Origin of the sequence: Sphaerochaeta sp., from assembly GCF_050256055.1 — a bacterium.
Classification (GTDB): Bacteria; Spirochaetota; Spirochaetia; order Sphaerochaetales; family Sphaerochaetaceae; genus Sphaerochaeta.
Window position 1 is genome coordinate 1 of sequence record NZ_JBFWIJ010000030.1, and the last position, 40,731, is coordinate 40,731.

Below are 40,731 nucleotides of genomic sequence, written 5' to 3' on the forward strand. Positions count from 1 at the left end.
CCGCTTATTTGGTGGAAGGGAAGCGGACCAACCGTTTCTTCAAGGGTTTCTTGTTCTCGGTGAAATAGTTGAGCACCATGACCAGGATCAATACACCGCCCCAGATGAGAGATATGTAATAACTGCTGATGGTGGGGAACCGGTTGAGTCCGGTCTCGAGCAAGCGGAGCAGGATGATTGCCAGCACCACTCCGCTGATCCGTCCTTTCCCTCCGATTGGGTTGACGCCGCCCAGAACGACGATCAAGACGCACTGCAGGGTATATACCGAACCATAATCCGCACGAGCGGAATTGTAGTTGGCAAGCATGATCATCCCACCCAATGCTGCACAGATGCCGGAAATTACATAGGTTTCGATCAGCAGACGGTCAGTGCGCAAACCACTGAACTTGGCTACGGTTTCGCTGGTCCCGAGCATATAGATTTTTGTTCCGAACACCGTCTTGGAGATAAGAAACCAGATGAACACCGCCATGACGATGAAAATGACCAATTGTACCGGTATCAAGTCAAAGATACGGTTGTTGATTGTCTGGGCGTAGGATCGGGAGAATTTGCTGATAGCATTCCCGTTGGTCATGGCCAGGCATATGCCGGTGAACAGCTCCCCTGACCCCATGGTTGCAAGAATCGGGGGGATATGAAATTTCGAGACGAGCAGGCCGTTGAAGAATCCGAATCCAGCGCCAAGCAGCATGGCGAGTACGATCACCAATCCGATGGCATAGCCGGGAAGTGCACCGCCCGCTGATGTGAGATTGAGCAGGAGAAAAGCCATGAGAATGGACGTGAGGTTGGCTATCCCGACCACTGACAGGTCGATGCCTCCGGTGATCATGCACAACATGACTCCCAGACTCATCAATCCGAATTCAGGGAATTGTGCAGCCATCGTCTGGAAGTTGATGAGTGTATAAAACTTGTTGAATCGGGTGATTGCCATGAAGAGCATCCAGATGCCGATCATCAGCACCAATCGCCAGACATGCCTGTCACTGCGATACAATGTTCTGAAACGATCTAGCGAGCGCGTATACGTCTGTGTCATCAGGCAGCCTCCTTGAGGTTGGATGCATGCTTCCTCGTCCGGTTCATCAGAATGACTTGATATGCACTGACGCCGGTTCCGATGATGATCAACGCTCCGGTGAATACACTCCGATAGGAAGTGGGAATGCCAAGCAGGATCAATGAATTGCCGACGATGACGATCAAAAGGGTTCCCAGCATGCATCCAAGCAACGTGCCACGACCTCCTGTGATCGCCGTGCCTCCCAAAACGACACCGGCTATGATATTCATTTCCATCCCGAGCATATTGGTCGGGTGGGCTTGTTGCATCATACATACCCGGATGACACCGGCAAGGCTGGAGATCATGCCAACCATGATGTACATGATCACTTTGGTTCTTACGACATTAAACCCGGCTCTGTGTGCGCTTACTTCACTTCCCCCGATCGCATAAATGCCTCTTCCGAACATGGTGTAGCGCAAGAGGAAGAATACAAACAACAAGACGAGTACCAGGGCAATGAACGCAACCGGCATCCTGCTGGTCAGCCCCGAGATGGAATTGCGTGCGGTGAACAGGGAACTGGTGCCCCACTCCCGCATTCCCGGGGGAATGATGGTCAGTTGCCGTGAATTCAAGGCGCCTTGCATGATTCCCTTGAATACACTGGAAGAACCGAGGGTCACAATGAGCGCCGGAAGTCTGAAGTATCCGATGAACAAGCCGTTGAAAGCACCGAGTAATGCGCCTATTGCCAACGCGAGTACGATTGCCAGCCAGACTCCACCTTGGTAGTCGATGTCCAGCAGGAATTTGGTCGTTGCATAGACGCTCAAGGATGCCAATGCGGGGAATGATACATCAATGCCTCCGGAAATGATGACCAGAAACGTCCCGACTGCAAACAATCCGGGGACGATCAACGCCGAAGCGATATCCACAAGGTTGTTTGGAGAGAAGAATTGGCCTGACCGGAATTCGATGAGCAGGCACAATGCAAGGAGTACCAGGAATATATAGGGCTCGTTGCGCCGGGCCAGTTTTTTCAGCAATGCAGGTGTTGTGCTATTCATACCCATTCCCCCTAGAGCATATACGATAGGATTGTTTGCTCGTTTGCAGCTTCTGCCGCCAACTCAGCAACAATTCGTCCTGATTTCATGACGAGAATCCTGGAACAGTTTTCCACTACCTCAGGCAGGTCGTCACTGATGATGATGATTCCCATACCTTGGTTCGCCAGATTTTGGAGAATACCGTGGATGTCATGCTTCGAACCGATATCAACGCCAACGGTAGGCCCATTGAGGATCAATACATCCAGGTTGCAGGCCAGCCATTTTGCCAGTACGATCCGCTGTTGATTTCCACCGGATAACGTCTGGCTTGCATTGTTCGGATTCGGAGTTGCAATGGAGAGGTCGTGGACCCATCGATCGATTTCCTGCTTCCGTTTGTCTTGGTCAATGATGCCAGATCGCTTTGTCAGCTGGTCTATTTCCGAAATGATGATATTGTCGGCGATGCTTTGCGGCAGGAACAAGCCTTCGCTCAAGCGATCTTCCGGTACATACCCGATGTTGTGGTCGATGGCATCCCGGGGACTTTTGATGACCACAGGTTCGCCTTGCAGCAGGAAGGTTCCTTCCTCAATGGGTTTCATGCCGAACAAGGAAAGCGCCAATTCGGTGCGTCCCGAATCCAGCAGTCCGGTGATGCCGATGATCTCACCTCGATGCAAAGCGAAGGAAATATCTGAAAAACTGCCCTTCACCCCGATATGCTTTACGTGAAGTATCGGTTGTTTCGAAACCTGCTTGGCTACAAAACGTCGTGCCTCAAAATCCCTTCCGGTCATATAGTAGGTGAATTTTTTGTCATCCAATTCAGCGGTGGAGCCGGTGGCCACCAATTCACCGCTCCTGAGAATGGTGAAGTTCTCTGAGATTTCAAACACTTCGTTCAGCTTATGGCTGACAAATAGGATGGCAATTCCTTTTTTCTTGAGTTGGAGAATGATATCGAAGAGGTTGCGGACTTCCTTCTTGGTGAGCGCCGTCGTAGGTTCATCCATAATGATGAGTTTGGTATTGAACATCAGGGCCCGGCTGATCGCGACCATCTGTTTTTCGGCGACCGACAATGTCCCTACATAGGCATCCAAGTCGATGCTTACATTGATTTTCGAAAGGGCTTCCTCTGCAATGGTCCGCATGCGTTTCCAGTTGACTATCTTGCGACCTTCGGCAAGTTCACTGTTGAAGGCGAGATTTTCCATGACGGTCAGATTCGGAAATACCGAAAAATCTTGGTAAATGACCTGTATGCCATTATTGATGGCTTCTATCGGGGTTATTTTTTCATATTGCTTTCCGTTGAATTCGATATATCCAGCATCCGGGTTGTATACGCCACTGATGATTTTGATCAAGGTGGATTTGCCGCTTCCATTTTCACCGGCCAAACAATGAATTTCACCGGGATGTATCGTGAACGAAACATCTTTGAGCGCCTGCACTCCTACAAATGATTTATAAATTCCTACGGCTTTGAGTAGGCTCTCTGACATACTACGCTACCCCCTCTTTCAGGTCTTTTCCAAACTCTTTCGGTGTCTCATATAATACAGCCCTGTCGAACACATATTCGGCAGGGCTGAACAGTATGGAATCTACTTAGAACCCGAAATCATACACGTTCTGAGCGTTGATGACGATCCAGCCTTCGCCCTCAAGAACCGTCTTGCTGCCGGCTTTGAATTTCATGTTGGTATAGCCGTTGACACCAAGATCAAGCGGTGCTTCGATCTTCTCACCCTTGAGTACCTTCACCGCAAGCGAAATCATGGCTTTGCCGGCAAGGGCGGGATCCCAGAGGGTAAGGGACTTGACCACGCCACTCTTGAGGAGCTCAGCATTGTCCAACGGCATGCCGGTTCCGGAAGTAAAGGCTTTTCCGATGAGTCCCAATTCTTCAATTGCACGTGCAACACCCGGAGCATCGTAGGAGGAAGTCCCCATGATTCCTTTCAGGTTGGGGTACTTCTTGAACAATTCCTTGGCTACGTTGTAGGCAACATCACCATTGTCATTGGATTCAACACGCTTCTCTGCATCCAGAAGCTGCATCTTGGGATACTTTGCTTTCTGATGCGCTACGCCGGCGTCAGCCCATTCATTATGGGAGCCGTTGGTCAGGGAAGCCACCATGGTGGTGTAGACTCCCTCGTAGTTCATGGCTTCCGCGAGATTGTCCATGATGAATGCACCGTATCCTGCATTGCTGAAAGCCTCGATATCATAATCGACGTTTTCCAGGGCGGCCCCTTCATGGGTGATGACCACAATACCGGCTTTTCGCGCTTGGGCAAGCACCGGTTCCAATGATTCCAGATCTACGGGAACAACACACAATGCATCTACGCCTTGTGCAATCAAGTCCTGGATGAGCTGTGCCTGCAAGGTAGCGTCGATCTGGGGCGTTCCCTTCTGATACACATTCAGTCCGGTTTCCTTGGCGTATTCATCAACACCAGTCTTCATGCGAACGAACCAAGGGTTTGAGGCATCCTTAGGTACCACTACGATCTCATAGCCCTTACTCGTTTCCGTCTGTCCTGCAGCAAACAAAGCCGGTACTACCATAAGTACCACCAATATGAGTGCGAGAATCCTTTTCATCCTGTGTTCCTCCTTTACAGTATGTACCAAAATACTAAACCCGGAGCATTGAGAAGTCAAATACTATAACTAAATAGTTTAGTTGTTTGGATTACTTGGCAAAAAAAATACGATTATTACCACTGAATAGTGAATAAAATTGATAAAATAGCCGAATATATAAATTAATTAATTAAAATTTATTAAACTATTTGACAGGGAATTCTGATCGCAGGTATGCTGTGCATATGGGGATCAAAGAGATTGCCGAGAAGGCAGGCGTATCAAAAACCACAGTCTCACTTGCGTTGAACGGGCATAAGGGAGTCAGTCATGAAACGCGTATGCGTATTCTTTCCCTGGCCCAGGAGATGCAATATCGTGTTCCGGGAGAACGGATAGTCAGTCATCCCAGCCAAGGCTTCATCATGTTCGCACGTTTCAGAAAGCATGGCCTGATACTCAATCAGGATCAGAGCAGCTTCATCATGGATTATATCGACAGCATCAACCAAACAGTCTGCGAAGCCGGCTATACCTTCGAGATTGTGGACTATCAATGCCAATTCGTATCGGCTTGTGTTGGTGCGATCCAGAACCGAAGGCCGAAAGGGGTCATCATACTGGGAACGGAACTTGACGAAGTTGATATCCGTTTGCTGGGAGCCTTGACGATCCCGTATGTGGTGATCGATACCTTTTTTGATCATGTACAATGCGATTTCGTCGATATGGCAAACATCGGTGCGGTGTATCAGCTCATCAGCTATTTGAAGGATAAGGGAAACCAAACGATCGGAATGGTGACCTGTTCTGTGAAATCGGGAAACGTACTGATGCGGGAGCGAGCCTTTCTACTTGCCATGCAGGAATTCGGCATGCATGCCGATGCCGATTCCTTTTTCACCGTTGAACCGGGATTCTCCGGTGCATACAACTCCATGGTTATGCAGGTTACTCCCGGCAGATCCCTGCCGCAGGCTCTCTTCTGCTACAATGATATTGCAGCATACGGAACGATGAAGGCCTTGAAGGAACGTGGTTTGTCCATCCCTATGGATATCTCGCTGATCGGGTTTGACGATCTTGCGATGTCTGCGATGATGGAGCCCCATCTTACTTCGATCAAAGTTCCCAACCATCAATTGGGAAGGAAAGCTGCGCAACTGCTTTTGGAGAAGATTGTTTCCAAACGGACCCATGAACCGGTCAGTATCTTGATCGGGGGGAGTTTGGTGATCCGGGATAGTGTAATGCAAAGGACGTGACAAGGAGGTTTTGGTCATGAGCAAGTATTCAATCATCTTGGGGAATCTGGGAAACACCTGTGATCGGTTTCTCTCATCCGGATATAAGGATGAATTGCCGAAGGAGACCTTGATCCGACAAGCGTCGGAAATAGATGGCGTCGAAGGTGTGGAACTTGTGGGGACTTGGGATGTCTCACGTGAGAATGTGGAACAAGTAGGCGAGATGCTTGCCAAATACGGGCTGAAATGCGTCTCGATCATTCCCGACCATTTCAGCCAGAAACGCTGGGGACGGGGGAGTCTTTCCGCAAAGGACCCTGACATCAGGAAGCAAGCCCTTGAGTATACCTTTGAATGCGTGGAAATGGCCCGTCAGCTTGGATGCAAAACATTGAACATCTGGCCGGGGCAGGATGGGTACGATTACATTTTACAGTCAGACCTCGTCCGTGAACGGGGTTGGCTGAAGGAGAATATTGCAAAGGTTGCTGCTTCTGCACCCGACATCAACTTCGCCTTGGAGTACAAGCCGAAGGAACCAAGGAACTATTGCTTTATGGCCAGGGCATCCGATACGTTGCTGCTGGCAAAGGAAACCGGATTGGAGAATGTCGGTGTCTGCATCGATACCGGCCATGCCTTCGTAGCCGGAGAGAATGTAGCCGAATCAATCGTCATTCTTCAGGAATACGGGCGCAAACTATTTCATATGCATTTCAATGACAACTATGGGGCTTGGGATGATGATATGATCGTCGGATCGGTTCATTTCCCGGTCTATGTGGAGACACTCTTCTGGCTGAAGGAAACCAAGTACGCAGGATGGCTCTCCATGGACCAGTATCCCTACCGTGAAGACGGGCAAGGTGCCTTGCGGGAGAGCGTCGAATTCCTCCAGATGATCGAAAGACGTTTGGATGATGCCGTCATGCAGGAGCTGCGCGCCTTGGTCAGTGCTGGTGATGCGGTGAAGACGCAACGGTGGTTGCGCAAGACTTTCTTCAAATAGAGCGAATCTTCTGAACATCCCGACCGATCAGGATATTCCCTGATTGCTCGGGATGCCTGTCTCCACAACCCTGTATTATCTGCAAGATGGAAGCATGGGGCCTTATTCGGCAGCTTCCGACTTCACCGACGACCACCAAGCGTACCATGACCGATAAACATTTGCTTGAACGGAAAGGACGAAAGCGATAGGGGTATGGGGAAATCCTTATGTTACAGGCCGAATTGCATCGAGCAAAAACGCTTTCCACTCTCGGTTCTGAAAATCTGAGCATAGGTGTGCTTGATCGTCTGGATATCACTCTGATGTTCCTGCAGGTTCACCAGAAAATCACTTTCCACCAGTATCTGATAATCCAGACCCTGGATATCATGATAGGTATGGTGATGTCCGACCAAAAATGCAACCCGATCGATGACGGATTCTGGAAATCCCAGATTGGAAAGTAATTCCCGTGCAATCCGAGGACCTTCCTTTTCCTGCAGATTTCCGCTGGAGCGTCCATCATATTTTTCTTCACAGATTTTTATGCCGATGTCATGCACGATGGCTGCAGCTTCCAAAGTAACCTGCGTAGTCTCATCCAGGGCCTCGAGCAAACCGATGGCTCTGGCATAGCCATGCACCTTGATCAAATGTGCAATTCTGTGTGCATTCGGACCATCATAGGCGATGACATCATCCAGAAGACGGGCAAGCAAGGTATTGTTTTCCATAGAATCCTTCTTGCTGTACTATACAGGAAAAACAAAACGGGGGCACCTTCTGTTGGAAGCCGCCCCCATTCGTTGATTCAGATTGCTCTTGGATCGACATCCTTCGAATAATCGATATCCGGGAAACCGAACCCGTGAATCTGTTCATATTCCGTCTGGACACCGGCCAGATCACCTTCCTTCAGGCTTTCGCCTTCCTTTTGGAGGGCCCATCGGCGCTCGACTTCCTTCTGTACCGATTCCAGCATTTCCCAGTCATCCACCCTGAGTCTTCCCTGCTCATCGGTGAGGATGGGATTGCCGCTGTAGAGATTCGTTGTGAAGAGACGGTAGATCTGCTGGGTGCAGTGCTCATGCAGGTTGCGTTCCTTCATTACCTGATAGAGCAAAGCCATGTACAAGGGAACCACAGGAATGACCGCACTGGCGCGGGTGACCAAGGCCTTGTTCACTGACACGAATGCCCTTCCCCCGATGGTCTTCAGTTTCTGCTCGAGCGTTGCTGCACGCTTCTCCAGGTGCTCCTTCGCCTTGCCGATCGTTCCTTCCCGGTAAACAGGGTAGGTGATCCTCGGCCCAATGTAGGAGTAGGCCACGGTAATGGCATGGTCGGCAAGCAGGTTTTCAGCAAGCAGGAAATCAATCCAAAGACTCCAATCCTCGCCGCCCATGACCTTGACGGTTTCCTCAACCTGCTCGTCCGTTGCAGGTTCGATCACTGCGCTCTTGACCACGTCACTGTCCAGGTCGACCGATAACGCCCCAAAGGGTTGTCCGATCGGCTTGAGCACCGACCGATAGGTCACGTTGGTTTGCGGGTCCGTACGAAGCGGGCTTGCCAAGGAGTATACCACCAGATCGACCTTACCCAATTCCTCTCGGATTCGTTTTGCCGTCTCTTTCTTGATCTCGGTACTGAACGCATCCCCAAAAACGGAACTCGCCTTGCAACCGGCTTTCCGGGCAAGGGCTTCGAACGCCATCGTGTTGTACCAACCCGGAGTGGCCGTCTTGTTTTCGCTCGGTTCCCGTTCAAAGCTTACATTGATCGTGTCAGCTCCGCCGGCAAATGCAGCGACGATTCGGGAGGAAAGCCCGTAGCCGGTTGATCCCCCTAGCACCAGAACCCGTTTGGGCAACGCAAGCGAGGCCGCTTGTGGATAGGAAGCTTCCTTGCTTTCCTGTGCATGGGCTTTCACCCAAGCCACTTGGTCCTCTACATACCTGCGGCATCCCTCGGGGTGGGCGGTAAGGGAAACATTTCTCAGTACCTTCTTCGTAATGATCACAACGAGCCTCTTTATAATTGGTTTTGGTTGCCGACGATGCACATCCAGGAAGCTTCGGCAGCTTTTTGTCCATTGACGGTTATCGTACCGTTCTGCCTGAGCATTGACTGGGACACCCTGGTATTATGGACCTCAATGATTGCCGTGTCACCAGGTCTCACCTGGGCTCGGAATTTGGCCTTCTCAATGGTTGCCAACACAAAGAAAGCACCATGCGGAAGAATTCCTGCCTGACAGAGTCCAGCTCCTCCACATTGGGCCATGGTCTCCACCAGGATTACTCCGGGAACCACCGGATAATCGGGGAAATGGCCCTTGAAGAAGAAATGATCGGCGGTAAATACCCGTTTGGCAACGGTGTGTTTCTCATCCACTTCCAACAGTTCATCAAGAAATAAAAACGGGTCGCGGTGGGGCAGCAGCTCCATCGGAGTTTCGTACGGTTCGTGCATGCTTCCTGTTCCTCCTCTCAGGCGTTTTGGAATGCTTTGAATACGAGCACACCATTGTGCCCGCCAAATCCAAGCGAATTGCTCATGGCATAGCGAATTGTACCTTTCCTTCCTTGGTTCGGTACATAGTCAAGGTCACACTCGCTGTCTGGATTGGTCAGGTTCAGCGTGCAGGGGAAATACTGGTCGCGGATCGCCAACATGCATACGATGGCCTCAACGGCTCCAGCGGCTGCAATCAAATGGCTGGTCATGGACTTGGTGGAAGAGACCTTGAGCTTGTATGCATGGTCACCGAACACCGTCTTGATCGCCTTCGTCTCCATGGAATCGTTGGCTGCGGTACTGGTGCCGTGGGCATTGATGTAATCGACCTCCTCCAGCTTTGCTCCCGCCATTTCCAAGGCTGAGCGCATCGCTCTTGCAGCTCCCTCTCCCGCCGGATCGGGAGCCGTCAGGTGGTAGGCATCACAGGTCATACTGTATCCAACGATTTCCCCGAGAATCTGTGCACCACGGCTTTGTGCATGGGACAGCGACTCAAGGACAAGCATGCCCGAGCCTTCACCCATGACGAATCCGTCCCGTTCCTTGTCAAACGGACGGCTGGCGATCGTCGGCGTATCGTTGTACCGGGTTGCCAGTGCCTGTAGACGGCAGAAACCGGCAACACTGAGTTGGGTGATCGCAGCCTCGGTCCCTCCTGCCAACGCCACGTCGACCAAGCCGAAGCGGATGGCGTTGAATGCATCCCCGATGGCATCGGTACCCGATGCACAGGCGGTCACCGTGGTATGGCACGGTCCCTTGAAGCCGAAGTGGATGGCGATATTGCCGGCCGCCTCGTTGCTGATCAATTTAGGGATGGTCAACGGGGCCACAGCATGCGGGCCGCGGTCATACAGCTTGGCCAGGTTCTCCTCGACCACCTCGAAACCACCGATGCCGTTTCCCATGTAGACTCCGCTGCGATACGGATCGAAGGACCCTGCTTGCAACTTTGCCTGATTCATCGCCTGCACGGCGGCATGAGCGGCGAATTTGGTGAAGTCGGCCATACCCCTGATTTCCTTCCGGTCAAGCAGGTCGGATGGGTCGAAATCCCTGACCTCTCCTGCAATCTTGGCAGGATACTCGGTCGTATCGAATTTGGTGATCGGTCCGATCCCCGACACCCCAGCCTGTATCTTCTCCCAGAACTGTTCCACATTTGTTGCGAGGGGATTCACCGTCCCCATTCCGGTCACTACCACTCGTTCAAGTTCTTTCATAGTACCACCCCGTTTACATTGCCATCCCACCATCGACCGCCAGAACCTGGCCGGTGATGTAGGAAGCCTTCTCTGATGCCAGGAATGCCACTGCCTGGGCAACCTCATCCGCGTCCCCGATGCGTCCAAGGGGAATCTGCTTTGCCAGTTGTTCCTTCAATGCGTCGGAAAGCACTTCGGTCATCGATGTATCGATGAAACCCGGTGCCACAACATTGACCCGCACCGAACGTGAAGCCAACTCACGGGCAAGACTCTTGGAAAATCCGATGATGCCCGCCTTGCTGGCCGCATAGTTGGTCTGCCCACCGTTCCCCATCAATCCAACCACACTGCTGATGTTGATGATCGAACCTTTGCGGGAACCGGCCATCAGACGGGAAAGCCTCCGGCAGGTAAGGAAGACCGAAGTCAGGTTCACGGCGAGTACATCATCCCAGGCATCATCCTTCATGCGCATGATGAGCCCGTCGCGGGTGATGCCTGCGTTGTTCACCAGGACATCCACCGTCTTCGCCTCCGCGATGACCTGTTCCAATGCAGCTTCCACACTGCTTCTGTCGGCCATGTCACACACGATGTGATGCAGGTCCTGCGTGTCTGCCCCCTCACCGCGGCTGCGGGAAAGGTACCAGACCTCATATCCATCGGCGAGCAGGGCTTTGATGATCGCCAACCCGATCCCTCGTGATCCTCCGGTAACCAATGCATGCATGCGTTCACTCATTGTCGTATTTCCTTTCCAAAGGTTTGTATCGCTGTTTCCTGCCCGAGCGCGATGCAGGATATATCCAGTTTGCTGTTTTTGCACAGGCCGCACAGGACGTTTCCGTATCCGACCTCGGCCACCTGTGCACCTGTTTGCTGAGCCAATGCTGCCACTTCTCCCAGGACGGAAGTCCATCGCACCGGCTGTGCCAGCTGTCGTGCAAGATGATCCTTCGCATCCTCGCCATCCTTGATGGGCGAGCCGTCTACGCTGGAAAGCACAAGGCTGGTTGGATCGCAGAAGGAAAGGCTGTCCAAAAAGGCCCTGAAACCGGTGGTCGCTTCCTGCATGAACGGGGTATGGAACGGTCCGGAAACCTTGAGGGGGATCACCCGCCTCGCGCCGGCTTCAGTAAGCAGGTCCTTGGCCTTCAGCATCGATTCAGTGAGCCCGGAAAGCACCACCTGCTGCGGACCATTGTCGTTTGATGCATACAATCCAGGAAGCCGAGCCTCCTCCAGAATGGTGTTGACCGCGGCAAAACCGAGGCCGATGACTGCTGCCATTCCGAGCTCTCCATACCGTTGCTGTGCCTTTCTGGCTTCTTCATCCATGAGTTCCGATCTGCGTTTTACGATGGTAAAAAGCGTCGTATCGTCAAGGATTCCCGCCCCTGCATAGGCACTGAGTTCACCCAAGCTGAATCCGCTGTGTCCGACAAACGTATGCCCGGTTTCCTCCAACCTGATCTGTGCGCTTCGGTTTGCCAAGGTAATGACAAACTGTGAAGCTTGGGTTGGTTTCAAGTCGTCCTCGCTGCCTTCACTCACCAAGGCATAGAGATTTCGGCCGGCAATCTCACCGGCCAACTGGAACAAGTCCCTGACTTTCTTGCTTGCCTGGTACAGATCGGTTGCCATCAGGGGACTTTGGGAACCCTGTCCAGGGTACAGTGCTAGGATTGATGCCATACGAGTAGTGATCCTCCATAGGTAAGTCCGGCTCCGAAGCCCACAAACAGAAGTTTCTGTCCCTCTTTCAGCAACCCCTTTTTCTGCATCTCTGCGAGTGCAAGGGGAATGGATGCCGCCGAGGTGTTGGCATAGTGCTCGATGTTCAGATAGAACGCATCCTCATTGAGCGAGTACCGTTTGGCACAGGCGCTGATGATACGCTTGTTCGCTTGGTGGGGAACGATCCAATCAATATCATCGATCGTCAGATTGTTACGTTGCACAAGCGAAAGAATGGTTTCTCCGATCGACCGGACGGCAAAATTATACACAGCCCTGCCTTCCATGGTGATGCACCGTTGGCCGGGGTCGATGGTCAAGGCTCCCGAACCGGCGCCTTCCGCCTTGAGCAGGGTGTCGAGCAGTCCTTGCTTGCTCGAATCCTGTTCAAGCAGTACGCAACCTGCTCCGTCTCCGAAGAGTACGCAGGTGTTGCGGTCCTTCCAGTTGATCACCGAGGATAGTTTCTCCGCACCGATCACCAAAGCATTGCGCATGCTGTTGCTGAGAATCATGGCCCGGGCCACTTCCAAGGCATAGATGAAGCCGGTGCATCCGGCGCTGACATCGAGGGCGGGACCGGAAGTTCCGAGCCGCTCGGCAAGCAGACAGGCGGTGGAAGGAAAGCCGGGGTAGTCGCTCGTTGCCGTTGCGACTACGATGCCGTCGATCTCGTCCTTGGAGCGGCCGAAGCGGGCAAGCAGATCCTCGACGGCAAACATTGCCAGGTCGCTTGTCGTTTGTTCCTTCTCTGCTATATGTCGTTCTCCGATTCCGGTGTGGCTTCTGATCCACTCGTCACTGGTGTCGACGATGGTGGAAAGTTCTGTGTTGGTGAGCACCTTGGGTGGGGCGTAGGCTCCCACTGCAGTGATCTGTATGGAATGTAGCGGCTTCACAGGCGCTCTCCTTGTGCATAAAACATAATGCCTATAATTATTACAATTTAGAAAATTTTGTCAATATTGACACAAAAAGACCATACTGTTATGATTAAGTCAAGTCTGGATGCACCTTTGAAGCATCTCATCCCCATCTGTATGAGGAACCTACCTATGGATACCATTGACAATTTGGATATTGATCACTTGATTTCCCTCTTTGACGCAAGCACCCTCAGTGAGTTCGAACTCACCTCATCCCGATATACCGTAAAGCTCAAACGCGAAGTGCATGGCGAAGGACGAACCGTCGCCCCAATTGCAGCACCGCAAACGACGAAACGCGTGGAACCGCCGAAGCAGGAGGGTCCTGCAACCGAGGTGATCACAAGCCCCATCGTGGGTACGTTCTACCTTACCCCGGCTCCGGATGCCCCCCCCTACGTGACCGTTGGTACGAAAGTGCATGAAAATGGGGTGCTGTGCACCATCGAGGCCATGAAGCTGATGAATCAACTCGAAGCTGAATATGCCTGTGAAGTGGTTGAGATCCTGGCCAAACCCGAGCAGATGGTGGAATTCGGCCAACCCCTGTTCAAGGTAAAGCGGATATGATCAAATCGATTCTGATCGCCAACCGAGGTGAGGTCGCCGTACGCATTGTACGTGCTTGCAAGGACTTGGGAATCAGAACCGTGGTCGCATACTCGAGTGCAGATGCCCGGACCCAAGCCGTGCGGATGGCCGATGATACCGTGTGTATCGGGCCTGCTCCCTCACAGGAAAGTTATCTGAACAGCAAGAATCTCATCGTTGCCGCCTGCCTGAAACGATGTGACGCCGTCCATCCGGGGGTGGGCTTTCTCAGTGAGAACGCCGCCTTCGCCAAGGCGGTTGAAGAAGCCGGTCTGGTCTTCATCGGACCGAAAAGCGAGACCATCGCTTTGTTGGGAAACAAAGTGGAGGCCCGCAAGGTCGCCCTGAAAGCAGGACTTCCCATCACCCCGGGCAGCAAGGAAGCCATCACGGATCTGGAAGATGCCAAACAGACGGCAGGTCAGATCGGCTATCCGATCATCCTCAAGGCTGCCAGTGGCGGGGGAGGAAGAGGAATGCGCATTGTGCGCAAGGAATCCGACCTGGCTGGGGCACTCGCCCTTGCCCGCAAGGAAGCCCTTCTGTTCTTCGCCGATGATTCGGTGCATATGGAACGGTACCTCGAACAACCCAGACATCTGGAAATCCAATTGCTCAGCGACGGCAAGGGCACGGTGCTCCATCTAGGGGAACGTGATTGCTCGGTACAGAAGAATCATCAGAAATTATTGGAAGAGAGTCCCTCTCCCATCCTCAGTCCCAGCCTCAGGGAAGCAATGTGTGCTGATTCCGTACGCTTGTTCAAGGAATTGGGGTATCGCGGGGCGGGAACGGTGGAATTCCTTGTTGAACAGGATTCCTATTATTTCATGGAAGTCAATGCGAGATTGCAGGTTGAGCATCCGGTCAGCGAGCTGGTCAGCGGCCTGGATTTGGTGCAGGAGCAGATTCGCATCGCCCAAGGGAAACGGCTGGGGTATACACAAGAGGACATCCGCTTTCATGGGTATGCCTTGGAATGTCGCATAAACGGCCTGAGTGCCGGAACGCTTACCAAGTTCGTCATGCCCGGCGGACCGCATGTACGCTTCGATACCTATCTGGAGGAAGGAGCTGTACTCAGTCCCTACTATGATTCCTTGATCGCAAAGATCATCGTCCATGCACCCAACCGGGACCAAGGGTTGGCCATCATGCTGCGCGCTCTCTCGGAGGTCTGCATCGAAGGGGTGAAGACCAACCTGGAAGAGCAGAAGCAATTGATCAAGAGCAGGCCGTTCACCAGCGGACGGTTTGGGACGGACCTGTATGCAAAGGTCTGTGAACAGGAGAAGAAATAACATGGCAGTACTCTGTCCCCAGTGTCAGAAGGAAGTTGAGTTGGATGCATTAGGCATCTGTCCTTCCTGTTCCTACTATTTTCCCCTTACCCCGAAACAACGTATTTCCTTGATCGCCGACCCTTCTTCCTTCGTCGAGATGGCCGGTGAAATGCGTTCGGTCAACCCCATCTCCTTGGAAGGGTATGAGGATAAACTCAAGGAGAATGAGAAGAAATCTTCGCTCAATGATGCGGTGACCATCGGTCGTTGTACGATCGAAGGCGATCCTGTGGTGGTGGGCGTCATGTCCTTTTCCTTCATGGGCGGCAGTATGGGATCGGTGGTGGGGGAGAAGATCACCCAGGCCATGTTGGAGGGAGCCCTTTCCAACCAACCGGTCATCCTGTTTACCGCCAGCGGCGGAGCCAGGATGCAGGAAGGCATCTTCAGTTTGATGCAGATGGCAAAAACCGCCAGTGCTGCAGCATTGCTTGAGGAAACCCACACCCCCTTGTTCCTCGTTTTGACCAATCCTACAACCGGAGGGGTCACCGCTTCCTTCGCCATGCTCGGTGATGTCATTCTTGCCGAGCCGGGTGCGATCATCGGCTTTGCCGGCCCGAGGGTCATTGAGGGAACCATCAAGGAAAAACTTCCCGAGGGGTTCCAACGTTCGGAGTTCCAGATGCAGAAAGGGTTCGTCGACGCCATGGTCGAGCGCTCACAGTTACGGGAAACCCTTTCCTTTTTGATCAAGACCCATTCCAAGAGAGGATTCGAGCATGCATGAAGAACAGAAACCGGACTTGAAGCAATCCCTTGACCATATGGAAACCTTGGCGGAACAGCAAGGCAGCCAGGAGGGTTTGTCCTCTTGGGATTGCGTAGTGCGTTCCCGTCAACAGGGAAGACCGGGGGCGAAAGCCTACATCGACTTGATCTGTGACTCTTTCATGGAATTGCATGGGGACCGCCTCTATGGTGATGACCCGGCCATGATCGGGGGCATCGGCATGGTGGAAGGGAAGGCTATTACCTTCATTGGGAACCGCAAGGGTGCCAATTTCCGGGAAAACGTCCTGTGCAACTATGGGATGAGCAACCCGGAAGGGTATCGCAAAGCCCTGCGCCTGGCAAAACAAGCTGAGAAATTCGGACGACCGATCGTCTGTTTCATTGATACCCCCGGTGCATATCCCGGCCTTGGGGCGGAGGAACGAGGCATCGGGGAAGCCATAGCGCAGAACCTGAAGGTGTTTTCCACCCTCAAGACCCCGATCTTGGTATTCATCATCGGCGAGGGGGGAAGCGGCGGAGCATTGGGAATCGGGGTGGGAGACAAGCTGTACATGCTCGAGCATGCCGTGTATTCGGTCATCACCCCCGAGGGGTTTGCCTCCATTCTGCTCAGGGATCCGAGCAAGGCCAAGGAAGCCGCCGAAGCGATGAAGATGACCGCTCGGCATCTGAAGGAATTCTCGGTCATCCATGACATCATTCCCGACCGCAATGCAGAGGAAACCGCAGCCTTGATGAAGCAGACGATCCTGCGAGATCTGGAAAATCTGTGCAGCAAACCCGCCCAGCACCTGGTCCGCTACCGGATCAAGAAGATCCGAGGCATCGGAGAGGTGTCCGGAGGCAAGGAATGGTGGCAACCGCTGCTGGGAGTATTCTCCAAGACCGAGAGCCTGCGTTAGATGGTAACCGCTTTCTTCTCCAAATCCCTGAGTCCCGGGACGAAGAAGAAAGTGGTCAACAAGGTGGAAAGGGCATCTGAAACAGGTGCTGCCCACAGGATGCCCTCAAGACCGAAGAAATGGGCGAAGATCAGGATGGATGGGATCAGGATGAGGCCCTGCCTCGACAGAGTGAGCGTCAAGGCGATTCTACTCTTGCCGATGGCTTGGAAGAAATTGCCTGCAATGATCTGATACCCTACCAACGGGGTGAGCAGGAACCAGCGCTTGAGCGCGAACGTCCCCAGATTCAACAAATCCGGCTGTCTGTTGAACATCCCCACCAAGGCTGTGGGGAAGAACCGGGTTGCCAGATAACCGATCAACATGACTGCCGTCGCACTGAGAATGCCCAGTTTGGCTGCCTGCTTGACCCGGTCATACTGCTTTGCCCCGAAATTGAAGCTGATCAAGGGCTGGACCCCTTGGTTGATGCCGATGACCGGCATGAAGATCAAGGTCTGCAGACTGTTGACGATTCCCATCGCCGATATTGCCAGATCCCCGCCGTTGAGGATCAGCGTACGGTTGAGGATGATGTTGAGCAGGCTGGAGGTGATCTGCAGGACGAATGCCGGAAGTCCGAGGATCGTGAAGGATTTGATCACCGAAGCTTGCAGATGAATCGTTTTTACCTCCAGCTTGACCCTGCTCCGGTTGCCCAGAAAATAGGAAATCACCCAGATGGTGGAGACACATTGGCTGAGTACCGTGGCAAAGGCCGCTCCGGCCATTCCCCAATTCAAGGCATAGATGAAGATGGGATCGAGTACGATGTTGGTGCCGGCTCCCAGGAGCATGGAAAGCATCGCCACTTTGGGATTCCCGTCCGCCCTGATGAAGTTGTTCATCCCCATGTTGGTAACTTGGAAAATTGAGCCGAAGAAGATGATGCGCATGTAACTGGTTGCATAGGGGAGGACCGTCTCACTGGCTCCGAAGAGCACCAGGATCTTGGAGAGAAAGAGCTGGCCGATGATCATGAAGAGCAACCCGCCGGTGAGCAGCATGAACAGGGCATTGCCCAGTACCTGCTCGGCATCCTCGGTTCGCTTCTGTCCGAGACGGATGGAAAAAAGTGTGGAACCGCCGATGCCGAACAACACGCCCATAGACATGAGAATGATCATGATGGGAAATCCGATGGTAATCCCTGCGATGCCGTTGGCACCTAGGGTAGGGCTGTTGCCGATGTAGATGCGGTCTACGACGTTATAAAGGGCGTTGACCAACATGCCCACGATGGCGGGCACGCTGAAGCGGACCAGAAGTTTGGGGATGGGTTCGATGCCGAGTGGATTGGCATGCTCGAGTGATCTATTCATGGTATTCGGTATACTCCTGCTGTGTATAGTCGATGATATTCTTGATATTGGAATAGAGCTCTGCATATGACTTCTCTCCGAGAAACGTTGCTATGTTTCTGCTCCAATTCTGTATGACCGATATGATATCGTGTTGCAAGACACGAGCATTCTCGGTGAGGTGGATTCGGTTGCACCGTTTGTCCTCAGTATCCTGTTCCCGGTTGACATATCCTTTTTGTTCAAGAACCTTTACTGTTCGGGCGGTGGCCGCCTTGTCGATGTTCAGGGCGGCTGACAAGGCTTCCTGCGTCTGACCTTCCTCTTGGTAGAGGGACATAAGCAAGCCCACCTCTCCGCTGGTGAGGTTGTACGGCTTGAGTTGCGTATTGAGGTAGATCTGGTTTTTCCGGTAAAGGATCGCGATCAAACGACCGAGGCTGGGGATCATGGAAGGGAATATACCGATAAATGGTTGACATGTCAACTGTATGAAATCATCGGTATTTCCCCTGTGTTGTGCTATACTCTATCCATGCATGAAACACCCACCATTGCCATGATGTACGACTTTGACAAGACGTTGACCACCAAGGATATGCAGGAATATACCTTCATCCCCAAGTTGGGTATGCACAGCGAACAGTTCTGGCAGAAATCCAATACGCTTGCCCGTACGCAGGGTATGGACCGCATTCTGGCCTACATGAAGGTGATGCTGGACGAGTCACGGATGCATCAACAACCCATACGACGCAGCGACTTTGTCAATCTGGGGAAGGAATTGGAATTCTTCCCCGGGGTAACGACATGGTTCGACCGCATCAATGCCCTGGGCAGAAAACTGGATCTGAACATTGAGCACTTCATCATCTCCTCGGGGTTGAGGGAGATCATCGAAGGATCCGCCATCGGCTCTTCGTTCCGTCGCATCTATGCCTGTGAGTATTTCTACGATGAGAACCAAGTGGCGGTATGGCCGAAGCTTTCAGTGAATTATACGGCCAAGACGCAGTTTTTGTTCCGTATCAACAAAGGGGTGTTGGATGTGTTCGAGGATGCGCAACTGAATGCCTATACCGCAGAATCCGAGCGTAGTGTTCCGTTTCGGAACATGATTTACATCGGGGATGGGCTGACTGATGTGCCCTGCATGAAACTGGTCAAACAGAACGGGGGCGTCAGCATCGCTGTTCACGCACCAGGGAAGGAGGAGACAAGCCATCGTTTGATGCGCGAGCAAAGGATTTCCTTTTTCACGGAAGCCGATTACACCGAAGACGGACAACTTTATTCCTTGGTTTCCAATGTACTTCGCATGATGCAGGCGCAGAATCAACTGCAGGCATCGTACACCCAGATGAAGCAACTCTCTACAGGCCCAGACCCCGCTGCATCAAGATAGAAAGCACTTCCATCCCTTTGCGCGTCGGGTGCAGGTTGTCTGCAAGCATCCCGTCACCGCAGGTGATCGGATACAACGCCAGGTCGATGAGGTGGGTTGTAGGATGACCGGCCACTTCCTCCCTGATGATTTGTGCCAATTCCAACTGGTTCCAACCATGCATGTTGGTTTCTTCCAATGTCCGGTCGGTACGTTGCAGCGGTGTACAGAAATAAAGGGAGCTTTTGGTATGACGGGCAACCATCGACGAGACAAGCTGGTGATAGGCTTGGGTGAAAACTTCCTTGGTTACCGGAAGATCTGCCTGGCCCCAGTCGTTGGTCCCCCCGAATACAATGATGATATCCCCACCGAGGCGAGCCTGGCGCTTCTCGTCCTGAAAACAGGATGTCAGGGGTCTGAGTCCGGTCCTGCTGATCCTGCTGCCCGAGTATGATTCGTTGACGACCAGTTCGAGTCCGGTTCTCTGCATCAGGATGTGCCACCAGGTATGCTCAACCTTGGTCACGTCCACCCCTTCCTTGGGATAGAAGAGTTCGTTTTCGACCGGGACGAATCCTTTGAAGGTGGAGATGGAGTCGGCAAGTAGGGAAAAGGTTGGTTTCGTCATGCCGGCAGTGTATCCCAGCTCTTTGCCTCGCTCAAGGGTGTATGGTATGCTTCTTCGTATGGATACGAAGATTTCATTGGTGGAACGGGGTGCATTGCAGAAGGTTGGTTCGGTGTTTGTCGAGGCGTTCGGCCATACTCCGGCTTTACTTATTGCCGATGGCAATACGCTGAGGGCCGGCGGGTTTGAAACGGTCCGATCGTTGGAAATGGCGAATGTGGAAGTCCAGCAGTACTGTTTTCCTGCCTTGCCTCAACCCTATGCCGATGAACATTCCATCGCGTTGGTGCATCAGCTTCTGCAGCAGGAGAACCGCATTGCGGTGGTGTTGGGTTCCGGTACACTCAATGACATGGTAAAACGTGCCAGTTACGAGTTGGACCGCCCCTACATGGTGGTGGCTACCGCTCCCTCCGTTGATGGCTATACCTCCTATGGGGCCGCAGTCTCGGTGGGGGGCTTCAAGCAGACCCTTCCTTGTTCAGCCCCCTTGGTGGTGCTAGCCGATACGGATGTACTCAGTGATGCCCCGCCTGCCATGATCGCCAGCGGGTTTGGGGATTGCATGGCCAAGTATACCGCTGGCATGGATTGGATATTGGCCGATTTGTTGGGTGTCCAGCCCATCCGTACCGATGTCTGGGACATGGTGCAGATCCCCCTGCGCAAGGTCTACGCACAGCATCAGAGAATTGCCCATCGGGAGAGTCAGGCGGTCGGGTTGTTGTTCGACGCCTTGTCCGCAAGCGGCTTTGCCATGCAGGTGATGCACGATTCCCGACCGGCGAGCGGAGCCGAACATTTGATCAGCCACATCTGGGAAATGGAACATCTAGAGAAGGATGGTGTTCCGGTAAGCCACGGTTTCAAGGTAGCGGTCGGAACGTTGGCTGTCACCCGTCTCTACCATGCGTTGTGTTCTCTGGATGTTTCTGCATGCGTAGGCAGACCTATGGAGAGCTGGGAGGAACGCGAGGCATCCATCCGCGCTTTTTTTGCCGATCCCCTGGTCGCCGAACAAACGCTTGTCATAGCCAAATCCAAGTTCCTGGAAGGCAAAGCCTTGGAAGATCGCAGACGTGCTCTGCTTGCATTGTTGCCGGAATTGCAGGATCGCATCGCAGCTCAGCTGCCTGCCTATCATCAGTTGGAGGAAGCAATGCAATTGGTGCACTGCCCGATTCGTCCCCAGGAGGTAAACGCGACCATGGAGGATTTGAAACGTGCGGTGACAGGAGCCCAGATGATACGCAATCGGTATACGGTGTTGGATTTGTATTATGAGCTCGGCTTGTTCGATCTCGCGCTGCAGTTGCTTTAGGGCATGGAATGTTTGGGATGGACTTGCAGTCCATCAGTTTCAAACCGGTCGTTTTTCTGGTTTGAGGAAAAAAGGGATCTTGCCACTCGATTACATCTCTTGCAATCCTGGCTAAAATCACAGGTTCTACATTGTTCCAAATGTATGATAAGACGGACAATTTCTGTGAATGATTTTTATGCGATATCTCTTTGATGATCAATGTTTGCCAATACGTGATTTGCATTTCGGATGGCTCGTTCCAGTCCATTTTTCTTTTCCAGAGTAGGAAAAAAATTAGATTCGGTAAAATATGCTTCAGTCTTTGTATAGTGTGGCATATATCGATGTAATTCTCTTGCGATTGAGGAATAGGAAAGGTAAGTACCCCCTTGTGGCGCATCGAGGAAATGCATGACAAACCAAATTTCTATACAAGGGTTGCTTACAATGGGGATTATTGTTTCAGGTAATGTATTACAAATTTTCTGGAATGTGCTGAATTTTCTTTCTCGAAGTATGGCATCAATATCGAGAACGCAAAATACCAAATCATACGCTTGTGAATGTAATTCTTTTGCTTTTTTTGAAGATGTATTGAAAATCCGAATGCTTGGGTAAGTCTGGTTTATGAGAAAAAGAATATCTTCGCTTCTTCGTATGTAGTCGAAATACATCCATTCCGTCAGTCCTTCCCCGACAATGGCAATAGACTTTTTCAGCGTTCTTTTTCTCATTGTTCATCCTTGCCAATGAAAGGGTTGCCTAAGATGGGTTTTGCGCCCAGTTTTCCAGCACGGTAAAAATTTGATACTTTGATATTCTTATGTAGGCTGAAAGCTTGGGCACTGTAATATTCACTTGCACCGTTTTCATCTTTCTCACAAAACCAAATCATATCATTTCGCATATAATCCTGTTCCATGATGTATGGTGCATGTGTTGAAGCAAGAATTTGTGAATTGGGAGCATTCAAAAGAAACATCTGTAAGAAGAACGTGACCAAATCCGGATGCAGTGATGATTCCAGTTCGTCTATGGCAACAGAATGTGATGAAGAAATCAGTTCATGGAGGACCCCACCGAGACCGAAATATCGCAATGTTCCCTGAGATTCTTCTTCGGCAACAATCGGATGAACACCTTTTGAAGTTTTATGCAGGAAATGCAACTCATTGGATTCGAACTGTTTTTCTTTGCTGAGCTGCTCGATAAGTCCTTTGGGAGCGCCTTGTTCCAGTAGGTTATTGAGCATGTCCTCGTCAACAGAAATTGTATTGTTACGGATTTCCAAATCGCTGATCTGGAAATCTGCTTTTTCAAGAAATGAGACATAGAACTGTTTTCTCTTTGCATTGTTTGTCAAACGATTGATGCTCCAATTCCGTAGTAATACTTTTGGGGTAATGAGCGGAAGAAGATCCGCCTTGAAATACCTGACGACGGCATCCAATGATGGGGAATGTATGTTGCTTTTTTGGTATGCAAAGAGTACGGTTGTATTCTCGATTGTATTTCCGTGCAGTATGGTCTTCTCCTTCGAGGAGAGCATGCTTTTTGCCCCTATGCTGAGTTTTGAGGTCTTGAGCTTCTGGTCATATGAACGACTGAAAAGTGTTGCAATTCTTCCTTCTGGGCTATAGCGCAATGACTCATAATGAATTATCTTGTCGTCTAGAGAGATAGAATATTCATACCGAATTGAATCAATATAGAAAACAAGAGAGAATGTTCCTTTTTGTTTCTGAGTCTCCTCGTCGAGTAGGAATGGGACGAATCCTGTTTCTTCATCCTTTGTATCCGGACCGGAAAGAGCGAGATTACGTAAGAAATCGAGAGCCTGCAACAAGTTCGATTTCCCTGAGGCATTATATCCATATAAAATGCATAACTTCAACAATCTAACAGAATCATTCACCTGCGTAGAGAGGTAGTCATCTGAACCTGTATGGAGTTTGTTGTTGGCAAGAAAACTCATGGTCTGTTTTGTCTTGATCGAACGATAATTTTCTACAGAAAATTCTTGAATCATGTTTATATCCTTAATAAACGTACAAAAATTACGTATATAGTAATTATAGATTCAATTTATTAAAAATACAAGGAATTTCAATACATGCTGTATGTCTGCCTTGGTTCATTGCAGACAGTCCATCACCTCAGCACACCATGCATAGCTTTCAGCATGGTATTCTTGACAGAAGGATTGGTCATCGTATACATTTTCAGTAACAATTTTGTACCAGATGCATCAGTATCCCCGACAGAAAACGGGTAAAAGACAGCTGAGGCCTTTCATCTCAAACATGAGAAGTATGTACCTTGTCGTACTCCTGCTCCTGTCATTCGGTTTGCCCGCCGCCCCCTTGAAACTAACCGGACTTTCCCAATCCTACGGGTTGTACGAAACCATCGTCGAAACTGAGGAGAGAACTTGGTCCACCATATTTGACTTCACCTCATCAATTATGGATTTTCGTTTGGGATACCGTGACCGGCTTCCCATCCATGACCTTTCATTGCAGGTTGATTTTCCCTTCATCCGGCCGGACGGCAGTCTTTCGCCGGCTTTTGTCCTGTATATGCATGGTTCGTTTGGGAAGCTCGATGCCTTTTTGTATGATGGGGTGCTGGCGTATGCATACCGATGGCAATTGGTACGGAGAGGATACGAGTTAGACTTTTCCTTTGCCCTCGGCTTGCAGGAAAGTCTGACGTTCCTGCCGTTTCTTGATGAGCCGTTGCAAACCAGCAGTCCCTATTATGGGGCAACGCTTTCCCTCGCTACCCCGCAAGGACTCAAGCTTTGCGTCCTGCTTGCAACCAACACCCTGTTCGAGTATTCAGCACAGGCCATGCGCCCGATCATCCAGGCCGATGCGATTTGGCCGTTGTCCGATTCCTTCTCGATCGGCTGCTATGCAGCACTCCGGTTTTCCGACCAACCGCCTGAATCGGTCATATTCCTATCCCGGGAGGTGAGCGTCTATGCCCTGTGGACGAACAGGTAACCTGCAGGCCCATTTTCTCTTGGTCATCCTATGCACGAGTATGTTGCTTTTTGCCGGCTGTTCGCCGCGCATTGAGTGGAATGCCCCGCGTGGGGATTTCAGAGAGATGATCGATACCTCCAGTAACGCTGAGCAGTTTTCCTTTCTGGTCGTAAGCGACATACATTTTGGCAGGATGAATGCCGGTGTGTATTGGGAAACCGATACATTTTTGAAATGGCTTGATGCCTATCAAGCGGAGCATCCCTTGGCGTTCGCCGTAAATCTGGGGGACTCGACCTCAAACTCAGAGGAATCGGAATACCTGCAGTTCGCCGATTTCACCCGGATCTTATCAGATACATCCATTCCCCTGTATTCTGTTTTGGGAAATCATGATGTCCGTGGCCAAGGCCGCTCGTATTACCGAGCCTACATCAACGAGTCGACCACCAGACGATTCAGCTATGGCGGGATCTCCTTCTATTGCTTGGACAGCGGCAACCTCAGCTTGGGAAAGGAGCAACTGCAAAATCTCAATGATGCAGTGCGTACGGACCCGAATCCGAAGATCTTTCTCTCCCATGTCCCGTTTTACGGTGCTCCCCAGATGGTGTATTTCGCATTGGGTGATCCCTATGAGCGGGCCCAGCTCGTGCAGATGATGCAGCAGAACAAGGTGGGTCTGGTGCTCAGTGCCCATTTGCACCTGCTCGATCATCTGCATCGCTTTACTTCCCAGGCTGCAGAATTCGTCTGTGGTTCGTTCCATGGGCGTGACGATGTGTTGGAAACCACGGTGCCTACTTGGTATGTCTGTACCTACGCCCCCGACACCCACACCTTGTCGATCATCCGCTATACGGTGGACAGAGTGCATCAGGTGTCCGGCGGTGAAGTCGCTGCCATTCCGTTGCCTTGAGCCCGCTTATGGGATTTCTTCTCCCCACACTTCCAGTTGGGTGAGGGCCGGGAAGGGCGAACCATCATCAGCTTTCAGCAGGTTTTTGAGCGTAAGGCTGGTGCAAATCGTGCTCGTGAGGGAAAAGCATTGGGGACGTGCCGTTTGGGAAAGCGTGAGGATCCGAGCGGTTTTCTGATCAAATTCAACGGTGGCTTCGGTCCACCAGCTGTCATGCGGCCAATCGGCACGAAGGGTGATGCACAGTTTTCGTACGGAAACAGGACGGGCAAAATCGAGGTGCAGGGCGGCATCGGCTCTGCGGTTGATGCCCCAGCTGGTATAGGGGTATTGTCCATGCCCTTCATTGGCAAAGATGCCGTCGATGGCGTTGCGCCCGGCGAATATCATTTCCCCGCGGGTTTCCACGTTTGCCTTGATATGCGGGAACATGCCTTTTGTCTGTGCATGGTCATAGGGATTGCAGGCAAGGTTTCTGATGCCAAGCGCAGCGTCCACGGTTTCCAAGGTGAGATAGTGCAGATCTCCTCTGAACGCCGAGGGTGGATAGCAGGTTCGTTCCGCTTCCCGTATGGGGATCGTGTACTCAGCCTCATCAAGCAGGTAGACGATGTGCCTGCCCATACATTCATCGAGCTGGAGGTAATGACAACCAGGTGTATCAACCCGTATCCTTACCCGGTCGCCCTTCTTGTATTCACCCTGATGGACCAAGGCAACACCATGTCCACACGGTTTGGAAGACGCAATCGATTCCCCTTGTGCGTTCACGATCATCAAATCCATACCGACCTCCGTGTCTTCTGTACTCTATCACAGTCGGCTTCTGCTTGACAGAGCGGCCCTGTTCATCCATCGTTATGGTATGGATTGTACGTATTTGGGCCATAGTGCATTTTTGGTGGAGACTGATGAGGAGTATCTCCTGTTTGATTATACCAAGGGAGCACTCGCGCTACGACTTGAAGACAAACCGCTGTTGGTATTCGCCAGTCACCGGCATGGGGATCATTTTCATGCCTCGATCTTCGATCTGGCGAAGCGGAAGGGTCGAACCACCTTCGTCCTTTCTTCAGATATTCCCGCTTCCCAGGTCCCCTCTTCCTGTCACGTGCGTTGGATGGGACCGTATGAGGAGAACATGGTCGACCACGTGGCGATACGCACCCTCAAATCGACGGATGAGGGGGTTGCCTTCATTGTGGTGGTTGCAGGAAAGACCTTGTATTTTGCCGGTGATCTGAATCACTGGCATTGGGAAGGGGAGCGTGATGCATACAATCGGAAGATGGCTTCGGATTATCATGCACAGCTGAAATTGCTTCCCAAGATGTTGGATGTCGCCTTTGTTCCGGTCGATCCCCGGCTGGGGGCATTCTACAATCTGGGTGCCAAGGATCTGGTTGCCCAGGTGCAAGTCGATACCTTGGTCCCCATGCATTTCTGGGGTGACGATACGGTGTGTGTCAAATTGCAGGATGAGCTGAAAGGTTCCGTCAGGACGATCTTGCATCCTGAGAAGGAACTGCAAACATGGAGGAATATATGAATTTTAGGTTTGCACATAATAATTTCAATGTGACTGATCTGCAAACGTCTTTGGATTTCTACCGGGAGGCTCTCGGCTTGGTGGAAGTACGCCGCAAGGAAGCGAGTGACGGTTCGTTCATCCTGGTATTCCTTGGCGACGGATCATCCAAGCATCAATTGGAGCTTACCTGGCTGAAAAACTGGGAAAAGGGAACCTATAATCTGGGTGACAATGAGTTTCATCTGGCTTTCGAGACGGATGATCTGGAAGGAGCCCGGGCGAAGCATCGAGAGATGGGGTGCATCTGTTATGAGAACAAACAGATGGGTATTTACTTCATTGTCGATCCCGACGGATATTGGCTGGAGATCGTACCGAGCAAACACTAGGAAAGCGACCTCCCCCATCTTGTCCTTCCCGGTCGAAAGGGCTATGCTTCGCTCGATTCGTGAGTGGGGAGGATGGGGGGATGGGTTGTACGAACAGGCCGGTCAAGGCCTCGTTTTTGTGTGATGTTCGGCGTGAATTCGATCACTATTCGCCGGCAAAATTTTCAAAGGATTTACTTGCAGGACTGACGGTTACTGCCGTTGCGCTTCCGCTTGCACTGGCCTTCGGGGTAAGCTCGGGCATGGATGCGGCAAGTGGTTTGATTACGGCAATTTTGGCCGGAATCATCATCAGTGCGCTCGGTGGGGCGTCCTATCAGATCTCAGGGCCGACGGGCGCCATGGCTGCGATCCTGATCACCTTGGTGGCAAAGCACGGCACCCAGGGGGTATTCATCGCAGGGTTCCTCAGCGGGTTGATCCTGCTCGCTGCGGCATTGCTGAAAGTCGGTGCGCTGGTGTCGTATATCCCAAGTCCGGTGGTCACCGGTTTTACCAGTGGAATTGCCATCATCATCGCCTTGGGGCAGATCGACAACTTTTTCGGTACGGTCAGCCATGGGGAGTCCGCCTTGGCAAAACTTGCTTCCTACGGGGAACTCGGATTTCCCGTCGACCTGCATGCGTTGCTGTATGGGGCGTTGGTGGTTGCGTTGATGATTCTTTGGCCGAAAAAGTGGAATGCACGCTTCCCGGCAAGTCTTCTGGGCATCATCGTCACGTTGGTTCTGCAGATGGTCTTTGAATTCCCGGTCGATGAGGTGGGGGAAATTCCCCGCTCGCTGTTCGGTGAGAATCGGCTGCAATTAACCCACCTTCCTTGGTCTCAGCTGGGAGAGTTCGTTTCCCCAGCCATTTCCATTGCGGCACTGGGTATGGTGGAGAGCCTGCTCTGTGGTTCTTCGGCGGGGAAGATGAAGGGAGAGAAACTCAATGCAACCCAGGAACTGTATGCCCAAGGTGTCGGGAATGTGATCATTCCCTTCTTCGGCGGTATTCCTGCCACTGCGGCGATCGCCCGAACTTCAGTGGCCATCAAGAGTGGACAACAGACCCGTTTGACCGGCATCATCCATGCCGTGGGATTGCTTGCCTCCATGTTCCTGCTTTCACCGTTCATGAGCAGGATTCCGCTTGCAGCCTTGGCCGGTGTGTTGATGATGACCGCATGGCGAATGAATGAATGGCATGCGATCAAGCAGATTTTCTCCAAGCGCATCAAGACGTCCATCGCCCAGTTTGTAATCACCATGGCCGCTACGGTGGTGTTCGACCTGACGGTGGCCATCATGACCGGAATTTTGTTTTCGATGGTGATGTTCATTATCCGAAGCCATAAGATCTCCATCGAGGTCGACCCGGTTTCTCCTGAATTGGGACAATATGACAAGACGACGAAGGTGGTCTATGTCGATGGTTCCTTGTTCTTCGGTTCACAGGACCAACTGACCAAAACGGTTGAGTCGTTGTTTACCGAACAGGTCCAGAGAATCATATTCTCCCTGCGCGGGGTACCGAACATCGACCATAGTTCGATCAATGAATTTGCTGAAATCGTACGGATGTGCCGAAAACATTCGGTGCAAGTCTATTTCTGTGGTTTGCAACCGCCGGTCATGTCGATGATGAACCGACTCGATTTCCCGCAGTTCGTAGGTCAGGACAAATTCTTCTCGTCGGCGGTGACGGCACTCGAATCGCTTAGGTGAACCGACTGGTGAAAATCCGCTGATACTGTTTCGGGCTCATTCCCATGACCTTGCGGAACTGGCGGGAGAAATAGTTTGGATCCTTGAAGCCGCATGCTTCACTGATTTGTCCCATGGAAAGTCCCCGCTGCTGGATCAGGGAGCAGGCGGTGGCTATCCGTTTGTGGATGTGGAATTCTATCGGGGACAGGCCGGTGCTTTGCTTGAAGCACCGGTTCAGGGTACTGGTGCTCATATTGGCCACTTGTACGAGATCTTCGGTGGTAAGCGGAGTGTCGAGGTGCTGGTCCATGTAGGAAATGACTTCCCAAAGCCTGCGGGCATTCTGGTTGTTTTCCCTCGGCGTCAGGTCATAAATGCGCGAGATGTCGACCAGCAGCTCGAGCAGGTAGGCGAATGCCAGGATTCGTGACCCTGAGCCGGTGCTCTGGTCGTCGGCTTCTTTCTCCAGCAACTGGACCAATGGCAGCAACTCGGCGATCTGGGAAGGGGAGAGCAGGAGGTTGGGAATTCCCGCTTCCTGCAGGAAAAAGGAGCAATATCCAGGCAGTTCGGTCAGGTCGATCATATTGCGACCGATGATTCTTCTGCCGAAGATGATGTTGTACAGCACCAGGTTGTCCACATCCGCATACCCATGCTCCACTCCCGGTGGGACAAAGAATACCGAGCCTTCGCGCAGGAGCAGGGATTCGCTTCTGGTAATATTGACTCCCCTCCCACTTACCACAAACACCAGTTCATCGAATTCATGACTATGCAGGCGGTAGGGGATTTCCGGATCCCGTTTGATTACTTTCAGTTGCATGGTCGGTTCGTAAAAGAATGAGTTCTCGGTAAGGATGGTTTCGCTCATGGCAAAATGGTTGAACATTGCTTCCTGTTTGTCAAGAACTATCCCGGATGGCTTGTCCACTTGCTTTCGGTATGGCACACTGAAGCGACGGATAGGAGGTAGTGCCATGGAGTTATTGCTTGATACCGCCGATCTAGAGCAGATAGAAGAGGCTCTGAAGTATTATCCGATCAAAGGGGTGACGACCAATCCCACCATGCTTGCCAGGCATATGCAACCTGATGTGTCGGGACATCTGAAAGCCATTCGAGCTTTGATTGGAGAGGAGCGGGACCTGCATGTCCAACTGATGGGCCGTGATGCGGATACCATGCTCAGGGAAGCGCATCATTTGGTCTCAATGCTGGGGGAACGTACGTATGTAGCCGTCCCGGTTACCGAGGAAGGCCTGAAGGTCATCAAGCTGCTGGCCACAGAGCAGTTCAACATCACCGCATCGACGGTATTCTCGACCTTGCAGGGAATTCTGGCGATGCTCAGTGGAGCCAAGTACATAGCAGTATTCTACGACCGGATGCTGAATCTGGATATTGATGCCAGTCGGGTCATCAAGGAGCTTGCCGGGCTGCTTTGGACCAATACCAGCAACACGCAGGTTCTGGCTGCGAGTTTTCGTAATGTCGCGGAGGTCACCAATGCATATGCCTGCGGCGCCGGATGTTGCACGGTCAAGCCTGAGTTGCTTCGCACCGGCCTGTGCATGCCTTCCATCACCAAGGCGGTAGAAGACTTTGCTGTCAATTGGCAACAGGTGTATGGGGACAGGAGTCTGTTGGATCTCTAGATTTGCCTCAGAACTTCATCATGCCCCATCGTCCGATGGTTTCGAATCCAAGCCGATGATAGATGGCTCCTGCAACCGGGTTGTCATAGAACAGACAGAGAAAACTCAGACCATCGGAAAAACATGCTTTGCAAAGCTGGTTCACCACCACAGAAGCGTAGCCGCGCTTCCGATAGGAAGGGTGGGTGGCAACTCCGATGACCATGGCTCCACTTGAACTGTTGGCGGTCGTGCTGGCCGTACATACCAGCGTTCCGTCCGCAAATATGCCGTATCCTTGGCATCCTTTCTCGTAGGTATTCCGGATTTCCGACAGTTTTTCCGCCTCATGCTCCAGGTAAGGTTGTGCGAATTCCTCAATGTGTTTGTACAGATCCACGATTTCCTGGGCAAAGGATGCATCGAGTTTCACGACATTCGAATCGGTTTTCCCGGTTTGCTTGAAGCCTGATCGGTCCAACCTGCACAGATAGGTGCCTTGCACCTTGGTGTTGGGGAAATAGGGATGAAACTGCTGCAGAAGTTGTTCCTTGGCGCTCAGCCGTTGCATCGGCTGTTGCCCCAGGAATTCTGAGACCAATTGCAGCGAAGCAGGATATTCCTTGTTGCTGGTCACCATGAAATTGGAGAAATAGCGCAGCAGCAGACAATCCCAGTCATCACCGAACGCATACAGCTCTACATGCTCACTCTCCAGTCCGTAGGCTTCGATATCCCCTTCGATGAACAGGTTCATTTCCTTCTCGTTTGCAATATAGCGAAAGACTGCAGGAATATCCTGATTACTCAATTTTTTGTACATATGCGCACTATACGACGGTCCTTTGCCCATTTCAACTGGATTGACGGCCATTTTCATTTGACCATTTGCAGGCATAGTCCTATGATGATACCCGTTGGGGGAGCTTCATTGCCCTGGTGCGAAGTCAACTTCTCCCCCCATTCTACACTCCCTGGAGGTTCACCATGGACTTCTTGCTGGACGGACTGCTGAACACCACATACAAGCAATTGATCATGTATGGTGTCGGTGGTTTACTCATCTATCTTGCGATCGCAAAGAAACTCGAACCGGCTTTGCTGCTTCCTATGGGTTTCGGTGCCATTCTGGTCAATCTGCCCTTCAGTGGGGCGGTCACCCAGATGATGACCGGTATCGGTGAAGTCCCGGGTATTCTGGATTGGTTGTTCGCCTTCGGCATCGAGGCCGCTGAAGCCATGCCGCTGCTGCTGTTCGTCGGCATTGGGGCAATGATCGACTTCGGGCCGCTTCTGGCCAACCCGAAACTCATCCTGTTCGGGGCTGCAGCCCAATGGGGAATCTTTGCTACGATCAGTCTGGCCTCTCTGCTGGGTTTCAATCTTGTGGATGCCGCCTCGATCGGTATCATCGGGGCTGCAGACGGTCCGACGTCCATCCTTGTCTCCCAGGTATTGGGCAGCAGGTACATCGGTCCCATCGCAATAGCAGCCTATTCCTATATGGCCTTGGTGCCGATCATCCAGCCGTTCGCCATCAAGCTGGTGACCACCAAGAAGGAACGCATGATTAGGATGCCGTACAACCCCCGTACCATCTCAAAACGGGCGAAAATACTCTTTCCGATCATCGTGACCGTCGTTGCAGGCTATGTGGCACCTGCTTCCGTCTCCTTGGTAGGCATGTTGATGTTCGGAAATCTCATTCGTGAATGTACCGTGCTGGACACCCTTTCCACCGCAGCACAAACGGTCTTGGTGAATTTGATCACCCTGCTGTTGGGCATCACCATTGCATCGACGATGAAAGCAGAATCGTTTGTGACCGTCCAGACCATCATGATCATGGCCCTTGGTTTGCTTGCCTTCGTCTTCGATACGATCGCAGGGGTGGTGTTTGCAAAGATTCTCAATCTCTTTGTCAAACAGAAGGTGAATCCCATGGTCGGAGCGGCGGGTATCTCAGCCTTCCCGATGTCCGCCCGGGTAATCCAACGCATGGGACAGCAGGCTGACCCGCAGAATCACCTGTTGATGCATGCAGTCGGAGCCAATGTCGCCGGACAAATCGCCTCGGTCATCGCCGGTGGCGTCATCCTCGGGCTTGTTCCGGGGTTGCTGTAAGGAGGAGGAACCGTATGTCTGAAACCTTTGCCAAATCCTTGGTGCTCATGTTCCAGGGCATGGTCGGCATTTTTGCCGTATTGCTCATTCTCTTTTTCGTAATCCTGGTATTGGGGAAGAAGAAACAGAAAAAAGAGGAGCATTAGTTCTGTAGTGATTCCTCCATCGGTTCCCTGGTAACTGAGAGGAAATTCTTGATTCCGTCAATGGTAGCCTGCAGGTGCTCTTCCATGAGTTGCTCGCAGGCTGCTTTGTCTCTGGTCCGCAGGGCTGAGAGCAAAAGCCGGTGATAACGGATACCGATGGCACAACCGAGCAAGGAAACGATGGTATCCATGGTTGAGGAAAGCACCTCCTCAATCGCTTGGTTTGCTTGGATCAGAATCGCATTCTTGGATGATTCTGCAATTTTCCTGTGGAAGAGATAGTCGGCTTGGCTGAACTTCTTGATGTCGTCATGATGGATCAACATCATGTTGAAGATTTCTTCCAGGTCGGCAAGATCATCGTCGGTGATGCGCTGCACGGCAAGCCCGATGGTTCCTTTTTCCACCACCATACGATATTCCAACACCTTCACCAGATCGGTGCGGTGATCGGCATTCTGCAGGGGGTTCAAGGAAGAAACCGAACCCCGTACCTTGGTGCGTACCACCGTGGTCCTTCCTCCTTGATGAGTCTGTATCAGTCCTACGGCCTCCAGTTGCTGGATGGCTGAACGGACGGTTATCCTGCTTACTCCATATTCTTGACAGAGCTGGTTTTCCGAAGGGAACTTGCTCCCGATTTCCCAAGTTCCCGCTTCAATCCTGTTTTTCAACTTATGATAGATTTGGGCACGCAGCGACTGGGCTTGCTCATTGGTGGTACGCATGGCTTTTTCTCCTTTCCTTTAAACTTATAATACAAGTTAGAGCGGTTTGCAAGCAAAAATATATCGATATATTTATAATTATTTACACACATAATAATGAATATTTAATTAATATCATTGAAAATAGTACACGATTGCAAAATTGTAAAAATTTTTCTTTACAGATGGTATTTTCACTTGTATCATGAGTTCTTAGAAACACCTTCAAAAGGAGATTTGTACGACTATGAAAAAAACAATGGCTGTTCTTGCGCTTGTCGCTGCTGCCACCTTCCTGTTCTTCGGTTGTGAGAAAAAGGCAACCGCTGCTGCCAGTACCACGGGTACCATGCCCGCCGCAACTGTAGCTGCCGCCCCTGCCGCCACCACGGCGACCGCCGCCCCTGCCGCTCCTGCTGCCACGACCACCGCTCAGCAGAAGGCTGCCGTATCGATCAAACAGGAAGTACGAACCGTAAAGCCCGACTACACGATTCGTTTCGCGTATTACGATGCCGCTACCTGGCCCTCGATTTCCAAGACTCCGCTTCCTGAGCATGCCTATGCTTTGGTGTTCAAGAGCATCGTGGAATCGAACTCCAACGGTAAGATTGCCGTCGACCTCTATCCCGGCAACGCCCTCGGCGATACCAAGGCAACGATGGAAATGGCAATGAGCGGTGGTATCGAAATGGTCACCACCACTGGTACCGTTTCCTCCCTGATGCCGGAAACCCAAGTCATTTTCCTCCCGTATGTCTTCAAGAGCGATGAGATTGCTTGGGATTTCTTCGACAACAGTGCGCTTTGGAAGGAAATGACGGCAAAGCTTGAGAAGATCAGCGGCCTGAAAATGATCTCCGTTGGTCAGAACGGGACTCGCCACTTCACCAACAACGTCCGCCCGATCCACACTCCGGCCGACATGAAAGGCTTGAAGTTCCGCGTCATGCAGAGCCCGATTTACGTCAAGATGGTTGAGGCAATGGGTGCTTCCGCAACTCCGCTTGCTTCCGGTGAAATCTACACCGCTTGTCAGACCGGTGTTGTTGATGGACAGGAAAACCCGATCTGGAACATTGCCGCCAACAAGTGGAATGAAGTCCAGAAGTACATCACCCTTGATGGTCACACCTGGAGTGAGAACTTCGTGTTGATGAACGCCGATTTCTGGAATTCCCTGCCTGCAGAGTACCAGCACATCATCGAGATCGCTGCCTACCATGCACAGAATGCTGACCGCGCTGCAGAGGATCTGGCTTCTCGCGTACTCGACTTCGAATCGGTGAAGAACTCCATGGAAGTCTATGTGCCGACTGCTGAAGAACTCGATCAGTTCAAGAAAGCCGCTGCTCCGACCTATGATTGGTTGAGAGGCGAAGTTGGAAACGAAATCGTTGACCGCTTCCTTGCTGAGGTGAAGAAGTCCGAAGCAAAGTTCGGTTGGTAAGTTTGGATGAATTGACGGCCGCTTCTGCGAGGCGGCCGTCGACCCTATAAGAGGTACAGTGTGGTTAAGGTGCTAGATAGGATCAGTTGGGTCCTGGGAAAGATTGCCACCTATGTGGCAACGATGATTTTGATTGGAATATTCCTGGTGATTACCCTGGGCGTCGTAGCCCGTTTCACCAGCCTTCGGTTTGCTTGGACTGAGGAACTTGCCAGATGGGGTCTGGTGAGCTTGACCTATGTGGGCGCAAGTGCTGCGCTTCGCAACAAGCAACACTCCGGCGTCAATTTGGTCATCAATGCGCTTCCTGAGAAAGTGGGAAAAGTCGTGGTGACTATAGCATATCTCGTACTGATGTGCACTGTTGTATTCTTTTTCTTCAACAGTTTTGAGGCAGCCATCAAGGCGACTCGCATCCGGGGGGACATCATCCCTCTTTCCATGAAGTATGTGAAGTTGTTGATACCTGCCAGTTTCTTCATGATGTTTTTCCATCTGGCCTGGGGCTTGGGTGATTTGCTTTCCAGCAAGGGAATCTCTGGAAAGACGATAGGACTATAAAAGGAAGGGGCCATGAGTATTCTTATCCTGGTTTTTGTGCTTGCAATGGTTATCGGTATTCCCATTGCATTCGTCTTGGGAGTCTCCTCCCTCTATTATTTCCTGTTCTTGGGGAATATTCCCTTGAGTATGATCGGCCAGAAAATGTACAGCGGCATCGACAACTATGTGTTGTTGGCCATCCCGTTTTTCATTCTCGCCGGTGAATTGATGAACCGTTCCAAGATCACCGATGCCCTCATCAATTTCTCAGGCATGCTGGTAGGGAGAATTCCCGGTGCATTGGCTCAGATTAATATTGTGGCAAGTGTGTTCTTTGCAGGCATCACCGGCAGCGGTGTCGCCGATACAGCCGCCCTTGGATCCATCCTGATTCCGGCTATGGAGAAGGAAGGCTATACTCCTGCATATGCAGCTGCGGTAACCGTTGCTTCTTCGGTCATCGGGCCCATCATCCCCCCCAGTGTCGTCATGGTCATCTATTCCATGGCTACCGGTGAATCGGTGGGAGCCTTGTTTGCGGCAGGGTATCTGCCCGGTATTTTGGTTGCGTTTTCCTTGATGGTGCTTTCTTATTACTATGCAAAGAAGCACAACCACCCCAGGAGAACCAGCAGGATTCCGATGAAGGAAGCCTTGTTCACCTTGAAGGAATCGATCATAGGCCTGATGTGTCCGGTCATCCTGGTTGTGGGTATTTTCAGTGGGATATTCACTCCCACCGAAGCGGCGGTCATCGCATGTCTCTATGCCATCATCGCAGGTTTGTTCCTGCTCAGGACCATGACGCTCAAGGAAGTCTTCGACAGCTTTGTCAGTGCAGCGGTTTCCTCTTCGATCACGTTGCTGGTCATTGCCTTGGCCAACTTGTTCGGTCAGGTTCTGGCATTGGAGAAGATCCCCAGCTTGATCGCCAACTTCATGCTCAGTCTGACTACCAACAAATTCATCTTCCTGTTGATGGTAAACGTGTTCCTCCTGTTCATGGGTATGGTCATGGATCCCGGTGCAAGTGTCTTGATCCTGGCCCCGATCTTCCTCCCGATTGCGCTCTCGCTTGGCATCCAGCCTCTGCATTTCGCCATTGTCATGCTGGTCAACCTGAACTTCGGACTCATTACGCCACCGGTGGGTACCTGCCTGTATGTGGCGGCTCCTATAGCCAAGTTGAGTATCGAAAAACTATCAAAGGCGGTTTTGCCGTTCCTCAGCGTCGAGTTGATCGCGCTGTTGCTCTTGACGTATCTTCCCGAACTGACGCTCGTTGTACCCCGTCTGCTCGGATATATCTATTAAGTTTCTGTGAAAGAAGGGTTGTAAGATGAAAGCATTATATTATGTGGGTGACAAGCAGATGGAGATGCGGGATATTCCCCAGCCGGTCTGTAAGGCGGGCGAATATCTGATCCAGGTCAAGGCCAACGGCATCTGTGGTTCCGATTTTGAAGGCTATATGGGAAAAACGGGCCGGAGAACCGCCCCGATGATCATGGGCCATGAGTTTTCCGGTGTCATCGCACAGGCTCCCTCCAAAGGCCGCTATCAGGTAGGCCAGAAGGTTGTGGTATTCCCCAAACCGTATTGCGGGGAGTGTGAATTCTGCAAGAAGGGGATGGTCAATGTATGTCCTGCAGGCATCTGCATGGGTGTGCTCGACTTCAATGGTTCCATGTGTGAATACGTTGCCATTGAGGAGAAATATCTGCTGCCGTTTGACGGAATTTCCTACAACGAAGCAGCATTCACCGAACCGCTGGCCGTAGCCTACCGCTCGGTGTACAAGATCAGCGACGAAGAACTGCAGGAAGCCGAGTATACGATCATCATCGGAGCGGGAACCATCGGTCTGCTTGCCTTGGCGTTGCTCAAGTATCGAAACGCAAGGAATGTGATCATCAGCGATGCAACGGATTTCCGCCTTGAGGTTGCCAAACAGTTGGGGGCTGATTATGTGATCAATCCCCGCACAGAGAAATTCCAGGAAGCCATCGACCGCATTACCAAGGGCAAGGGTTGTGATTTCTCCATCGAGGCGGTAGGCATCGCCCCCACTGCTCAGAACTCCTTGGAGTGCCTGAAGATCGGAGGTACTGCCGTTTGGATCGGCAATGCTGCAAAGACCGTTGAGATCCCGATGCAGAAGATTGTCACCCGAGAGCTGAAGATCAAGGGCAATTATGTCTATGATCTCGATGGTTTTTCGGACAGTCTGCGGCTTCTGAGCGAGCAGAAGATCAACATCAAGCCCCTGTTGACCAACGTATACCCGTTGGAAGAAGGGGTGCAGGCATTCAAGGATTTGGAAAACAACCGCGACGGCAAGATGCTGAAGGTAATCCTGGAGAGCTGAACATGCACGTAGAGAACAAGGTTATTCTGATTACCGGCGGCGCCGGCGGGCTTGGTATGGAGATGGGAACGGTGCTGAGTGGAAACGGAGCCCGGGTCTATCTGCTGGACCTCAACGAGGAGAGCGGGAAGAAAGCTGAGGCAGCGCTGGCACATTTGCCGGGCAAGGTCAGTTTTCTGAAGATGGACATCACCGTGGAGGAGGAGTGGCAACGTATCACCTCCTTGGTGATCGAGCAGGAAGGAAGGATTGATGTACTGGTGAACAATGCCGGGATCAACATCCGAAAGCCTATTGAGGAGATGAGCATCAATGAATTCAATACGATGATGCTCGTCAACGTAGGCAGCGTTTTCTTGGGGACGAAGTATGTGTTGCCGCTCATGCGCGAAGCCGGGGGCGGTGCGATCATCAACACTTCCTCGGTCTGCGGCTTGATCGGCCATCGCTATACTCCCGAAGCATACACCACCACCAAGGGTGCGGTTACGCTTCTGACCAAATCAATTGCAAGCCGGTATGGACATGAGAACATCCGGTGCAATTCCATCCATCCCAGTACCGTCGATACCCCGTTGGTACAGGAGATGTTCAAGGATCCGGTCAAAAAACAACAACGGCTCGATGAGGTGCCGTTGGGGCATCTCGCCACTGCCCGTGATGTGGCCAATGCGGTGTTGTATCTGGCAAGCGACGAAGCTTCCTTCATCAACGGAGTAGCCCTGCCGGTGGATGGCGGGGTCACCGCTTGGTGAATCGTGAATTAGAATAGCAAGGAGAGAGATGATGAAATATTCTCAAGACGAAATCAGGGAACTGCAACTGAAAGCCATCCAGGTTCGTGCAAACATCCTGGAAATGATTCCTCCGGGAAAGGTGGGACACCTTGGGGGGAGCAGTTCGATCGCGGATGTGATGGCGGCTTTGTACTTCCACACCATGCACGTAAACAAGCACGACCCCAAGGATCCAAAACGGGATCGGCTGATCATGAGCAAGGGCCATGCAGTATTGGTACAGTATGCATGTCTTGCCGAACTTGGATATTTTGACCGCAGTGAGTTGGGAAAGGTGAAGACCTTCAACGGCATGCTGCAGGGACACCCTGATATGGACCGGACTCCCGGCATCGAGGCGGTTACCGGCTCTTTGGGACAGGGCCTTTCCGTTTCCCTCGGCCTCGCCTTGGGGTTGCGGCTGGATAAAAGCGAAAGCCGTGTCTATACGATTCTGGGCGACGGTGAGCTTGCCGAAGGGCAGATCTGGGAAGCGGTGATGGCCGCCAAGGTCTACAAGGCAAGTAATCTGACTGCAGTCGTGGACTGGAATGGCGTACAGGCCACCAGCACAACTGCTGAGATTTTCCCGATCGAGAACCTTGCCGAGAAATGGAAGGCTTTCGGCTGGAATGTCATCGAGATCGATGGCCACGACATGGAGCAGATCCTTGGCGCGCTCGATGCAGCAAAGGCGTATACGGCTGGTCCGTCGGTCATTCTGGCCCATACGGTCAAGGGCAAGTGCTTCCCCTTCGCTGAGGGCAAGGCAAAATATCACAATGCTGCTATGAGCGAGGATGAGTACAAGATCGCTTGGCAGTGCATCGAAAACCTGAAGAAGGAGGTCCAGGCATGAGAACGTCTGACAGTTTGAGAAAGACCTACGGCGAGACTTTGGTCGAGCTGGGAAAAGATAACAAGGATATCGTACTGATGGAAGCTGACTTGGGGAACTCCACCATGTCCAGCCTGTTTGCCGCAGAGTATCCGGAGCGCTACTTCCAGATGGGGATTGCCGAGCAGAATATGGCTTCCACTGCCGCCGGGCTCAGCCTGGCCGGGAAGATTCCGTTCATCAACTCCTTTGCGGTGTTCGCATCCGGTCGTGCCTACGACCAGATCCGTTCCTCCATCACCATTGCCAATCTGAACGTGAAGATCTGTGGTTCGAGCGCCGGTCTTTCCGACTATGGTGACGGCAAGACCCACCAGAGCATCGACGACATCGCCCTGATGCAGGTACTTCCGCACATGACTGTCCTCTCTCCCTGCGATGCCGTGGAGACCGAACAGATGGTCAAGGCGATGGTAGAGGCGAAGGGTCCGATGTACATCCGCATCAACCGCAATGATCTTCCGGTTGTCACCGATCCGAATGCTGAATACCATATCGGCAAGATGACCCAGCTGGTTGACGGCAAGGACGTGGTCGTTTTTGCCACCGGTGTCATGGTCCAGCAATCCCTGGAAGCAGCCAAGCTGCTTGAGAAGGAAGGGATCAGCGTCCGTGTGGTCAATGTCAGCACGATCAAACCGCTTGATACCAAAGCGCTTGAGGCATTTGCCGAGGGCATGAAGGGTGTGGTGACCGCTGAGGAGCATAACATCATCGGAGGTCTGGGAAGCGTGGTATGCAGTGCCCTGTCCAAGAAGCGCCTCCCGATCGAGATGTTGGGAGTGGAGGACCGTTTCGGAACCTCTGCAGAGAATTATTCCATCCTGCTCAAACACTATGGTTTGGAGAGTGAGGATGTCGCCAAGAAAGTCAGAAGCGTTCTGGCTGTCAAATAAGAGGTACAGATAATGAAGATAGGATTCATAGGACTGGGGATCATGGGCAAGCCGATGGCGAAGAACCTGCTGAAGGCGGGCTACGAGCTGGTGGTGAACGACATCAACGAGGCGGCGGT

General features: G+C 51.9%; 44 protein-coding genes. 24 read left to right on the forward strand and 20 right to left on the reverse strand.

Annotated elements, in window-relative coordinates; translation table 11 throughout:
- Positions 1-4 precede the first annotated feature (4 nt).
- The 4 genes from AB7C91_RS11325 to AB7C91_RS11340 all read right to left on the reverse strand — a co-directional run bounded on the left by AB7C91_RS11325 (position 5) and on the right by AB7C91_RS11340 (position 4,698).
- Positions 5-1,051: an ABC transporter permease gene (locus tag AB7C91_RS11325; RefSeq protein WP_428591552.1), complete on the reverse strand. Its 1,047-nt coding sequence runs from the start codon at positions 1,049-1,051 to the stop codon at positions 5-7.
- Complete coding sequence (locus tag AB7C91_RS11330) at positions 1,051-2,091, reverse strand: ABC transporter permease (protein WP_332445946.1); 1,041 nt, start codon at positions 2,089-2,091, stop codon at positions 1,051-1,053. The genes AB7C91_RS11325 and AB7C91_RS11330 overlap by 1 nt, the downstream gene beginning before the upstream one ends.
- Before the next feature lie 11 nt (positions 2,092-2,102).
- Positions 2,103-3,587, reverse strand: a complete 1,485-nt coding sequence (locus AB7C91_RS11335; protein WP_428591556.1) for a sugar ABC transporter ATP-binding protein — start codon at positions 3,585-3,587, stop codon at positions 2,103-2,105.
- Positions 3,588-3,693: 106 nt separating this feature from the next.
- On the reverse strand, positions 3,694-4,698 hold the full coding sequence (locus AB7C91_RS11340) for an autoinducer 2 ABC transporter substrate-binding protein (RefSeq protein ID WP_332445948.1): 1,005 nt from the start codon (positions 4,696-4,698) through the stop codon (positions 3,694-3,696).
- Positions 4,699-4,925: 227 nt separating this feature from the next.
- Here AB7C91_RS11340 and AB7C91_RS11345 point away from each other — a divergent pair, with 227 nt between their 5' ends.
- Together AB7C91_RS11345 and AB7C91_RS11350 are read left to right on the forward strand one after the other, a co-directional pair.
- Positions 4,926-5,945, forward strand: a complete 1,020-nt coding sequence (locus tag AB7C91_RS11345; RefSeq protein WP_332445949.1) for a LacI family DNA-binding transcriptional regulator — start codon at positions 4,926-4,928, stop codon at positions 5,943-5,945.
- A 16-nt stretch (positions 5,946-5,961) separates the two neighbouring features.
- Entirely contained in the window at positions 5,962-6,936 is a 975-nt protein-coding gene (locus tag AB7C91_RS11350; RefSeq protein ID WP_332445950.1) for a sugar phosphate isomerase/epimerase family protein, read from the forward strand.
- A 212-nt stretch (positions 6,937-7,148) separates the two neighbouring features.
- Here AB7C91_RS11350 and AB7C91_RS11355 read toward each other — a convergent pair whose 3' ends face one another.
- The 7 genes from AB7C91_RS11355 to AB7C91_RS11385 all read right to left on the reverse strand — a co-directional run bounded on the left by AB7C91_RS11355 (position 7,149) and on the right by AB7C91_RS11385 (position 13,285).
- Positions 7,149-7,652 (reverse strand): HD domain-containing protein, encoded by a 504-nt coding sequence (locus tag AB7C91_RS11355; RefSeq protein WP_332445951.1) that lies wholly within the window; start codon positions 7,650-7,652, stop codon positions 7,149-7,151.
- Between the two features lie 77 nt (positions 7,653-7,729).
- Entirely contained in the window at positions 7,730-8,941 is a 1,212-nt protein-coding gene (gene fabV / locus AB7C91_RS11360; protein ID WP_332445952.1) for an enoyl-ACP reductase FabV, read from the reverse strand.
- An 11-nt stretch (positions 8,942-8,952) separates the two neighbouring features.
- Positions 8,953-9,393 (reverse strand): 3-hydroxyacyl-ACP dehydratase FabZ, encoded by a 441-nt coding sequence (gene fabZ, locus AB7C91_RS11365; protein ID WP_332445953.1) that lies wholly within the window; start codon positions 9,391-9,393, stop codon positions 8,953-8,955.
- A 17-nt stretch (positions 9,394-9,410) separates the two neighbouring features.
- Positions 9,411-10,664, reverse strand: coding sequence for a beta-ketoacyl-ACP synthase II (gene fabF / locus AB7C91_RS11370; protein WP_332445954.1), 1,254 nt, complete (start codon positions 10,662-10,664; stop codon positions 9,411-9,413).
- A 13-nt stretch (positions 10,665-10,677) separates the two neighbouring features.
- Positions 10,678-11,391 (reverse strand): 3-oxoacyl-[acyl-carrier-protein] reductase, encoded by a 714-nt coding sequence (fabG, locus tag AB7C91_RS11375; protein WP_332445955.1) that lies wholly within the window; start codon positions 11,389-11,391, stop codon positions 10,678-10,680.
- Entirely contained in the window at positions 11,388-12,344 is a 957-nt protein-coding gene (locus AB7C91_RS11380) for an ACP S-malonyltransferase (RefSeq protein ID WP_428591564.1), read from the reverse strand. Before AB7C91_RS11380 ends, fabG begins: the two co-directional genes overlap by 4 nt.
- Positions 12,329-13,285: a beta-ketoacyl-ACP synthase III gene (locus tag AB7C91_RS11385; protein ID WP_428591567.1), complete on the reverse strand. Its 957-nt coding sequence runs from the start codon at positions 13,283-13,285 to the stop codon at positions 12,329-12,331. Before AB7C91_RS11385 ends, AB7C91_RS11380 begins: the two co-directional genes overlap by 16 nt.
- Before the next feature lie 156 nt (positions 13,286-13,441).
- Between AB7C91_RS11385 and accB the strand changes: the two genes are divergently transcribed.
- The 4 genes from accB to accA are packed head-to-tail and all read left to right on the forward strand — an operon-like array spanning position 13,442 to position 16,886.
- The gene (gene accB / locus AB7C91_RS11390) at positions 13,442-13,882 is read left to right on the forward strand and encodes an acetyl-CoA carboxylase biotin carboxyl carrier protein (RefSeq protein ID WP_332445958.1); all 441 of its coding nucleotides are present in this window, start codon (positions 13,442-13,444) and stop codon (positions 13,880-13,882) included.
- Complete coding sequence (locus AB7C91_RS11395; protein WP_428591570.1) at positions 13,879-15,204, forward strand: acetyl-CoA carboxylase biotin carboxylase subunit; 1,326 nt, start codon at positions 13,879-13,881, stop codon at positions 15,202-15,204. The genes accB and AB7C91_RS11395 overlap by 4 nt, the downstream gene beginning before the upstream one ends.
- Before the next feature lies 1 nt (position 15,205).
- Positions 15,206-15,976 carry an acetyl-CoA carboxylase, carboxyltransferase subunit beta gene (gene accD, locus AB7C91_RS11400; protein WP_332445960.1) on the forward strand — a complete coding sequence of 257 codons (771 nt, stop codon included), beginning with the start codon at positions 15,206-15,208 and terminating at the stop codon, positions 15,974-15,976.
- Positions 15,969-16,886: an acetyl-CoA carboxylase carboxyl transferase subunit alpha gene (accA, locus tag AB7C91_RS11405; RefSeq protein ID WP_332445961.1), complete on the forward strand. Its 918-nt coding sequence runs from the start codon at positions 15,969-15,971 to the stop codon at positions 16,884-16,886. The genes accD and accA overlap by 8 nt, the downstream gene beginning before the upstream one ends.
- On the opposite strand, the gene AB7C91_RS11410 is transcribed toward accA, so the two are convergent.
- Both AB7C91_RS11410 and AB7C91_RS11415 read right to left on the reverse strand, forming a co-directional pair.
- On the reverse strand, positions 16,883-18,250 hold the full coding sequence (locus AB7C91_RS11410; RefSeq protein WP_332445962.1) for an MATE family efflux transporter: 1,368 nt from the start codon (positions 18,248-18,250) through the stop codon (positions 16,883-16,885). The two genes, accA and AB7C91_RS11410, sit on opposite strands and share 4 nt — an antisense overlap.
- Positions 18,243-18,680 carry a MarR family winged helix-turn-helix transcriptional regulator gene (locus AB7C91_RS11415; RefSeq protein ID WP_428591575.1) on the reverse strand — a complete coding sequence of 146 codons (438 nt, stop codon included), beginning with the start codon at positions 18,678-18,680 and terminating at the stop codon, positions 18,243-18,245. Before AB7C91_RS11415 ends, AB7C91_RS11410 begins: the two co-directional genes overlap by 8 nt.
- Positions 18,681-18,764: 84 nt before the next feature.
- On the opposite strand from AB7C91_RS11415, the gene AB7C91_RS11420 reads away from it, so the two are divergent.
- Positions 18,765-19,634, forward strand: a complete 870-nt coding sequence (locus AB7C91_RS11420) for an HAD family hydrolase (RefSeq protein WP_428591578.1) — start codon at positions 18,765-18,767, stop codon at positions 19,632-19,634.
- Here the strand turns inward: AB7C91_RS11420 and AB7C91_RS11425 are convergent.
- The gene (locus tag AB7C91_RS11425) at positions 19,603-20,244 is read right to left on the reverse strand and encodes an SGNH/GDSL hydrolase family protein (protein WP_428591581.1); all 642 of its coding nucleotides are present in this window, start codon (positions 20,242-20,244) and stop codon (positions 19,603-19,605) included. The genes AB7C91_RS11420 and AB7C91_RS11425 overlap by 32 nt on opposite strands.
- A 58-nt stretch (positions 20,245-20,302) precedes the next feature.
- Here AB7C91_RS11425 and AB7C91_RS11430 point away from each other — a divergent pair, with 58 nt between their 5' ends.
- A complete protein-coding gene (locus AB7C91_RS11430; protein ID WP_332445966.1) occupies positions 20,303-21,565 on the forward strand; it encodes a sn-glycerol-1-phosphate dehydrogenase in 1,263 nt (420 codons plus the stop codon).
- 176 nt (positions 21,566-21,741) lie between these two features.
- On the opposite strand, the gene AB7C91_RS11435 is transcribed toward AB7C91_RS11430, so the two are convergent.
- Entirely contained in the window at positions 21,742-22,281 is a 540-nt protein-coding gene (locus AB7C91_RS11435) for an RloB family protein (RefSeq protein ID WP_428591585.1), read from the reverse strand.
- The gene (locus AB7C91_RS11440) at positions 22,278-23,576 is read right to left on the reverse strand and encodes an AAA family ATPase (RefSeq protein WP_428591588.1); all 1,299 of its coding nucleotides are present in this window, start codon (positions 23,574-23,576) and stop codon (positions 22,278-22,280) included. The genes AB7C91_RS11435 and AB7C91_RS11440 overlap by 4 nt, the downstream gene beginning before the upstream one ends.
- A gap of 283 nt (positions 23,577-23,859) precedes the next feature.
- Here AB7C91_RS11440 and AB7C91_RS11445 point away from each other — a divergent pair, with 283 nt between their 5' ends.
- Both AB7C91_RS11445 and AB7C91_RS11450 read left to right on the forward strand, forming a co-directional pair.
- On the forward strand, positions 23,860-24,555 hold the full coding sequence (locus tag AB7C91_RS11445) for a hypothetical protein (RefSeq protein WP_428591591.1): 696 nt from the start codon (positions 23,860-23,862) through the stop codon (positions 24,553-24,555).
- On the forward strand, positions 24,533-25,456 hold the full coding sequence (locus tag AB7C91_RS11450) for a metallophosphoesterase family protein (RefSeq protein WP_428591594.1): 924 nt from the start codon (positions 24,533-24,535) through the stop codon (positions 25,454-25,456). Before AB7C91_RS11445 ends, AB7C91_RS11450 begins: the two co-directional genes overlap by 23 nt.
- A 6-nt stretch (positions 25,457-25,462) precedes the next feature.
- On the opposite strand, the gene AB7C91_RS11455 is transcribed toward AB7C91_RS11450, so the two are convergent.
- The gene (locus AB7C91_RS11455; protein ID WP_428591596.1) at positions 25,463-26,242 is read right to left on the reverse strand and encodes a carbohydrate-binding protein; all 780 of its coding nucleotides are present in this window, start codon (positions 26,240-26,242) and stop codon (positions 25,463-25,465) included.
- A 79-nt stretch (positions 26,243-26,321) separates the two neighbouring features.
- On the opposite strand from AB7C91_RS11455, the gene AB7C91_RS11460 reads away from it, so the two are divergent.
- The 3 genes from AB7C91_RS11460 (at position 26,322) to AB7C91_RS11470 (ending at position 29,085) form a co-directional block, all read left to right on the forward strand.
- The gene (locus AB7C91_RS11460; protein ID WP_428591599.1) at positions 26,322-27,005 is read left to right on the forward strand and encodes an MBL fold metallo-hydrolase; all 684 of its coding nucleotides are present in this window, start codon (positions 26,322-26,324) and stop codon (positions 27,003-27,005) included.
- Positions 27,002-27,376 carry a VOC family protein gene (locus AB7C91_RS11465; protein WP_332445973.1) on the forward strand — a complete coding sequence of 125 codons (375 nt, stop codon included), beginning with the start codon at positions 27,002-27,004 and terminating at the stop codon, positions 27,374-27,376. The genes AB7C91_RS11460 and AB7C91_RS11465 overlap by 4 nt, the downstream gene beginning before the upstream one ends.
- A gap of 80 nt (positions 27,377-27,456) precedes the next feature.
- Complete coding sequence (locus tag AB7C91_RS11470; RefSeq protein WP_428591603.1) at positions 27,457-29,085, forward strand: SulP family inorganic anion transporter; 1,629 nt, start codon at positions 27,457-27,459, stop codon at positions 29,083-29,085.
- Here AB7C91_RS11470 and AB7C91_RS11475 read toward each other — a convergent pair.
- Positions 29,078-30,049 (reverse strand): AraC family transcriptional regulator, encoded by a 972-nt coding sequence (locus AB7C91_RS11475; protein WP_332445975.1) that lies wholly within the window; start codon positions 30,047-30,049, stop codon positions 29,078-29,080. The two genes, AB7C91_RS11470 and AB7C91_RS11475, sit on opposite strands and share 8 nt — an antisense overlap.
- On the opposite strand from AB7C91_RS11475, the gene AB7C91_RS11480 reads away from it, so the two are divergent.
- A complete protein-coding gene (locus tag AB7C91_RS11480; RefSeq protein WP_332445976.1) occupies positions 30,048-30,725 on the forward strand; it encodes a fructose-6-phosphate aldolase in 678 nt (225 codons plus the stop codon). The genes AB7C91_RS11475 and AB7C91_RS11480 overlap by 2 nt on opposite strands.
- A gap of 7 nt (positions 30,726-30,732) precedes the next feature.
- Here AB7C91_RS11480 and AB7C91_RS11485 read toward each other — a convergent pair whose 3' ends face one another.
- Complete coding sequence (locus AB7C91_RS11485) at positions 30,733-31,527, reverse strand: GNAT family N-acetyltransferase (protein ID WP_332445977.1); 795 nt, start codon at positions 31,525-31,527, stop codon at positions 30,733-30,735.
- 164 nt (positions 31,528-31,691) lie between these two features.
- Here AB7C91_RS11485 and AB7C91_RS11490 point away from each other — a divergent pair, with 164 nt between their 5' ends.
- Together AB7C91_RS11490 and AB7C91_RS11495 are read left to right on the forward strand one after the other, a co-directional pair.
- Positions 31,692-32,828 (forward strand): sodium ion-translocating decarboxylase subunit beta, encoded by a 1,137-nt coding sequence (locus AB7C91_RS11490; protein ID WP_332445978.1) that lies wholly within the window; start codon positions 31,692-31,694, stop codon positions 32,826-32,828.
- A gap of 14 nt (positions 32,829-32,842) precedes the next feature.
- Complete coding sequence (locus tag AB7C91_RS11495; protein ID WP_332445979.1) at positions 32,843-32,974, forward strand: hypothetical protein; 132 nt, start codon at positions 32,843-32,845, stop codon at positions 32,972-32,974.
- Here the strand turns inward: AB7C91_RS11495 and AB7C91_RS11500 are convergent.
- Positions 32,971-33,702: a FadR/GntR family transcriptional regulator gene (locus tag AB7C91_RS11500; protein ID WP_332445980.1), complete on the reverse strand. Its 732-nt coding sequence runs from the start codon at positions 33,700-33,702 to the stop codon at positions 32,971-32,973. The two genes, AB7C91_RS11495 and AB7C91_RS11500, sit on opposite strands and share 4 nt — an antisense overlap.
- Positions 33,703-33,928: 226 nt before the next feature.
- Here AB7C91_RS11500 and AB7C91_RS11505 point away from each other — a divergent pair, with 226 nt between their 5' ends.
- From AB7C91_RS11505 to AB7C91_RS11540, 8 genes are all read left to right on the forward strand, one after another.
- Positions 33,929-35,131, forward strand: coding sequence for a DctP family TRAP transporter solute-binding subunit (locus AB7C91_RS11505; RefSeq protein WP_332445981.1), 1,203 nt, complete (start codon positions 33,929-33,931; stop codon positions 35,129-35,131).
- A gap of 60 nt (positions 35,132-35,191) precedes the next feature.
- Positions 35,192-35,692, forward strand: a complete 501-nt coding sequence (locus AB7C91_RS11510) for a TRAP transporter small permease (RefSeq protein ID WP_332445982.1) — start codon at positions 35,192-35,194, stop codon at positions 35,690-35,692.
- 12 nt (positions 35,693-35,704) lie between these two features.
- Positions 35,705-36,988, forward strand: coding sequence for a TRAP transporter large permease (locus tag AB7C91_RS11515; RefSeq protein ID WP_332445983.1), 1,284 nt, complete (start codon positions 35,705-35,707; stop codon positions 36,986-36,988).
- A 25-nt stretch (positions 36,989-37,013) separates the two neighbouring features.
- A complete protein-coding gene (locus tag AB7C91_RS11520; protein WP_332445984.1) occupies positions 37,014-38,042 on the forward strand; it encodes a zinc-dependent alcohol dehydrogenase in 1,029 nt (342 codons plus the stop codon).
- 2 nt (positions 38,043-38,044) lie between these two features.
- A complete protein-coding gene (locus tag AB7C91_RS11525; RefSeq protein WP_332445985.1) occupies positions 38,045-38,797 on the forward strand; it encodes a glucose 1-dehydrogenase in 753 nt (250 codons plus the stop codon).
- A gap of 31 nt (positions 38,798-38,828) precedes the next feature.
- Positions 38,829-39,677 (forward strand): transketolase, encoded by an 849-nt coding sequence (locus AB7C91_RS11530; protein ID WP_428591612.1) that lies wholly within the window; start codon positions 38,829-38,831, stop codon positions 39,675-39,677.
- Positions 39,674-40,612 (forward strand): transketolase family protein, encoded by a 939-nt coding sequence (locus AB7C91_RS11535; RefSeq protein ID WP_332445987.1) that lies wholly within the window; start codon positions 39,674-39,676, stop codon positions 40,610-40,612. The genes AB7C91_RS11530 and AB7C91_RS11535 overlap by 4 nt, the downstream gene beginning before the upstream one ends.
- Positions 40,613-40,624: 12 nt before the next feature.
- Positions 40,625-40,731, forward strand: a 107-nt coding sequence (locus AB7C91_RS11540; protein WP_428591615.1) for an NAD(P)-binding domain-containing protein, incomplete at its 3' end; no start/stop codon positions are given.

Excerpts from the sequence above, each read along its gene's own strand:
- accD (WP_332445960.1), top strand. The coding sequence starts at position 15,206 with ATGGCAGTACTCTGTCCCCAGTGTCAGAAGGAAGTTGAGTTGGATGCA.
- AB7C91_RS11485 (WP_332445977.1), bottom strand. The coding sequence starts at position 31,527 with ATGTACAAAAAATTGAGTAATCAGGATATTCCTGCAGTCTTTCGCTAT.
- AB7C91_RS11395 (WP_428591570.1), top strand. The coding sequence starts at position 13,879 with ATGATCAAATCGATTCTGATCGCCAACCGAGGTGAGGTCGCCGTACGC.
- AB7C91_RS11435 (WP_428591585.1), bottom strand. The coding sequence starts at position 22,281 with ATGAGAAAAAGAACGCTGAAAAAGTCTATTGCCATTGTCGGGGAAGGA.
- AB7C91_RS11345 (WP_332445949.1), top strand. The coding sequence starts at position 4,926 with ATGGGGATCAAAGAGATTGCCGAGAAGGCAGGCGTATCAAAAACCACA.
- AB7C91_RS11420 (WP_428591578.1), top strand. The coding sequence starts at position 18,765 with ATGCATGAAACACCCACCATTGCCATGATGTACGACTTTGACAAGACG.
- AB7C91_RS11470 (WP_428591603.1), top strand. The coding sequence starts at position 27,457 with ATGGGTTGTACGAACAGGCCGGTCAAGGCCTCGTTTTTGTGTGATGTT.
- AB7C91_RS11440 (WP_428591588.1), bottom strand. The coding sequence starts at position 23,576 with ATGATTCAAGAATTTTCTGTAGAAAATTATCGTTCGATCAAGACAAAA.
- AB7C91_RS11445 (WP_428591591.1), top strand. The coding sequence starts at position 23,860 with ATGTACCTTGTCGTACTCCTGCTCCTGTCATTCGGTTTGCCCGCCGCC.
- AB7C91_RS11505 (WP_332445981.1), top strand. The coding sequence starts at position 33,929 with ATGAAAAAAACAATGGCTGTTCTTGCGCTTGTCGCTGCTGCCACCTTC.
- AB7C91_RS11490 (WP_332445978.1), top strand. The coding sequence starts at position 31,692 with ATGGACTTCTTGCTGGACGGACTGCTGAACACCACATACAAGCAATTG.
- AB7C91_RS11465 (WP_332445973.1), top strand. The coding sequence starts at position 27,002 with ATGAATTTTAGGTTTGCACATAATAATTTCAATGTGACTGATCTGCAA.
- AB7C91_RS11430 (WP_332445966.1), top strand. The coding sequence starts at position 20,303 with ATGGATACGAAGATTTCATTGGTGGAACGGGGTGCATTGCAGAAGGTT.
- AB7C91_RS11340 (WP_332445948.1), bottom strand. The coding sequence starts at position 4,698 with ATGAAAAGGATTCTCGCACTCATATTGGTGGTACTTATGGTAGTACCG.
- AB7C91_RS11380 (WP_428591564.1), bottom strand. The coding sequence starts at position 12,344 with ATGGCATCAATCCTAGCACTGTACCCTGGACAGGGTTCCCAAAGTCCC.
- AB7C91_RS11480 (WP_332445976.1), top strand. The coding sequence starts at position 30,048 with ATGGAGTTATTGCTTGATACCGCCGATCTAGAGCAGATAGAAGAGGCT.
- AB7C91_RS11330 (WP_332445946.1), bottom strand. The coding sequence starts at position 2,091 with ATGAATAGCACAACACCTGCATTGCTGAAAAAACTGGCCCGGCGCAAC.
- AB7C91_RS11335 (WP_428591556.1), bottom strand. The coding sequence starts at position 3,587 with ATGTCAGAGAGCCTACTCAAAGCCGTAGGAATTTATAAATCATTTGTA.
- AB7C91_RS11515 (WP_332445983.1), top strand. The coding sequence starts at position 35,705 with ATGAGTATTCTTATCCTGGTTTTTGTGCTTGCAATGGTTATCGGTATT.
- AB7C91_RS11450 (WP_428591594.1), top strand. The coding sequence starts at position 24,533 with ATGCCCTGTGGACGAACAGGTAACCTGCAGGCCCATTTTCTCTTGGTC.
- AB7C91_RS11455 (WP_428591596.1), bottom strand. The coding sequence starts at position 26,242 with ATGGATTTGATGATCGTGAACGCACAAGGGGAATCGATTGCGTCTTCC.
- AB7C91_RS11475 (WP_332445975.1), bottom strand. The coding sequence starts at position 30,049 with ATGGCACTACCTCCTATCCGTCGCTTCAGTGTGCCATACCGAAAGCAA.
- fabZ (WP_332445953.1), bottom strand. The coding sequence starts at position 9,393 with ATGCACGAACCGTACGAAACTCCGATGGAGCTGCTGCCCCACCGCGAC.
- AB7C91_RS11350 (WP_332445950.1), top strand. The coding sequence starts at position 5,962 with ATGAGCAAGTATTCAATCATCTTGGGGAATCTGGGAAACACCTGTGAT.
- AB7C91_RS11425 (WP_428591581.1), bottom strand. The coding sequence starts at position 20,244 with ATGACGAAACCAACCTTTTCCCTACTTGCCGACTCCATCTCCACCTTC.
- AB7C91_RS11410 (WP_332445962.1), bottom strand. The coding sequence starts at position 18,250 with ATGAATAGATCACTCGAGCATGCCAATCCACTCGGCATCGAACCCATC.
- AB7C91_RS11415 (WP_428591575.1), bottom strand. The coding sequence starts at position 18,680 with ATGATCCCCAGCCTCGGTCGTTTGATCGCGATCCTTTACCGGAAAAAC.
- AB7C91_RS11325 (WP_428591552.1), bottom strand. The coding sequence starts at position 1,051 with ATGACACAGACGTATACGCGCTCGCTAGATCGTTTCAGAACATTGTAT.
- AB7C91_RS11460 (WP_428591599.1), top strand. The coding sequence starts at position 26,322 with ATGGATTGTACGTATTTGGGCCATAGTGCATTTTTGGTGGAGACTGAT.
- AB7C91_RS11520 (WP_332445984.1), top strand. The coding sequence starts at position 37,014 with ATGAAAGCATTATATTATGTGGGTGACAAGCAGATGGAGATGCGGGAT.
- accB (WP_332445958.1), top strand. The coding sequence starts at position 13,442 with ATGGATACCATTGACAATTTGGATATTGATCACTTGATTTCCCTCTTT.
- AB7C91_RS11530 (WP_428591612.1), top strand. The coding sequence starts at position 38,829 with ATGAAATATTCTCAAGACGAAATCAGGGAACTGCAACTGAAAGCCATC.
- AB7C91_RS11525 (WP_332445985.1), top strand. The coding sequence starts at position 38,045 with ATGCACGTAGAGAACAAGGTTATTCTGATTACCGGCGGCGCCGGCGGG.
- fabF (WP_332445954.1), bottom strand. The coding sequence starts at position 10,664 with ATGAAAGAACTTGAACGAGTGGTAGTGACCGGAATGGGGACGGTGAAT.
- accA (WP_332445961.1), top strand. The coding sequence starts at position 15,969 with ATGCATGAAGAACAGAAACCGGACTTGAAGCAATCCCTTGACCATATG.
- fabG (WP_332445955.1), bottom strand. The coding sequence starts at position 11,391 with ATGAGTGAACGCATGCATGCATTGGTTACCGGAGGATCACGAGGGATC.
- AB7C91_RS11535 (WP_332445987.1), top strand. The coding sequence starts at position 39,674 with ATGAGAACGTCTGACAGTTTGAGAAAGACCTACGGCGAGACTTTGGTC.
- AB7C91_RS11355 (WP_332445951.1), bottom strand. The coding sequence starts at position 7,652 with ATGGAAAACAATACCTTGCTTGCCCGTCTTCTGGATGATGTCATCGCC.
- AB7C91_RS11500 (WP_332445980.1), bottom strand. The coding sequence starts at position 33,702 with ATGCGTACCACCAATGAGCAAGCCCAGTCGCTGCGTGCCCAAATCTAT.
- AB7C91_RS11495 (WP_332445979.1), top strand. The coding sequence starts at position 32,843 with ATGTCTGAAACCTTTGCCAAATCCTTGGTGCTCATGTTCCAGGGCATG.